The 56,685-nt window shown below is 67.4% G+C and carries 54 protein-coding genes (2 of these 54 cut by a window edge); 12 read left to right on the top strand and 42 right to left on the bottom strand.

Annotated features, from left to right (window positions below):
* A protein-coding gene (gene lexA / locus ACFVTE_RS11370; RefSeq protein ID WP_387100389.1) for a transcriptional repressor LexA crosses the window boundary here: on the top strand, nt 1 shows a 1-nt sliver of it. Its footprint begins 746 nt before the window's first position; only 1 of the gene's 747 nt is visible here; the start codon falls outside the window, past its left edge; only part of the stop codon is in view: it crosses the left edge, with 1 base visible at nt 1.
* 113 nt (nt 2-114) lie between these two features.
* Here lexA and ACFVTE_RS11365 read toward each other — a convergent pair whose 3' ends face one another.
* Both ACFVTE_RS11365 and hflX read right to left on the bottom strand, forming a co-directional pair.
* A complete protein-coding gene (locus ACFVTE_RS11365) occupies nt 115-2,187 on the bottom strand; it encodes an ATP-dependent DNA helicase (protein ID WP_387100387.1) in 2,073 nt (690 codons plus the stop codon).
* On the bottom strand, nt 2,180-3,757 hold the full coding sequence (gene hflX, locus ACFVTE_RS11360; protein ID WP_387100385.1) for a GTPase HflX: 1,578 nt from the start codon (nt 3,755-3,757) through the stop codon (nt 2,180-2,182). Before hflX ends, ACFVTE_RS11365 begins: the two co-directional genes overlap by 8 nt.
* 379 nt (nt 3,758-4,136) lie before the next feature.
* Between hflX and ACFVTE_RS11355 the strand changes: the two genes are divergently transcribed.
* Entirely contained in the window at nt 4,137-4,751 is a 615-nt protein-coding gene (locus ACFVTE_RS11355; protein WP_387100383.1) for a class I SAM-dependent methyltransferase, read from the top strand.
* Here ACFVTE_RS11355 and dapF read toward each other — a convergent pair.
* The 7 genes from dapF to ACFVTE_RS11320 form a co-directional block, all read right to left on the bottom strand.
* Nucleotides 4,732-5,676, bottom strand: coding sequence for a diaminopimelate epimerase (gene dapF / locus ACFVTE_RS11350; RefSeq protein WP_387100381.1), 945 nt, complete (start codon nt 5,674-5,676; stop codon nt 4,732-4,734). The genes ACFVTE_RS11355 and dapF overlap by 20 nt on opposite strands.
* Nucleotides 5,673-6,644: a DMT family transporter gene (locus ACFVTE_RS11345; RefSeq protein ID WP_387100378.1), complete on the bottom strand. Its 972-nt coding sequence runs from the start codon at nt 6,642-6,644 to the stop codon at nt 5,673-5,675. The genes dapF and ACFVTE_RS11345 overlap by 4 nt, the downstream gene beginning before the upstream one ends.
* A 29-nt stretch (nt 6,645-6,673) precedes the next feature.
* The gene (gene miaA / locus ACFVTE_RS11340) at nt 6,674-7,573 is read right to left on the bottom strand and encodes a tRNA (adenosine(37)-N6)-dimethylallyltransferase MiaA (RefSeq protein WP_387100375.1); all 900 of its coding nucleotides are present in this window, start codon (nt 7,571-7,573) and stop codon (nt 6,674-6,676) included.
* A gap of 4 nt (nt 7,574-7,577) precedes the next feature.
* On the bottom strand, nt 7,578-9,140 hold the full coding sequence (gene miaB, locus ACFVTE_RS11335; protein WP_387100372.1) for a tRNA (N6-isopentenyl adenosine(37)-C2)-methylthiotransferase MiaB: 1,563 nt from the start codon (nt 9,138-9,140) through the stop codon (nt 7,578-7,580).
* A gap of 19 nt (nt 9,141-9,159) precedes the next feature.
* Nucleotides 9,160-9,648, bottom strand: coding sequence for a regulatory protein RecX (locus ACFVTE_RS11330; protein ID WP_387100540.1), 489 nt, complete (start codon nt 9,646-9,648; stop codon nt 9,160-9,162).
* Between the two features lie 118 nt (nt 9,649-9,766).
* Nucleotides 9,767-10,819, bottom strand: coding sequence for a recombinase RecA (recA, locus tag ACFVTE_RS11325; protein ID WP_076798124.1), 1,053 nt, complete (start codon nt 10,817-10,819; stop codon nt 9,767-9,769).
* Between the two features lie 206 nt (nt 10,820-11,025).
* Nucleotides 11,026-11,265: a DUF3046 domain-containing protein gene (locus ACFVTE_RS11320; RefSeq protein ID WP_354261775.1), complete on the bottom strand. Its 240-nt coding sequence runs from the start codon at nt 11,263-11,265 to the stop codon at nt 11,026-11,028.
* Between the two features lie 42 nt (nt 11,266-11,307).
* Between ACFVTE_RS11320 and ACFVTE_RS11315 the strand changes: the two genes are divergently transcribed.
* Nucleotides 11,308-11,817, top strand: a complete 510-nt coding sequence (locus ACFVTE_RS11315; RefSeq protein ID WP_387100368.1) for a MarR family winged helix-turn-helix transcriptional regulator — start codon at nt 11,308-11,310, stop codon at nt 11,815-11,817.
* A 120-nt stretch (nt 11,818-11,937) separates the two neighbouring features.
* Here ACFVTE_RS11315 and ACFVTE_RS11310 read toward each other — a convergent pair whose 3' ends face one another.
* From ACFVTE_RS11310 to ACFVTE_RS11280, 7 genes are all read right to left on the bottom strand, one after another.
* A complete protein-coding gene (locus ACFVTE_RS11310) occupies nt 11,938-12,390 on the bottom strand; it encodes a helix-turn-helix domain-containing protein (protein ID WP_003798764.1) in 453 nt (150 codons plus the stop codon).
* 192 nt (nt 12,391-12,582) lie between these two features.
* On the bottom strand, nt 12,583-13,068 hold the full coding sequence (locus ACFVTE_RS11305) for a CinA family protein (RefSeq protein WP_387100365.1): 486 nt from the start codon (nt 13,066-13,068) through the stop codon (nt 12,583-12,585).
* On the bottom strand, nt 13,065-13,724 hold the full coding sequence (pgsA, locus tag ACFVTE_RS11300; RefSeq protein ID WP_387100362.1) for a CDP-diacylglycerol--glycerol-3-phosphate 3-phosphatidyltransferase: 660 nt from the start codon (nt 13,722-13,724) through the stop codon (nt 13,065-13,067). The genes ACFVTE_RS11305 and pgsA overlap by 4 nt, the downstream gene beginning before the upstream one ends.
* A 9-nt stretch (nt 13,725-13,733) precedes the next feature.
* On the bottom strand, nt 13,734-16,619 hold the full coding sequence (locus tag ACFVTE_RS11295; RefSeq protein ID WP_387100359.1) for a DNA translocase FtsK: 2,886 nt from the start codon (nt 16,617-16,619) through the stop codon (nt 13,734-13,736).
* A gap of 84 nt (nt 16,620-16,703) precedes the next feature.
* Nucleotides 16,704-18,395, bottom strand: coding sequence for a ribonuclease J (locus ACFVTE_RS11290; RefSeq protein WP_387100357.1), 1,692 nt, complete (start codon nt 18,393-18,395; stop codon nt 16,704-16,706).
* A gap of 42 nt (nt 18,396-18,437) precedes the next feature.
* Nucleotides 18,438-19,346 carry a 4-hydroxy-tetrahydrodipicolinate synthase gene (dapA, locus tag ACFVTE_RS11285; RefSeq protein WP_387100355.1) on the bottom strand — a complete coding sequence of 303 codons (909 nt, stop codon included), beginning with the start codon at nt 19,344-19,346 and terminating at the stop codon, nt 18,438-18,440.
* A 79-nt stretch (nt 19,347-19,425) separates the two neighbouring features.
* Entirely contained in the window at nt 19,426-19,695 is a 270-nt protein-coding gene (locus ACFVTE_RS11280) for a hypothetical protein (protein WP_387100538.1), read from the bottom strand.
* Nucleotides 19,696-19,904: 209 nt separating this feature from the next.
* Here ACFVTE_RS11280 and ACFVTE_RS11275 point away from each other — a divergent pair, with 209 nt between their 5' ends.
* Entirely contained in the window at nt 19,905-21,140 is a 1,236-nt protein-coding gene (locus ACFVTE_RS11275; protein ID WP_387100353.1) for a heparan-alpha-glucosaminide N-acetyltransferase domain-containing protein, read from the top strand.
* A 14-nt stretch (nt 21,141-21,154) separates the two neighbouring features.
* Here ACFVTE_RS11275 and ACFVTE_RS11270 read toward each other — a convergent pair whose 3' ends face one another.
* From ACFVTE_RS11270 to ACFVTE_RS11240, 7 genes are all read right to left on the bottom strand, one after another.
* Entirely contained in the window at nt 21,155-21,643 is a 489-nt protein-coding gene (locus ACFVTE_RS11270; RefSeq protein ID WP_387100351.1) for a hypothetical protein, read from the bottom strand.
* A 4-nt stretch (nt 21,644-21,647) separates the two neighbouring features.
* The gene (gene dapB, locus ACFVTE_RS11265; RefSeq protein ID WP_387100348.1) at nt 21,648-22,406 is read right to left on the bottom strand and encodes a 4-hydroxy-tetrahydrodipicolinate reductase; all 759 of its coding nucleotides are present in this window, start codon (nt 22,404-22,406) and stop codon (nt 21,648-21,650) included.
* Nucleotides 22,407-22,524: 118 nt separating this feature from the next.
* Complete coding sequence (locus ACFVTE_RS11260) at nt 22,525-23,010, bottom strand: molybdenum cofactor biosynthesis protein MoaE (protein WP_387100346.1); 486 nt, start codon at nt 23,008-23,010, stop codon at nt 22,525-22,527.
* Nucleotides 23,000-23,479 (bottom strand): molybdenum cofactor biosynthesis protein B, encoded by a 480-nt coding sequence (locus ACFVTE_RS11255; protein ID WP_387100536.1) that lies wholly within the window; start codon nt 23,477-23,479, stop codon nt 23,000-23,002. The genes ACFVTE_RS11260 and ACFVTE_RS11255 overlap by 11 nt, the downstream gene beginning before the upstream one ends.
* 74 nt (nt 23,480-23,553) lie before the next feature.
* Nucleotides 23,554-24,048, bottom strand: a complete 495-nt coding sequence (moaC, locus tag ACFVTE_RS11250) for a cyclic pyranopterin monophosphate synthase MoaC (RefSeq protein ID WP_387100343.1) — start codon at nt 24,046-24,048, stop codon at nt 23,554-23,556.
* Nucleotides 24,036-25,355: a gephyrin-like molybdotransferase Glp gene (gene glp / locus ACFVTE_RS11245; protein WP_387100340.1), complete on the bottom strand. Its 1,320-nt coding sequence runs from the start codon at nt 25,353-25,355 to the stop codon at nt 24,036-24,038. The genes moaC and glp overlap by 13 nt, the downstream gene beginning before the upstream one ends.
* An 18-nt stretch (nt 25,356-25,373) precedes the next feature.
* Entirely contained in the window at nt 25,374-26,924 is a 1,551-nt protein-coding gene (locus ACFVTE_RS11240; RefSeq protein ID WP_387100337.1) for a molybdopterin-dependent oxidoreductase, read from the bottom strand.
* 143 nt (nt 26,925-27,067) lie between these two features.
* On the opposite strand from ACFVTE_RS11240, the gene moaA reads away from it, so the two are divergent.
* Nucleotides 27,068-28,243, top strand: coding sequence for a GTP 3',8-cyclase MoaA (moaA, locus tag ACFVTE_RS11235; RefSeq protein WP_387100334.1), 1,176 nt, complete (start codon nt 27,068-27,070; stop codon nt 28,241-28,243).
* A gap of 3 nt (nt 28,244-28,246) precedes the next feature.
* The gene (locus ACFVTE_RS11230) at nt 28,247-28,513 is read left to right on the top strand and encodes a MoaD/ThiS family protein (RefSeq protein ID WP_387100331.1); all 267 of its coding nucleotides are present in this window, start codon (nt 28,247-28,249) and stop codon (nt 28,511-28,513) included.
* A gap of 80 nt (nt 28,514-28,593) precedes the next feature.
* Here the strand turns inward: ACFVTE_RS11230 and ACFVTE_RS11225 are convergent, their stop codons facing one another.
* The 7 genes from ACFVTE_RS11225 to ACFVTE_RS11195 all read right to left on the bottom strand — a co-directional run bounded on the left by ACFVTE_RS11225 (nt 28,594) and on the right by ACFVTE_RS11195 (nt 36,719).
* Nucleotides 28,594-29,055 (bottom strand): DUF1579 family protein, encoded by a 462-nt coding sequence (locus tag ACFVTE_RS11225; RefSeq protein WP_387100328.1) that lies wholly within the window; start codon nt 29,053-29,055, stop codon nt 28,594-28,596.
* Nucleotides 29,056-29,085: 30 nt separating this feature from the next.
* A complete protein-coding gene (locus tag ACFVTE_RS11220) occupies nt 29,086-30,429 on the bottom strand; it encodes a M16 family metallopeptidase (protein ID WP_387100325.1) in 1,344 nt (447 codons plus the stop codon).
* A gap of 198 nt (nt 30,430-30,627) precedes the next feature.
* Complete coding sequence (locus ACFVTE_RS11215) at nt 30,628-32,892, bottom strand: polyribonucleotide nucleotidyltransferase (RefSeq protein ID WP_387100534.1); 2,265 nt, start codon at nt 32,890-32,892, stop codon at nt 30,628-30,630.
* Nucleotides 32,893-33,132: 240 nt separating this feature from the next.
* Nucleotides 33,133-33,402, bottom strand: a complete 270-nt coding sequence (rpsO, locus tag ACFVTE_RS11210) for a 30S ribosomal protein S15 (protein WP_003798808.1) — start codon at nt 33,400-33,402, stop codon at nt 33,133-33,135.
* A gap of 179 nt (nt 33,403-33,581) precedes the next feature.
* Nucleotides 33,582-34,820 carry a kynureninase gene (kynU, locus tag ACFVTE_RS11205; protein WP_387100322.1) on the bottom strand — a complete coding sequence of 413 codons (1,239 nt, stop codon included), beginning with the start codon at nt 34,818-34,820 and terminating at the stop codon, nt 33,582-33,584.
* Complete coding sequence (gene kynA, locus ACFVTE_RS11200) at nt 34,817-35,671, bottom strand: tryptophan 2,3-dioxygenase (RefSeq protein WP_387100319.1); 855 nt, start codon at nt 35,669-35,671, stop codon at nt 34,817-34,819. The genes kynU and kynA overlap by 4 nt, the downstream gene beginning before the upstream one ends.
* A gap of 64 nt (nt 35,672-35,735) precedes the next feature.
* Nucleotides 35,736-36,719 (bottom strand): bifunctional riboflavin kinase/FAD synthetase, encoded by a 984-nt coding sequence (locus ACFVTE_RS11195; protein WP_387100316.1) that lies wholly within the window; start codon nt 36,717-36,719, stop codon nt 35,736-35,738.
* A 276-nt stretch (nt 36,720-36,995) separates the two neighbouring features.
* On the opposite strand from ACFVTE_RS11195, the gene ACFVTE_RS11190 reads away from it, so the two are divergent.
* Complete coding sequence (locus ACFVTE_RS11190; RefSeq protein ID WP_387100313.1) at nt 36,996-37,811, top strand: DUF937 domain-containing protein; 816 nt, start codon at nt 36,996-36,998, stop codon at nt 37,809-37,811.
* 67 nt (nt 37,812-37,878) lie between these two features.
* Here ACFVTE_RS11190 and ACFVTE_RS11185 read toward each other — a convergent pair whose 3' ends face one another.
* Genes ACFVTE_RS11185 through truB form a run of 3 tightly spaced genes read right to left on the bottom strand, consistent with a single transcriptional unit; the run spans nt 37,879 to nt 39,705 of the window.
* Entirely contained in the window at nt 37,879-38,316 is a 438-nt protein-coding gene (locus ACFVTE_RS11185; RefSeq protein WP_387100311.1) for a hypothetical protein, read from the bottom strand.
* A 19-nt stretch (nt 38,317-38,335) separates the two neighbouring features.
* On the bottom strand, nt 38,336-38,689 hold the full coding sequence (locus ACFVTE_RS11180; RefSeq protein ID WP_387100308.1) for a hypothetical protein: 354 nt from the start codon (nt 38,687-38,689) through the stop codon (nt 38,336-38,338).
* 2 nt (nt 38,690-38,691) lie between these two features.
* Nucleotides 38,692-39,705 (bottom strand): tRNA pseudouridine(55) synthase TruB, encoded by a 1,014-nt coding sequence (gene truB / locus ACFVTE_RS11175; protein ID WP_387100305.1) that lies wholly within the window; start codon nt 39,703-39,705, stop codon nt 38,692-38,694.
* A 91-nt stretch (nt 39,706-39,796) separates the two neighbouring features.
* On the opposite strand from truB, the gene ACFVTE_RS11170 reads away from it, so the two are divergent.
* Entirely contained in the window at nt 39,797-40,969 is a 1,173-nt protein-coding gene (locus ACFVTE_RS11170) for a pyridoxal phosphate-dependent aminotransferase (RefSeq protein ID WP_387100302.1), read from the top strand.
* Here ACFVTE_RS11170 and ACFVTE_RS11165 read toward each other — a convergent pair.
* Both ACFVTE_RS11165 and ACFVTE_RS11160 read right to left on the bottom strand, forming a co-directional pair.
* Nucleotides 40,963-41,448: a nucleoside deaminase gene (locus ACFVTE_RS11165; RefSeq protein WP_387100300.1), complete on the bottom strand. Its 486-nt coding sequence runs from the start codon at nt 41,446-41,448 to the stop codon at nt 40,963-40,965. The genes ACFVTE_RS11170 and ACFVTE_RS11165 overlap by 7 nt on opposite strands.
* A 49-nt stretch (nt 41,449-41,497) precedes the next feature.
* The gene (locus ACFVTE_RS11160; protein WP_387100298.1) at nt 41,498-43,234 is read right to left on the bottom strand and encodes a DUF222 domain-containing protein; all 1,737 of its coding nucleotides are present in this window, start codon (nt 43,232-43,234) and stop codon (nt 41,498-41,500) included.
* Between the two features lie 366 nt (nt 43,235-43,600).
* Between ACFVTE_RS11160 and ACFVTE_RS11155 the strand changes: the two genes are divergently transcribed.
* Entirely contained in the window at nt 43,601-44,722 is a 1,122-nt protein-coding gene (locus ACFVTE_RS11155) for a ScyD/ScyE family protein (RefSeq protein ID WP_387100295.1), read from the top strand.
* 131 nt (nt 44,723-44,853) lie between these two features.
* Here ACFVTE_RS11155 and rbfA read toward each other — a convergent pair whose 3' ends face one another.
* The 5 genes from rbfA to rimP form a co-directional block, all read right to left on the bottom strand.
* Complete coding sequence (gene rbfA, locus ACFVTE_RS11150; protein ID WP_387100293.1) at nt 44,854-45,363, bottom strand: 30S ribosome-binding factor RbfA; 510 nt, start codon at nt 45,361-45,363, stop codon at nt 44,854-44,856.
* Between the two features lie 200 nt (nt 45,364-45,563).
* The gene (gene infB / locus ACFVTE_RS11145; RefSeq protein WP_387100290.1) at nt 45,564-48,434 is read right to left on the bottom strand and encodes a translation initiation factor IF-2; all 2,871 of its coding nucleotides are present in this window, start codon (nt 48,432-48,434) and stop codon (nt 45,564-45,566) included.
* Between the two features lie 152 nt (nt 48,435-48,586).
* The gene (locus ACFVTE_RS11140; RefSeq protein WP_387100532.1) at nt 48,587-48,919 is read right to left on the bottom strand and encodes a YlxR family protein; all 333 of its coding nucleotides are present in this window, start codon (nt 48,917-48,919) and stop codon (nt 48,587-48,589) included.
* Nucleotides 48,920-49,198: 279 nt separating this feature from the next.
* A complete protein-coding gene (gene nusA, locus ACFVTE_RS11135) occupies nt 49,199-50,176 on the bottom strand; it encodes a transcription termination factor NusA (RefSeq protein ID WP_076798160.1) in 978 nt (325 codons plus the stop codon).
* On the bottom strand, nt 50,176-50,793 hold the full coding sequence (rimP, locus tag ACFVTE_RS11130; RefSeq protein WP_387100288.1) for a ribosome maturation factor RimP: 618 nt from the start codon (nt 50,791-50,793) through the stop codon (nt 50,176-50,178). Before rimP ends, nusA begins: the two co-directional genes overlap by 1 nt.
* A 105-nt stretch (nt 50,794-50,898) precedes the next feature.
* On the opposite strand from rimP, the gene ACFVTE_RS11125 reads away from it, so the two are divergent.
* The 3 genes from ACFVTE_RS11125 to ACFVTE_RS11115 all read left to right on the top strand — a co-directional run bounded on the left by ACFVTE_RS11125 (nt 50,899) and on the right by ACFVTE_RS11115 (nt 54,177).
* Nucleotides 50,899-52,101 (top strand): DUF4439 domain-containing protein, encoded by a 1,203-nt coding sequence (locus tag ACFVTE_RS11125; protein WP_387100285.1) that lies wholly within the window; start codon nt 50,899-50,901, stop codon nt 52,099-52,101.
* 117 nt (nt 52,102-52,218) lie between these two features.
* Complete coding sequence (locus tag ACFVTE_RS11120; RefSeq protein WP_387100282.1) at nt 52,219-52,962, top strand: VIT1/CCC1 transporter family protein; 744 nt, start codon at nt 52,219-52,221, stop codon at nt 52,960-52,962.
* Nucleotides 52,963-53,109: 147 nt separating this feature from the next.
* Nucleotides 53,110-54,177, top strand: coding sequence for an aminoglycoside phosphotransferase family protein (locus tag ACFVTE_RS11115; RefSeq protein ID WP_387100280.1), 1,068 nt, complete (start codon nt 53,110-53,112; stop codon nt 54,175-54,177).
* Nucleotides 54,178-54,214: 37 nt separating this feature from the next.
* Here the strand turns inward: ACFVTE_RS11115 and ACFVTE_RS11110 are convergent, their stop codons facing one another.
* Nucleotides 54,215-55,009, bottom strand: coding sequence for a sulfite exporter TauE/SafE family protein (locus ACFVTE_RS11110; protein ID WP_387100278.1), 795 nt, complete (start codon nt 55,007-55,009; stop codon nt 54,215-54,217).
* A 15-nt stretch (nt 55,010-55,024) separates the two neighbouring features.
* Nucleotides 55,025-56,685, bottom strand: the 3' portion of a protein-coding gene (locus tag ACFVTE_RS11105) for a proline--tRNA ligase (RefSeq protein ID WP_387100275.1). 151 nt of this gene lie beyond the right edge of the window; 1,661 of the gene's 1,812 nt are visible here — the last part of the coding sequence; the start codon falls outside the window, past its right edge — the gene reads right to left on this strand; its stop codon occupies nt 55,025-55,027.

Below are 56,685 nucleotides of genomic sequence, written 5' to 3'. Positions count from 1 at the left end.
GCCTCTGGTGCCCGTCCGCGCTGAAGCGTAGACACAGAAATTAGGCACGGAAATTAGGCACAGAGACTTAGGCGTTGAACCTTGGCCCCGGGCTGCTCCAGCCCGGGGGCTTCACTATGCCTGCGCGCCGGCGAGCCTTTCGAGGGCCGCGACCGCGGTCTTCCGGTCGGTCGTCGGCCAGAACGGCGGCAGGGCAGCCCGCAGGAACCCGCCGTAGCGTTCCGTGGACAGCCGGGAATCCAGCACCGCCACGACGCCCTTGTCATTCGTAGACCGAATGAGGCGCCCCGCGCCCTGGGCCAGCCTGATGGCCGCATGCGTGGCGGACACGGACATGAAGCCGTTGCCGCCGGCCTGGGCAACGGCCCGCGACCGCGCCGTCATTAGCGGGTCGTCGGGCCGCGGGAAGGGAATCCTATCAATCACGACCAGACGGCACGATCCGCCCGGCACGTCGACGCCCTGCCACAATGACATTGTGCCGAACAGGCAGGTGTCGGGCTCGTCGGCGAACTGCTTCACCAGCGCCGTCATGGTGGACTCACCCTGGCAAAGAATGCTGACATCCAGCCGGGTACGCAGGGCATCTGCCGCTTCCTCGGCGGCGCGCCGGGAGGAGAACAGGCACAGCGCGCCCCCGGCGGACGCCCGGATGAGCGACTCGAGTTCGTCCAGCGCCTCGGGCGACGTGCCGCGGCCTGGCTTCGGCAGGTGGCCCGCCACATAGAGGATGCCCTGCCGCGGGTAGTCAAAGGGCGAGCCCACGTCGACGCCGGTCCAGCTCGGCGCGCCTTCGCCGACCAGGCCCAGCCCGCCCGCCGCGGGTTCGAAGGCAGAGCCGATGGCGAGGGTGGCCGATGTCAGCACCACGGTATGCCCGGCGAACAGGCCTTCCCGGAGCCGGCCTGCGACGCCCAGCGGGGCGATGTTGATCAGCGCCGGGGCTGTCTCGTCGGGCGCCGAGTAGCCCTGCTGCGGATCAAACGTGCTGTTCCGGGAGAACCAGACCACTTCCCGGTTTTCCCGGGCGGCGACGAGCCGTTCGCAAAGCTCCAAAATCACCAGCAGGCGGGAGCGCGCGAGCTGCCGGCCGCCGTCGGCCGTTGCATTGCTCTCCCCCTTGGAATCCGACAGCGCAGCCCGGCAGGCCTCACGGAGCTGGTCCACACAGTCCAGCTGCTCGTCATTCAGGCCGTTGGGCAGCAGGCCGCTGGGGACGCCGGCGAGAGCTACCTCAAGGTTGGCGGCCGCGGTGTTGAGCGCGTCCACGGTAATGCCGGTGTGCTTGCGGGCGCCGGAGGCTGCGGCGTGGACCATGGCCACCGACAGCTGCCCCGAAACGGCGCCGGTCACCCGGTCCTGGAGTTCGTGCGCTTCGTCCACCACAACGACGTCATACTCCGGCAACACAGCGAGTCCTTCGAAGGCGCTGACGGCCAGCATGGCGTGGTTGGTCACCACGACGTCGGCTTCCGTGGCGTTATGGCGGGCAAGCTCACTGAAGCACTCCTCGGCGAGGGGGCACTTCTGCGAGCCGAGGCATTCCATGGACGTGACGGACACCTGCCGCCAGGCCCGGTCCGTGACGCCGGGAAGCAGCTCGTCGCGGTCGCCCGTGGTGGTTTGTTCCGCCCATTCGCGGAGCCGGACCACCTCCTTGCCGAGCTGCGACGAAGGGCCGCCCACGGACGCGGCAAAGTGCGGGACGCTGGTGTCCTCGCCCAGCGAGAAGAGCTGTCCCTCCGAGGGTTCCTCAGAGGGAAAGCCGCCCTCGAGCTTGTGCCTGCAGACGTAATTGGCGCGGCCCTTGACCAGCGCAATCTTCACTGGCCGGTCGAGTGCCGGTTTGAGGCTTTCCAGCAGCCGGGGAAGGTCCCGGCCCACGATCTGGGTCTGCAGCGCGAGGGTGGCGGTGGAAACGAGCGCAGGCTTGTTGCTCTCCAGCGAGTGCGCAATCAGCGGGACCAGGTAAGCCAGTGACTTGCCGGTTCCCGTGCCGGCCTGCACCAGCAGGTGGTCGCCCGTTTCGATGGCGCGCGCCACCTGCCGGGCCATCTCGTGCTGGCCGCTGCGGCTTTGGCCGCCCATGCCGGCCACAGCACGGTCGAGCAGGTCAAGCACATGCTGCTCGCCGGCCGTGGTGGAGGCATTGTCCGCTGCGCCGGCCGCTGCCGCCCCGTCAGTCATCAGTGCTGAAGGATTCCAGTTCAGCCGCGAGGCCTTCCCGGACCATGACCACGGCGCGGGTGCCGCCCTCTTCATGGTCCAGGCTCAGGATCTCCGCGTCGGAGTCGTGGAGCTTGCTGATGAGATCGCCGCGGTGGTACGGGACGAGGAGCTGCATCTTGACGTTCGGCCGCGGAATGGACTCGCTGATGGCAGCGAGCAGGTCAGCGATGCCCTCCCCTGTCCGTGCCGAAACCACCACGTGCCGCGGCTCGCGCTGCTTCAGCCGCTCCACCACAAAGGGATCGGCGGCGTCGGCCTTGTTCAGGACGATGATCTCGGGCACCTTGCGGGCGTCCACCTCGGCGAAGACCGAGCGCACGGCGGCGATCTGGCCCTCCGGGTCGGGGTGGGAGGCATCCACGACGTGCAGGATCAGGTCTGCGTCCGCCACTTCCTCCAGGGTGGAACGGAAGGCCTCCACCAGCTGGGTGGGAAGCGACCGGACGAAGCCCACGGTGTCCGCCAGCGTGTAGCCGACGCCGTCAGACGTCTCGGCCTTGCGGACGGTCGGGTCCAGGGTGGCGAACAGGGCGTTCTCCACCAGCACGCCGGCGTCGGTCAGGCGGTTCAGCAGCGAGGACTTGCCGGCGTTGGTGTATCCGGCAATGGCCACTGACGGGACTTCATTACGACGGCGGTTGGCGCGTTTGGTCTCCCGTGCCGGCTTCATCGCGGCGATCTCGCGCCGCAGTTTGGCCATCCGGGTACGGATCCTGCGCCGGTCAAGTTCGATCTTGGTTTCACCGGGACCGCGTGAGCCCATGCCGGCGCCTGCGCCACCCACCTGGCCACCGGCCTGGCGGGACATGGATTCACCCCAGCCACGGAGGCGCGGAAGCAGGTATTCGAGCTGTGCCAGCTCCACCTGGGCCTTGCCTTCGCGGCTCTTGGCGTGCTGGGCGAAGATGTCCAGGATGAGGGCAGTGCGGTCGATGACCTTCACCTTGACGATGTCTTCAAGGCCGCGCCGCTGGGACGGGGCGAGCTCTGCGTCCACCACGACGGTGTCGGCGCCGGTGGACATCACGACGTCCTTGAGCTCCAAAGCCTTGCCCGCCCCGAGGAAGGTGCCGGGATCCGGCTTGGCCCGCCGCTGGACCAGCCCGTCAAGGACTTCCGAGCCGGCCGTTTCCGCCAGCGCGGCGAGTTCGCGCAGGGAGTTCTCGGCGTCGGCCAGCGTGCCTTCGCTCCAGAGGCCGGCGAGAACAACGCGTTCCAGGCGCAGCTGCCGGTATTCAACCTCGGTGACGTCCTCGAGTTCGGTGGAGAGGCCGGCCGTGCGCCGCAGTGCGCGGCGTTCCTCGAGGTCCTGCTGGTCGCCGTCGAACGTGCTGTGCTCTTCGGCGAGCTGCGAGATGGCCTGCGCCTTGCCCAGGACACCCTTGCTGTCGGCGCGGCTGCCGTCGGCTCCAGCTGCGTTCCTGGCGGGGACGTCCTTGGCGAGAATCCGGTCGATGACAGCTTGGATCTCCTCGGGACTCATGTCCTGGGCGGCTGGCTCGGATCCGGGATTTTGCTGATTGGTCATGGTCTCCTTTGAAGGTTCTGCATCTTCAGAATAGTGCTGTTTGCCGCCCTTGGCTGCGGTATTCGCGGAGGGCTGACTGCGAGGGGTCATGGAGGTGCTCCTGACATGCCGGCAGCGGACACGCTGGGCCGGCGGGAAGTGGACTGATCGAGTGCTGTGTGGGCCGCGCTGTTTCAAACGCGCACCGGGCGGAAGGCGGTAGGCCTGCATCGCATCGGAGGGAAGCCCCGGGCCGGTACCGGCGGCTAAAGGCCGCGGGCAAAGAAAGCCGGCTACTCAAAAATCAGGAACATGCGTTCTAGGATAGCAGAACACCAGGACTGGTTTTGGCGGCTGCCCGGTTTCCCATCAGGCGGGCGGCCCACTAATCTGGCCAGTTATGGAGTCTGCCCACTATTTCAGCGCCTCACCCGCGGGGCCGTTCACCCGCAAGCCCCTCACAGTGGAGCTGGCCGGTGAAACGCGGAAGCTGCAGACCTCCTCCGGCATTTTCAGCCCGGACGGCATCGACAAGGGGACGGCCATCCTGCTGGCCGAGGTCCCCGCTCCCGCGCCGCAGGGAAACCTGCTGGACATCGGCTGCGGCTGGGGACCCATCGCCCTGACCATGGCGCTGCGGGCACCGCACGCGCAGGTCTACGCAGTGGACGTCAATGAACGCTGCATCGCGCTCACGAACGGAAACGCCGAGCTGCTCGGGCTTAACAACGTCGCGGCCAGCACGCCGGAGGGCGTGGACCCAGACATCCGCTTCGACACCATCTGGTCCAACCCGCCGATCCGGATCGGCAAGGATGACCTGCACTCACTCCTGCTGCTCTGGCTGCCGAGGCTGGCACCGGGCGGTTCGGCGTGGCTGGTGGTGCAGAAGAACCTGGGCTCGGATTCGCTTCAGCGCTGGCTGGCGGAGGTCCTGGACGACACCTTCACCGTGTCGCGGGAAAGCACCTCGAAGTCGTTCAGGATCCTGCGGGTCAGGAAAGCGTCCCGGTAGCAACGATCGTTGCCGGTCCGCTGAGCTCGACATGCTCGCGGCCACCGGCGACGGTGAAGAACTTCACGCCCACGACGCCGCCCGGCACCTTCACCTGCCAGGCATCCGGAGCGCCCTGCCCGGCCCAGTGGCGGGTGGCCACGGCCGCGGCACAGGCACCGGTGCCGCAGGACTGCGTTTCACCGACGCCGCGCTCGTGGACGCGCATGGTCACGGTGCCCACGCCGTCGTGCACCAGCGGCTCGGCCGGGACGACGAACTCGACGTTGGTGCCATTCGCGGGGGTCGGGTCGACGTGCGGGGCGGTAAATAGCCGGGTGTCCCTGAGTTCGGACAGCTCTGCCAGTGCGACGACGGTGTGGGGGTTGCCCATGCTGACGGACAGCGCCGGCCGCGGCACCTCGAGTCCGTCGGCGCTGACCAGCGAATCCATGGCGCGGGCCGCTGCCTCGTCCGGGAAGATGAACTCCCAAGGGCCCATGTCGACGGCGTAGCCGTCACCTGTGCGGACTATGGTCTTGACACCGCCGCGGGTGCCGATGGTCAGGGCGCCGCCGGCGGGCAGCTCAGCCAGGCCTTCGGCCAGCAGGAAGTGGACGAACACGCGCACGCCGTTGCCGCACATCTCGGACAGGGAACCGTCACCGTTGCGGTAATCCATGAACCACTCGGCGTCGGGGTTTTCAGCGAGAATCTGCCGGCCTTCATCCAGGAGACGGGACGGGACGGCGCGGATGAGGCCGTCACCGCCGATGCCGCGGTGGCGGTCGCACAGCTGGGCGACCTGCTCCGGGGAGATGGCGTGCACGCCCTCGGGGTCGGCGACCAGGACGAAATCGTTGCCTGTGCCATGGCCCTTGGAGAACCGCAGTCCGCTCAGTGTGGTGGCGGCAGACCGGGCCGCTTCTGCAAGGGTTTCATTCATGGTTCAAGGTTACCCGTCCGCCGGCGGCGCCCGGAAAACGGCCTGGACTTACCACCCAGTCCGCGGGAGCTGGTCAGGAGGATGCCGGCGATGACGACCACACCGCCGGCTACCTGGGCAACGGTGTAGGCGTGGCCGGAGAGGATGGTGAACAGGGCCGTGAAGACGGTGATGAGGTTAAGGAACACTCCGGCCCTGCCTGCGGGGATGACTGTCAGCGCGCGGTTCCAGAGCAGGTAGGACAGCACCGAAGGAAAAAGCGCTATGAAGGCCAGGGAAGCGATGGCACCCTGCGCGGACGGCAGGGACGGACCCCCGGCAGCGAGGCTGAACGGGGTGAGGACGACGATGGTGATGGCGGCCTGGATGGCCGTGGCGGTTATCGGTGGCAGCGGCGGGGCCAGCCGCCCGATGATGGTGTAGGCGGACCACGCTCCGATCGCCCCGATCATGAACAGCTCGCCGGTACCGAATCCGGCGTGCAGCAGCCTGCCAACGTCGCCGTTGCTGAGGACCAGAAGGACGCCGACGAGCGCGATCAGGACGCCGCCCACTGCCCGGCGGGTCAGGCGTTCGCGCAGGAAGGCGGCAGCGGCCAGGGTGATCAGCGCAGGGTTGAACGCATTGATGAGGGACGCGTTAAACGCATCTGTGTGCTCGAGGGCCGTGTACAGAAGCAGGTTGTAGCCCAGCAGCCCGGACACACTCAGTGCGATCAGCCACGGCCACGCCGCCAGCACCTGGCGCCACTGCGGGCGCTCCACCAGCTGCGCGATGGCCAGCAGCGGAACCAGGGCCAGCGACCAGCGCAGCAGGACCAGGCTGAGGGGGTCGATGCTCTCCACCGCGCCGGCCCCGACGACGTAGTTGCCGGCCCAGAACAGCGTAGCGCCCAGGAGCGAGGCGACGGCAACGGTGAGGCTCCGCCGCGAGGCGCGCTTTGTCGTGGTGGCAACGGCGAGGGTCATGAGGGCCTTTTCTTCCAGTACGTTGGGGCTCAGCGGCAGAGGTTGGCGGCCTTTGCAGCCAGCTCAGGGTCCTGCCAGTCCAGCCAGCTGATGCGGGGGTCGGCCCGGAACCACGTCAGCTGCCGGCGGGCGAACTGCCTGGTGGCCACGATGGTTTCTTCGGCTGCCTGCGCCACGTCCGATTCGCCGTCGAGCACTTTGAGGAACTGGGCGTAGCCCAGTGCGCGCGGTGCGGTCTTGCCGCGGCGCAGGCCCCGGGCGTCCAGCCGTTCGACTTCCGCCAGCAGCCCCCGCTCCACCATCCGGTGCACGCGGACGGCGAGCCGGTCGCGCAGCTGATCGCGGTCCACCGCCAGGCCGATCTGGATGGCCGGCTGGTGGTACTCCCGCGTTGGCATGAAGGAGCTGAACGGGCGGCCCGTCAGTTCGAACACCTCCAGCGCGCGGATGACGCGGCGGGCGTCGCCGAGGCGCCCGGCGGAAACGGGATCCACCGCCCGGAGCCGGTCCAGCAGGACCTCAGTGCCTGCCTCGGCGTTCTCCTGTTCGAGCCGGGCGCGAATTTCGGGGTCGGTTCCCGGGAAGTCCAGCACGTCAAGGGCGGCGCGGACGTACAGGCCGGACCCGCCGGCCAGGACGGCGCGTTTGCCGCGGCGGCGGATGTCGGCGACGGCGTCCCTCGCCTGCTGCTGGAAGTCGGACACCGAGGCCTCCTGCGTCACGTCCAGGATGTCCAGCAGGTGGTGCCGGACGCCCCGCCGTTCCGCCTCGGTCACCTTGGCAGTGCCGATGTCCATGCCGCGGTAGAACTGCATGGCGTCGGCGTTGATCACCTCGCCGTCCAGGGCCAGGGCAAGTTCGACGGCGAGGTCGGACTTTCCCGATCCGGTGGGTCCGACGACGGCTACGACGGGGGGCTGGCCCGCCACCGGGTCAGCGGCTCCGCACCGGGAGCGAGGGCATGCCGAGAGACACGCCGGTCCTGCCCGCCCCCGCTGCACCGGGGGTCCCCACAACCTGTTTTGGCGCGCCGCATGAGTCGGCCTGCGCCCTGTCCCAGGCGTCGCCGGCGCGGGACCGGCGCAGGGAGTAATGGGCTGCGGTGGCCGGATCGGCGATCAGGTGGAAGGCGGCCGCCTCCGTAATGGTTACCGTCACCAGGTCACCGGGCCTCGGCGCAGGAGCTCCCTCGGGAACGGTGAAGTGAACCAGTCGCTGGTCCTGTGACCGGCCAGAAAGCCGGTGCGTTTCCTCCGACTTGCGGCCGGACTGGGCGGTGACCATGACCTCGACGCGGCGTCCGAGCTGCTTGGCGTTCTCCTCGGCCGCGATGCGGTCCTGGAGCGCGGTGAGCCGCTCAAAGCGTTCCTGCACAACAGCCTTGGGCAGCTGGTCCGGCAGGTCGGCTGCCGGCGTGCCGGGCCGCTTGGAGTACTGGAAGGTGAAGGCGGTGGCGAAGCGTGACTTTTCGACGACGTCCAGGGTCGCCTGGAAGTCCTCCTCCGTCTCCCCCGGGAAGCCGACGATGATGTCCGTGGAGATCGCGGCGTGCGGCATCTTGGCGCGGACCTTGTCCAGGATGCCAAGGAACTTCGCCGACCGGTAGGAACGCTTCATGTCCCGCAGCACCTTGTCCGACCCCGACTGGAGCGGCATGTGCAGCTGCGGCATGACATTGGGCGTCTCGGCCATGGCGTCGATGACGTCATCGGTGAACGCGGCCGGGTGGGGGCTCGTGAAACGAACCCGTTCCAGGCCCGGGATCTCGCCGCAGGCGCGCAGCAGCTTGGAGAAGGCCTGGCGGTCGCCGAACTCCACGCCGTACGAGTTCACGTTCTGGCCGAGGAGCGTCACCTCGATGGCGCCGTCATCCACCAGCGCCTGGACCTCGGCGAGGATCTCCCCGGGCCGGCGGTCCTTTTCCTTGCCGCGCAGGGCGGGGACGATGCAGAAGGTGCAGGTGTTGTTGCAGCCGACCGAAATGGACACCCAGCCCGAATAGACGGAGTCGCGCTTGGTGGGCAGGGTGGACGGGAAGACGTCCAGCGATTCGAGGATCTCCAGTTGCGCCTCGTTGTTGTGGCGCGCCCGGTCAAGGAGGGCGGGCAGGGCGCCGACGTTGTGCGTGCCGAAGACGGCATCGACCCAGGGCGCCTTCTTCAGGATGGTTTCGCGGTCCTTCTGGGCGAGGCAGCCGCCCACGGCGATCTGCATTCCCGGGTTGGCTGCCTTGATCGGCGCCAGCTGGCCGAGGTTGCCGTACAGCTTGTTGTCGGCGTTTTCCCGCACCGCGCAGGTGTTGAAGACCACGACGTCGGCCTGGGCACCGTCCGCCGGCACGTATCCGGCGGCCTCCAGCATCCCCGTCATGCGCTCGGAGTCGTGAACGTTCATCTGGCAGCCGAAGGTGCGCACCTGGTAGGTGCGGTGCACGGCGGCGTCGCCAGTGGGTTCGTTTTCGGTGCCGGTTGCGGGGGAAGGAAAGGTCAGACTCACCCGTTAAGGGTACCGGCTGCTACAGGTACTGGCTGCGCCCGCCAGCTTCTGCAGCGTCCAGCACCTCGGCCACGATCCGGAAGGCCTGCGAGGGCTGGTACCCCTTGCGGGCGAGCATGGACGCGAGCCGCCGCGTGGTCTTGTCCCGCTCCACCCGGTCCGACAGGTCCGTCCCCGGCCGCAGCTTGCGTTCCACCAGATGGCGAGCGGCGGCTTCCTCGTCCTCGTCACTGAGCTGCTCCAGTGCCGAGGCCGCCGTGTCAGCATCAATGCCCTTATCCGCGAGTTCGCGGCGGAGGGCTCCCTTGGCCAGTTTCCGCGACTGCGACCGGCTCCGCACCCACATGTCCGCGAATTCGGCGTCGTCAACAAGCCGGACCTCTTCGAAGCGGTCCAGCACGGCCGCGGCGACGTCCTCCGGCACGTTGCGTTCGGCCAGCTTGCGTTCCAGCTGCAGCCGGCTCTTGGGTGATGCGGTCAGCTGGCGCAGTACGATGGCGCGCGCCACCGTCGCCGGGTCCGCGTCCCGGTCCTCCTCGGGTTCCGGGGCGCGTCCTATGGACGGGGCGGGTCCAGCGGTGCGGTCCCCTCCGGCCCTGGCGAAGGCCGAAGAGGACCGGTGGTTGCTAGAAGCCGTCAACGGCCTTCAGCTTCGGTGAGGCTTCAGCGTCGGCGGCGGGCTTGGTTCCCACGCCGAGCTTTTCCTTGATGAGCCGTTCCAGTTCAGCGGCGAGTTCCGGGTTGTCGCGCAGGAAGCGGCGCGAGTTCTCCATGCCTTGGCCGAGCTGGTCGCCGTCGTACGTGAACCAGGAACCGGACTTCTTGATGATGCCGTGCTCCACGCCCATGTCGATGATGCCGCCCTCGCGGGAGATGCCCTGGCCGTAGATGATGTCGAATTCGGCGACTTTGAAGGGCGGGGCCATCTTGTTCTTGACGATCTTGGCCTTGGTGCGGTTACCGACGGAATCGGCACCTTCCTTCAGCGTCTGGATGCGGCGGACGTCGATGCGCACGGACGCGTAGAACTTCAGCGCCTTACCACCGGTGGTGGTCTCCGGTGAGCCGAAGAACACGCCGATCTTTTCGCGCAGCTGGTTGATGAAGATGGCGGTGGTCTTGGTCTGGCTCAGCCGGCCCGTGATCTTTCGCAGGGCCTGGCTCATGAGGCGGGCCTGCAGGCCGACGTGGCTGTCGCCCATGTCGCCTTCGATTTCCGCGCGCGGCACCAGGGCCGCCACGGAGTCGATGACCACGATGTCCAGCGAGCCGGAGCCCACCAGCATGTCCATGATCTCCAGCGCCTGCTCACCGGTGTCCGGCTGGGAGACCAGCAGGGCGTCCGTGTCCACGCCGAGCTTGGCGGCGTACTCGGGGTCGAGGGCGTGCTCGGCGTCGATGAACGCGGCGATGCCGCCGTTGCGCTGGGCGTTGGCCACTGCGTGCAGGGCCACGGTGGTCTTACCCGACGATTCCGGGCCGTAGATTTCGATGACGCGGCCGCGCGGGAGTCCTCCGATTCCCAGCGCGACGTCCAGCGCGATGGAGCCCGTGGGGATGACCTCGATGGGTGCGCGTGTTTCGTCGCCCAGCCGCATGATCGATCCCTTGCCGAACTGCTTGTCAATCTGCGCGAGCGCTGCTTCAAGCGCCTTTTCACGATCCGGGGCTGCCGCCATGGTTCACACCTCTAATGCTTTCTCGCTTTGGAGGGGCCTCTGCGGCCCTTTGTCTGTCATCACCGACGCTAGTGCCACCCGCTGACATTCTTACCGGGCAGGCGTACGTATGTGGATAACCCGCTGGCAAAAAGCATAGTCGCACCCGAACAGATATTCGAACAATTGGTCGGCGTGTCAGCAGCTTCCCAGCCGGGCAGCAGCCCCTAGACCAGGTCCGGTCCGTTCTGCCGCGGCTTGATATCGCGGCCGAGGCGGCGCTCCTCGGGGACGTCCTGCACGTCGCACACCGCGAGCCAGATGTCGCGGGGACTGACGCCGGCGGCGAGGGCCTGGTTCGCCGTCCGGCCGCCAACTCCGGCAAGAACGAGGGAACTGCCCAGCACCCGCGAGTAGCCGGCCCCGAATTCGTCGTCCATCAGCCGCCAGAAATCACTAATCCTCACCCGATACAGTCTCTCATGGGCGCTGACTCTAGAATGGTTGCCATGAGCAACCCCGCTGAAGCCCCCGGAGCCACTGCCCCCTTCGAGGACACGCTTGATACGGCACTGACTAACGTGGAGCATCAGATCAGCATCTTCTGGCGACGGGCCCGGTCCGTTTCCCAGCAACTGTCGCGCGAGGTCCATCCGGACATGGAGCCCGCCGCCTACGGCCTGCTGACAGTAATCCGCAAGAACGGTCCCATCCGGCTCACAGAGCTCGCATCCTGCATCGGCGTCGGCAAACCCTCCGTGAGCAGGCAAATCGCGTTCCTGGAGAGCATCGGCCTTGTGCTCAAGGAAGCGGACCCGCTGGACGGCCGGGCGCAAACGATCCGGCTCACCGCCGAGGGCGAAGAGAAGATGCACCAGGTGCAGGATGCCCGGCGTCAGGTGTTCCGGGAGCGCCTGGGCGAGTGGCCAGTGGAGGACCTCGAGGCGCTGGCTGCGTACATGGCCAAGCTCAACGCGACCTACGAGCGCGACGGTTTCCCCCGCGACGGCGCCCCCTAACAGAGACCCGGCCCAACAGAACACGGGGCTTCCTGCGGAAATTCCAGGGCACGACGAAGGCCTCCGGCACAATGCCGGAGGCCTTCGCTGTAGTTATCTGGTCCGGGTTACCGGATTCTGTTACCGGGCGCCGGAAAGCATTTCCGTGGCGAGCTCGTTGTTTAGCTCGCTGCTCAGGTCGCGCTCAAGGTCCCGACCGTAACGCTGGGAAAATTCCTGCGGGACGGTGTCCGGTACGGCAACGCCCTCGGCAACAGCCACGCGGTCGCTGACCTCGCGGAGCATGCTCGAAAGCGGTACATCCAGCGCCGAACAGATCGAGGACAGGAGTTCCGAAGAAGCTTCCTTCTGGCCGCGTTCCACTTCACTCAGGTAGCCCAGGGAGACCCGGGCGCTGTGCGAGACTTCGCGGAGGGTACGCCCTTGACGCTGGCGGACATCGCGCAGTACATCACCGATTTCGTGACGAAGTACAACCATCTTGCGCTCCTTCTGTTCGCTCTTGGCCTGATCGGCGAGGCCCACGTCCTTCCAGCGGACAACGCCGTTTACGGACACGGGCTGCTTTACCATCTGTATCGCCTTGCTCCCTCATGGTTCCGGTTCACTGTGACGTAAACCGCATATGTTCTCTTCATCCTAGGCGCCTCCCTCAGGGAGAGGCGACACAATGTGACAACTATTCGGACTCGCTTTTTGTTCCCGGCAACCTTTACTCCGGGTAGCTTAGCGCAGTCAGGGGGCCAAACCAGCGAAGCCGGAAACTCAGCTTAACGCGGCCAGGGCCCCCTGGAGACGCTCCAATGCAGCGCCACATGCCAGCCCGCGGATCTCTGCCCGGGTGCCTTGGAAGTTATACGGAAAGGTCTGCACACCATCTGCGGTGGCGACGCCTACGAACACCGTGCCCACCGCCTTGCCGTCATGCGCATCGGGCCCGGCCACGCCCGTGGTGGAGACGGCGAGGTCCGCGCCGCAGACCCGCCGGGCACCTTCCGCCATGGCCGCAGCCACCGCTTCGTCCACCGATCCGACGGCGTCCAGCAGGTCCTGCGGAACACCCAGGACGTCACGCTTCACGGTGTTGTTGTAGGAGACTATGCCGCCCTGCAGCATTGCAGATGCCCCGGGGGTGTCGGCCAAAACGGCGGCGACCATTCCGGCCGTGAGCGACTCCGCGGTGGCGACTGTGACGCCACGCCTCACGGCAGCAGCGACGGCCTCCCCGGCGACCCTGTGCAGATTCGTCACGGCTGGCCCTCCCCGTTTTCTGCCTGGTCGGCGCCGGCAGCGCGCCGGCGCAGCCCCTCCGACCTGACTTTCAGCGCCTGAATGACGTATTCTACGCCGGTCCAGACCGTGATCAGCACGGCTGCCAGCATCACCGCCAAGGCCACCCAGGTCAGCCACGGTGCGATGGCTGCCAGCGGAAGGAGGTAGAGGAAGATCGCGACAGTCTGGACGACCGTCTTGAGCTTGCCGCCGCGTGACGCCGGAATGACGCCGTAGCGGATCACGAAGAACCGCAGCGCCGTGATCCCCCATTCCCGGGCCAGTATCACGATCGTGATCCACCAGGGCAGCTCGTTCAGGACGCACAGCATGACCAGCGCCGAGCCGGTCAGCAGTTTGTCCGCGATCGGATCGGCAATCTTGCCGAAGTCGGTGACCAGTCCCCTGCTGCGGGCGATGTCGCCGTCGAGCTTGTCGGTGTAAATCGCGACGGCGAACGCCGCCACGGCTGCCCAGCGCCATCCGCCGTACTGGCTGTGCAGGCCCGGGGCGTCGGCGATGAGGAACCACACGAAGAACGGCACCAGCACGATGCGGAGCATCGTGAGGATGTTGGGGAGATTCCAGATCCCGGAGCTGTTGGAGCCGGCCGCGGCCGCTTCGGTGCTAGTCACCTTTCTAGGCTACCGGCCTGTGAGGGACCAGGCGTCCTCGGAGCCGTCCTCGTCGTCACCGGAACCGTCGGCGCCGTCGTAATAATCGACGCTTTGGGTGCGGTTGTCCAGGTCGGCGGCAACGAGGTCCTCTGCGTAGCCGCCCTGGGCGATGTTCGCGTTGGCGTTGTCGCTGAGCGCGGCGGTCTGGGAATCAGGCGTGGCCGGAGCCTCCTGTCCCTTCATTGCGGCCAGCACGGCGGCGAGGTCGTCAGGCTTGACCAGCACATCGCGGGCCTTGGAGCCTTCGGACGGGCCAACCACGCCGCGTGATTCGAGCAGGTCCATGAGGCGGCCGGCCTTGGCGAACCCGACCCGGAGCTTGCGCTGCAGCATGGACGTCGAACCGAACTGGGTGGTGACCACCAGCTCCGTGGCCTGCAGCAGCACTTCGAGATCGTCGCCGATGTCGTCGTCGATCTGCTTCTTCTCCGCTTCGGGGGCGACGTCGTCACGGTAGACGGCCTGCAACTGGCTCTTGACGTGTTCGACCACCTTGTGGATCTCGGATTCAGTGACCCAGGCGCCCTGCACGCGCATCGCCTTGGAGGCACCCATCGGGAGGAACAGCGCGTCACCCTGCCCGATCAGCTTCTCCGCACCTGGCTGGTCGAGGACCACGCGGGAGTCGGTCACGGAGGATGTGGCGAAGGCCATGCGGGACGGCACGTTGGCCTTGATCAGGCCGGTCACCACGTCCACGGACGGCCGCTGCGTGGCGAGCACCAGGTGGATGCCGGCGGCACGGGCCAACTGCGTGATGCGGACAATCGAGTCTTCGACGTCGCGCGGCGCCACCATCATCAGGTCGGCGAGCTCATCGACGATCACCAGGAGGTAAGGGTAGGGACGGATGACGCGCTTGGAGTCGACGGGCGGCTGGACCTTGCCGGCGCGCACTGCCTTGTTGAAGTCGTCGACGTGCTTGAAGCCGTAGTTGGCGAGGTCGTCATAGCGGGCGTCCATTTCGCGGACCACCCACTGCAGCGCCTCGGCCGCCTTCTTGGGATTGGTGATGATGGGCGTGATGAGGTGCGGCACGCCCTCGTAGGCGGTAAGTTCCACGCGCTTGGGGTCCACCATGACCATGCGGACCTCGTCGGGGGTGGCCCGCATCAGCAGGGACGTGATCATGGAGTTCACGAATGAGGACTTACCGGCACCGGTGGCACCGGCCACCAGCAGGTGGGGCATTTTCGCCAGGTTGGCCACGACGTAGCCGCCCTCGACGTCCTTGCCGACGCCCATCACCATGGGGTGGTCCGTGCGGCGGGCGTTCTGGCTGCGCAGGACGTCGCCCAGCGACACGGTTTCACGGTCCGTGTTGGGGATTTCGATGCCGATGGCGGACTTGCCAGGAATCGGGCTGAGGATGCGGACGTCGCTCGAGGCGACGGCGTACGAGATGTTCTTGGACAGCGCGGTGACACGCTCCACCTTGGTGCCGGGCGCCAGTTCGATCTCATAGCGGGTCACGGTGGGCCCACGGCTGAAGCCGGTCACGGAGGCATCCACGTTGAACTGCTGGAGCGTGTCCGTCAGGGCGGCCACGACGGCGTCGTTCGCTTCGGTGCGTTCCTTGGGAACGGATCCGGGCGTCAGCACATCGGACGAGGGCAGTGTGTACGTGACGTCGCCCGCGAGGGACAGCTGCTCCGTGCGCTGCGGAATGGGGGTGGGCAGCGGCGCTGGCGCCACAGGCTTGGAAGGCACCTGCGCGGCAGCGCCGGGAGTTGCACCGGGTGCCGCCGAACCAGCCATGCCGGGGACCACGAGCGGAATGGCCTCCGTGGCGTTCTCGGCGTCGGCGCCCTTGGCACCGAGCCCCTGGGCTGCCTTGATCTTCTCGACGGCGATCTCCGCCTGGGTGGGGCGCCGGACTCCGGGGGCCACGGCGGGGGCTTCCTTGCCGGTGTCCGGTGACGGGTCGTCGTCGTCGACTACCGCGTGCTCAAAGGCTTCGTCCCCGACGTAGCCCTCCAGCCGGGGATCGGCTTCCTCGTCCTTGCCAAAGAGCCGCTTGCGCTTCTTCTTCGGGGCGGGAGGAGTGTTTTCGTAGAGATAGCTGCGGTCGTGGGCGTCGCCGTCGTTCTTTTCAAGGTCGGTGCCCATCAGGTGTTCATAGGCGCCGCGGAGCCGGCGCGGAATGGCTCCGAACGGCGTGGCTGTGACGATGAGTACGGACACGAAGGCCAGCAGCCCGTACAGGACCACCGGGACGGCGGGGTGGATGGCGGCCAGCGGGGAGGCAGCCAGGAACCCCAGCATCCCGCCGGCCTGCCGCAGCCCGTCGAAGCCCTCGCTGACGGTCGGCTGGCCGCCCACGATATGCGCGATTCCGCAGCCGGCGAACGTCATGATCAGGAAGCCGATTCCCACCCGGTTGTTTCCGCGGCCGTCCACGGGCTGCCGGAACAGCCGGCAGGCGCACACGAAGAGCATGAGCGGCAGGACGAGCGACATCCAGCCGAACGTGCCGTTGACCACGGCGTAGACGGCGTCCGGGAACCAGCCGCGGAAACCCCACCAGGCGAAGGTGGCGATGAAGACCGCCAGGGCCAGGTTGAACAGGGCGGCCCCGTCACGGCGGTCTTCGGGGGCGAGGTCGCTGACGTCATGGCCGATGCGGCGCACTCCCCCGCCGACCAGGTGGCCGATGCCCAGCCATGCCCCGCCGGCCACCCGCAGCAGCCAGGGCTGCCGGTGTTCGACGGCGGGAAGCTGGCGCGTGCGGGCGCTGCCGCCCGACGATCCGGCCCGGCCGGATTTGGCTGCGGAGGAGCCGCTGCGGCCTGCGGATGCGCCCGTTTTACTGCTGGAGGTACGTTTTGGCGCGGGGGAAGTACGAGTGGCCATATCTGCCACGGTACTCCACTGCGGCCGGGAAACCGCGGATTTCCGGGGTCCCGGGGACTGTGTTCAGCCCCCGGGCACCGTCAGTTAAGCCTCCAGGACCACCGGGATGATCATGGGGCGCCGCCGGAGCTTGCGGTTGACCCACGTGCCGACGACGCGCCGGACGATCTGCTGCAGCTGGTGGTTGGTGTGGTCGGCGTTGCTGAGCACGGCCTCCTCCAGCGCGGCGTTGATCTTGGGAATGATGTCGTCAAAGACCGAATCGTCCTCGGCCACGCCGCGGGCGTGGATCTCGGGTCCGGAGACAACCTTGCCGGTGGCCCGGTTGATGACCGTGATGATGGAGATGAAGCCTTCGTCGCCCAGGACGCGGCGGTCCTTGAGGTCCGCGTCGGTGATTTCGCCGACACTGGAGCCGTCCACGTACACGAAGCCGACCTCGATCTGCCCCACGATGTCGGCCTGGTGGTCCCGCAGGTCGATCACCGTGCCGTTGTCCGCCAGCAGGATGCTGGCGGCCGGAACGCCCGACTCCTCGGCGATCTTGCCGTTGGCTATCAGGTGGCGCGTCTCGCCGTGCACGGGCATCGCGTTGAGCGGCTCGAGGATGTTGTAGCAGTAAAGCAGTTCCCCTGCCGCGGCATGGCCGGACACATGGACCTTGGCGTTGCCCTTGTGGATCACGTCGGCGCCGAGCTTCAGCAGGCCGTTGATGATGCGGAAGACGGCGTTCTCGTTGCCGGGAATGAGGCTCGAGGCCAGGATGACGGTGTCGCCCTGTCCCACCACTACGCGGTGGTCGCCGTTGGCCATGCGTGACAGTGCGGCCATGGGTTCACCCTGCGAACCGGTGGACATCAGCACCACCCGGTTGTCGGGCAGCGTGTCGATGTTCTTCAGGTCCACCAGGATGCCGTCCGGCACGTGCAGGTAGCCGAGCTTGGCGGCGATAGCCATGTTCCGCACCATGGAACGTCCCACGAAGGCAACGTTGCGGCCGTGCTTGACCGCTGCGTCCAGGACCTGCTGCACGCGGTGGACGTGCGAGGAGAACGACGCCACGATGATGCGCTTGGTGGCCTGGGCGAAGAGCCGGTCCAGGGTGGGGCCGATCTCCTTTTCCGCGGTGGTGAATCCCGGGACGTCGGCGTTGGTGGAGTCGGACATGAACAGGTCCACGCCTTCTTCACCCAGCTTGGCGAAGTGCCGGAGATCGGTGATGCGGCCGTCGAGGGGCAGCTGGTCCATCTTGAAGTCGCCGGTGTGCAGCACCGTGCCGCCGGCTGTGCGGATGAAGACGGCCAGCGCATCCGGGATGGAGTGGTTGACCGCCACGAACTCGCACTGGAACGGGCCGAACTGCTCCACCTGGCCCTCGGTGACGGACAGGGTGTAGGGCCTGATCCGGTGTTCCTGCAGCTTGGCCTCAATCAGCGCCAGGGTCAGCTGGGAGCCAACGAGCGGGATGTCGTTGCGGAGCCGCAGCAGGTACGGAACGGCTCCGATGTGGTCCTCGTGGCCGTGCGTGAGGACCACGGCGACGATGTCGTCGATCCGGTCCTCGATGTAGGAGAAATCGGGCAGGATCAGGTCAACGCCGGGCTGGGTTTCCTCGGGGAAGAGGACACCGCAGTCGACAACCAGCAGCTTGCCGTCGATTTCGAACACAGCCATGTTCCGGCCGATTTCGCCCAGCCCGCCCAGCGGGACAATCCGCAGGGTGCCCTGGGGAAGGCGGGGAGGCGTAACGAGGCCGGGGAGGGCTACTTGGGTCATAATGCACTTCTTTCCAGCCGGAAGAGTGCCGGTCTCAGTCCGTCAGGAAAAGACCAGCCCTCCTTCCGCCAAGTCCTCGCGGATGGTTTCGATCTCGGCTTCGTCCGGCTCCACGAGGGGCAAGCGGACAATCGAGTTGGGCAGGACTCCCTGCCATTTAAGAATTTGCTTGGCTGCAACGGCACCCTGCACACGGGTCATGGTTGCGCGCACTACGGGCTCAAGCTCGAAGTTGATCTTGCGGGCCGTGCCGAGGTCGTTCGCGTTGATCGCGTCGATGAGCTCCCGGAAGCGGCGGGTGGCGACGTGCGTGGTGACACCCACGAGGCCGACGGCGCCCAGGGCCATCCACTGCAGGGTCAGGCCGTCATCGCCGGAGTAGAAGGCAAGGTCGGTCTCGGCCAGAACGCGGGTGGCCGCTGCGAAGTCGGCCTTGGCGTCCTTGACGGCCACGATGTTCGGATGCTGGGCCAGCCGGATCATGGTGTCCGGGGCGATCTCGATGGAGGACCGTCCGGGGATGTCGTAGAGCATGACGGGCAGGTCCGTGGCAGAGGCGACCGTCTCGAAGTGCGCCCGGACGCCGGCCTGGCTGGGCTTGTTGTAGTAGGGCGTGACGATCAGCAGGCCGTCGACGCCCAGCTTTGCGGCTTCCTGGGACAGGTGCACGGAGTGGGCGGTGTCGTTGGTTCCGGTGCCGGCGATGACTGCGGCACGCCCGCCAACGGCTTCCATCACGGCGCGGAACATACCGAGGTTTTCCTCGTCGGTGAGGGTGGACGTCTCGCCGGTGGTTCCCGTGACGACGAGACCGTCGCAGCCCTCGTCAACGAGCTTGGTGGCCAGTTCCGCGGCCTGCTGGTAATCAACCTTGCCGTCCGTGGTGAACGGGGTGACCATTGCGGTCAGGAGGGTGCCCAGGGCAGGAATGTTCGCGGAAGTGTCAGCCATGGGAAAAACGTTACCCTGTCACGTGCAGGTTAGGACAATGGCCGCCGCGTGATGATCGTCAAATTCCGGCGCACTGCTCCTAGGCCGGGTCTGCTCCCGAGCAGTATCGCTCCACGGCGGCCTCCCGCAGCGACTCAGCCCATAGGGTGAGGCGCTGCGCGGCGCGGACGTAGTGGAACAGCTCGGTGGGCGTCAGTGCGTCAACGTCCGTTTCGCACAGCCGGCGGGCAAGCTCCGGCCCCGGAACCTGGTCGGAGAGTGCAACGCCTTCCCGGACCCACTGGACGTCCTCGGCAGGCTCCCCCGCCACGAGCTGCCGGAAAAGGAAGTCCACCACGCCGGGACTCATCGCCTTCAGCGGATCACCCTTTGGCGGATCAGCCCTGGGCGATCGCATCCGCCCTTCCAGCCGGTTACCTGCCGAACGCCCCGATGACTTCTCCATGCCGGCAATACTATTCGAACATATATTCGAACACAAGGTCTGGCCGGCCAGGACCCCGGAGACAGAGGTTCACGAAAATCAGTGCGCCATTGCTGATGTGAGACGATCACACCATGACCTCGCGGAGCACGGCTGCATCTTCCAAAACAGCGAAGGGGCCGGCTACTGGCGTCCGACTGGCCGGTATTGACGCCGCCCGCGGCCTGGCCCTCCTTGGCATGATGGCCACCCACCTGCTCCCGACCTTCGAACCCAATGCCGCGCTGACTCCCACCTGGGTGGGCCTGACGTTCTCCGGCCGCGCCGCTGCCCTGTTTGCCGTGCTCGCGGGAATCGGCCTCGCCCTGTCCACCGGCAAGCAACAGCCCCTTGACGGACCCGCGCTGGCGGCAGCACGGCGCGGCATCGCAATGCGCGCCCTGGTGATTGCCGTCGTCGGGCTCGCGCTCGGCGGACTTGACGTCAACGTCGCGGTGATACTGGTGCATTACGCCGTGCTGTTCCTGTGCATCCTGCCGTTCGTAGGCCTGCGGCTAAAGGCCCTGTGCGCCTGGGCAACCGGCTGGATCCTGCTCTCCCCGGTCATTGCGTTCCTGCTGCGGCCGTGGCTCATGGCCGCAGATCCACCGCTGCAGCTCAACCACAATCCAGGATGGGAAGACTTCACCACCCCGGGACAGCTGCTGGGCGACCTGTTCCTGACGGGGTACTACCCGGTGTTCCAGTGGATTTCGTATCTCCTGGTGGGGCTCATCATCGGCAGGCTCGCGCTGACCACGGCATTTGTTCCCGTGTTGCTGCTGCTCGGCGGCACTGCGGTAGCGGCCTTCTCCAAGGTCCTGGGCACGGCGGCCATGGAGCAGTGGGGCGGCCGCGCCGCCCTGCAGGACATCCTTACGGACCCCAACTATCCGCTGGACAGCCTCCTGCAGGTCAATCTGGCCGGCGTCCGGCAGGAGGGGTCATGGTGGTGGCTGGCCAGCAGCGCGCCCCATTCCGGAACCGCGCTGGACCTGCTGCATACCAGCGGCGTGGCGGCCGCCGTCGTCGGCCTTTGCCTTCTTGTGGGCAGGCTGGGGCAGTGGCTGGCTCTGGACCTGCTGCTTCCGCTGCGCGGACCTGGGGCCATGACGCTTACGTTGTACACCGTCCACGTCTGCGTTGTCGCATCGTTCCATCTCAAGCCACTGCCCGTCGGGTGGACCGAGGACGGAATGTACTTCGCCCACGCGGCGCTGGCCGTGGTGATCGGGATGCTCTTCGTCATCCTGAAATGGCGGGGTCCGCTGGAATGGCTGGGGCACGCCGCCAACCAGGTGGGCCGGCGCCAGAAGGCGCGGGCCCGCTAGATTCGCTGACTGCCCTACTGCGCCACAGCGTCGCCGGAGGCGCGGAACAGCCGCACTGCATCGCGCATGGAGGAACGTGCCCGCTTCCGGTCACCCGAGGCGTCATAGGCGCAGCTGAGCCGGAACCAGGAGCGCCAGTCGTCCGGCGCGGCCTCGGTTTCGGCGCGGTACTTCTCGAACTCCTCGTCCGCGGCAGCCCGGATGATCCGGCCGGCGGGGGTTCGCGGCAGGTTGTCCTCCGGCAGGCCGCCTTCGGCCTCAAGCACCCGTGCCATCTGTTCCGTCCGGGCACCGAAGAGGAGTTCGCGGATCAGCGCCCAGGCGCCGATCACCGGCAGCACGAGGTACGCCGCGCCGATGGCCTTGGCCACCGGCTCGGCGTCCGCCAGCAGCAGGACGGAGCGCTGGAAGGACACCACGAGGTAGAAGACCAGCAGGAGCGTCACCGCGCCCACCCAGATCTTGGTGCGGTTGGTCCTCAGCCAGCCAAGAAGCGGTTTCACTGCGTTACAGCCCCAGGTCCAGGTAGCCGTCCAGGCCGACGGTAAGCCCCGGGTGCGCGGCGACATTCCGCACGCCGAGGAGCACACCGGGCATGAATGACGCCCGGTCGAAGGAATCGTGACGGAGCGTCAGCTGCTCCCCCGGGCCGCCGAGCAGGACCTCCTGATGTGCCACGAGGCCGCGGAGGCGGACGCTGTGCACGCGCACGCCATCCACTTCGCAGCCGCGGGCGCCGGCCAGTTCAGTGGTGGTGGCGTCGGGGCTGGGGCCGACGCCGGCAGCCTCGCGTTCGGCAGCCACCAGCTGGGCGGTGCGCACGGCGGTACCCGACGGCGCGTCCACCTTGTCCGGGTGATGGAGTTCGATGATCTCCACGGATTCGAAGTACTTGGACGCCTTGGCGGCAAATGCCGACGTGAGCACGGAACCGAGGGCAAAGTTGGGTGCAATCAGCACGCCGACTTCCGGGTGGCCGGCCAGCAGGGTCTCCAGCGACTCCAGCCTGCCCTGGTCCCAGCCCGTGGTGCCGACCACGGCGTTCATGCCGTTTTCGACGGCGAAGCGCACGTTTTCCTCGGTGCTCTCCGGAACGGTGAGGTCCACGACGTACCGGGCACCGGATTCGAGGAGGGAATCGAGGGAGTCTCCGCGTCCCAGCGCGGCGACGAGCTTCATGTCGGGTGCGGCCTCCACAGCTTTGACGGCCTCGGCGCCCATGCGCCCGTTTGCGCCCAGAACGGCGACAGGAAGTTGTTGGGTCATGGATTCAACACTACCGTTCGGGCGCCCGGCAGACGGAACCGGAGCGCATGCGTTACCTCACGCGCGGACGCCCTAAAGCCTGCCTGGGCCGGCCTCTACTCCCCGGCGCTGACGTCCCTTATTCCCCGGCCCCGACCCATTCGACCGTGCCGTCGCTGAAGAACTGTTCCTTCCAGATCGGCACCTGCGCCTTGACCCGGTCCACCAGCTCCGAGCACACGGCGAAGGCCTGCCCGCGGTGGGCGGCCGATACCGCGCAGACGAGGGCAGGGTCGCCGATTTCCAGCGGGCCAACCCGGTGCGCTACCCAGATCCGGACGGGCGGAGCCATGGCGCCATCAGCGGACCCGTCGGTTCCGGCCGCCCCGGCCTGCTCGGCCACCAGCTGCGCCACGACGTCGTCCAGCACCTTCCGGGCCGTGGGATGGGCGCTGTAGCTGAGCCGGTCCACCGGCTTGCCGCCGTCGTGGTTCCGGACCACGCCGCTGAAGCTGACCACGGCTCCTGCGGTGTCCGATTCCACGGCGGCGATGGCCTGGTCCACGGAGATGGGTTCGGTGCTGAGCACCGCGGTTACTACTTCGAACGATGCCTCAGTGGCCATGTCCGCCCTCCAACTGGTCGCACAGGTGCCCGATCACCGGGTCCAGGACGGACAGGCCGTCCATGACTCCCTTGGGTGAACCGGGCAGGTTGATGATGAAAGTCCGGCCCGCCGAACCGGCATGTCCGCGGCTCAGCATGGCATGCGGCGTCTTCGCCGTTCCGAACTGCCGGATTCCCTCCATGATGCCGGGGATCTCGCGGTCCAGCAGCGGCAGCGTCATTTCCGGCGTACGGTCGTCCGGGCTCAGTCCCGTTCCGCCGCTGGTGATGACGACGGCGGGTTCCTGGGTCAGGAGCGCGCGGATCGCCGCGCCCACCGGCTCACCGTCGGGCACCACCATCACCGGATACGGCACGAAGCCGTGTTCGGTGAGCCAGTCGGTGATGACGGGGCCGGTCTCGTCCTGGTAGACGCCCGAGGCAGCCCGTGTTGAGGCAATCACGACGCCGGCCTTGCGCCCCTGCACCTCGCCGTGGACGTGCGCGCCCCTGGCTCCGGGGTCAGTGGACTTCGAAGCGGTGGCTTTCGAATCGGCAGTGCTCACAGTGCCCAGTCCCCGCTCTTGCCGCCGCTCTTGGCCAGGACCTTGATGTCCGTGAGGATGGCATGCTTGTCCACTGCCTTGATCATGTCGTAGACGCTGAGCGCCGCCACGGAAGCGGCCGTCAGGGCCTCCATTTCGACGCCGGTCACACCCCGGGTCTTGACCGTGGCCAGGATGTCCACGGTCTCGGGTCCCAGTTCGAAGTCGATGGTCACCTTCGAAATGGGGAGCGGATGGCACAGCGGGATCAGCTCAGGCGTTTTCTTGGCCGCCATGATCCCCGCAACCCGGGCCACGGCCAGGGCATCGCCCTTGGGCAGGCCGCCGGTGCCCAGCAGCGTCAGGACCTCGGCGGTGCTGCGGACCGTCGCCGTGGCCGTGGCCTCGCGGGTGGTTTCCGGTTTTCCTGAGACGTCCACCATCTGGGCCGTGCCGTCACGGCGCAGGTGGGTCAGGGCGCCGTGGTCATTTTCTGCAGTCACAACATCCATACTTCCACCTCGGCGCCCTCGTCGAGAGCAGCGGTGCCGGCGGGTACGTGCACCAGGGCGTCCGAGTGCGCTAGCGCCTGCACCAGATGCGAACTTTCGCCGCCCTGCAGCCGGACCGTGCCGTCAGCTTGGAAAGACCCGCGCCGGACCTGGTGCTTGCCCGCCGGAGAGGTCAGCGACTGGGCCAGCCGGGCACGGACCGCGGGCCTGGGCGCGGGCGCTCCGAACAGCTCGCCCAGCACCGGACGGAGGAACATCTCGAAGGAGACGAGGCAGCTGACGGGGTTCCCCGGAAACGCAAGGAGGGGGACGCCGTCGAACGTTCCCAGCCCCTGGGGGCCGCCGGGCTGCATGGCGACGTGCTGGAACGCGACGTCCTGCCCGTCCATGGCCTGCCGCACCACCTCGTACGCGCCCTTGCTCACTCCCCCGGTGGTGACAATCAGGTCCACGGCCGACGTGTGGGTGCGCAGCAGCGTCCGCAGGCCGTCCGGGCTGTCGGCGGAGATGCCCGCCCTGGTCACGGCAAGCCCCGCCTGCCGCAGGGAGGACTCCAGGAGCGTGCCGTTGGCGTCGTAGATCTTGCCGTCGCCCAGCGGTTCCCCTGGCTCCACCACTTCGTCGCCGGTGGTGACCAGCAGGACCGAAAGCTGCCTGTGGACCAGGACCTCCGGCAACCCCAGCGCGGCAAGCAGGCCCAGTTGCGCCGGGCCCAGGCAGGTGCCCGCGGCCAGCGCCTGCCGGCCGGCTTCGATGTCGCTTCCGGCGGCGCGGATGAACGTCCCGGCCGGCGTGGCCGGCAGCCTCACCTCGGCTTCTTCGTTCGGGACCGGAAAGATGGAGGGGACGGCATGTTCAACGGGTACGACGGCGTCCGCCCCGTCGGGCACCATGGCACCGGTCATGATGGGGACGGCAGTGCCGGGCTGCAGGGGCGCGGGCCGTGCGCCGGCCGGAACCGGAGCCGCCACGCGCAGGGTCGCGCCGCCGTCGGGCACGTCGGCGGAGCGGATGGCAAAGCCATCCATCTGCGAGTTCGGAAACGGGGGCAGGCTGACCGGAGCGGTGATGTCCTCGGCGAGCCCGCGGCCCAGCGCCTGGACCAGCGGCAGCTTATCGGTCCGCTCCGGCGACAGCAGAGGTTCGAGGAGCTCCCTGACCGCCTGCCGGTGGTCCGCGACGCTCCGGTGTTCGCCGTGGCCGTGTTCACCGTGCCGGTGTTCATTGTGATCGTGGGCGCCGGGATCATGCCTGCCCTCGTCGTGCTGGCTGTGCTGACGGGTGCTGTGCTCGTGGGGGCTATGCATGGTCCGGCCTTTGGTGGGCTACGTTTTCACGTCCACTCTAATGGTGTGGAAGCCCGTGGCACCGTCCGGCGCCACCGAGCGGTGTTCCTCCGTCTGTTCAGTGCCTTTGAGGTCCGTGGCCCGCACCTGGACCTCGTGCTGCCCCGGCTGCAGGTCAAGGCCGAGCTGCCACTGGTACCACGTGTCCGCCGAGATGCCCGGGGCCAGCCTGGCGGGCTGCCAGCTCCCCCGGTCCACGCGCAGCTCGACCTTGCCGATACCGGTGTGCTGCTCCCAGGCAACACCGCCGAACACCACGTTCCCGGCCGGCACAGAGGCTCCGTCCCGGGGCACGTCGATCCGGGACGAGATCTTGATGGGGCCGCGCTCGGACCAGCCGCGGGGCGTCCAGTAGGCCACGTCGTCGGCGAACCTCGTGACCTTCAGTTCGGTGAGCCACTTGGTGGCCGAGACATACCCGTACAGCCCTGGCACGATCATGCGCACGGGGAAGCCGTGCTCGAGCGGAAGCGGCTCGCCGTTCATGCCCACGGCGAGCAGCGCATCGCGCCGGTCGGTGAGCGCCTCGAGCGGGGTGCTGGCCGTAAAGCCGTCCGAGCTCCGTGACAGGACCATGTCCGCCTCCGGCTTGGGGCCGGCCATCCCAAGCAGCTCCCTTACCGGCCAGCCCAGCCAGCGGGCGTTTCCGATCAGGTCGCCGCCCACCTCGTTGGACACGCAGGCGATGGTCACATGCCGCTCGATCAGGGGTTTCGCCAACAGGTCCTCGAACGTGATCTCGACTTCCCGTTCCACCAGCCCGGTGACCTTGAGCCGCCACTCGCGGGAATCAAGGACGGGGACGGACAGTGCGGTGTCGATGCGGTAGAAGTCACTGTTGCGTGTGACCAGGGGCGCCACCCCGGCCACTCCGAGGTCGGCGCCGACCGGAATGGGCGGGGCCGGTGACTCCGGCACGGGCAGCCTCAGGGTCCGGCGGACCTCGTTGACGCCGGCGGCCCCGCCCCGCCAGACGGTGACGACGGCGCCGCCCACCAGGACGCCGGCCGCGGTGCCGCCGAGCAGCTGGAAGAAGCCCCGCCTGGCAGGTCGCGGGCCTGCATCCCCGGCGACGTCGGGGGCAGCCAGGCGCCGAACCAGCTTGAGCAGCACAGCGATCCCTATCCCGGCGGCAAGGAGCGGAAGAACGACGGCGGCTGCGGTCACCTGGGCGCGGGTCAGGACCGCCGCCAGGCCCACGACGCCGAAAATGGCAAAAATGGCAACACCCGCGAAGCGTCGGCGCAGCTCCAGGACGCCTGCCGCGGCGGCGATAACGGCGATTGCCAGCGCCATGCCGGCCAGCAGGGCCAGCTTGTCCGCCGTGCCGAAGAGGGAAACAGCCCAGTCCTTGACGCCCGGTGGAACGGAATCGATGACGGCTCCGCCCAAGGCGCTAATTGTTGAGAGTGACGGACTTACAAAGCCGGCAATGAGCTCACTCGCGACGAGTCCGGTTCCGGCTGCCACCACGCCTGCGGCCGCCGCCCACCGGCGCCGGTGCCGGCCTGGCTCAGAGGACCCGTTCACCCTTCAAGCATAGGTTCAGGCAGCGCTTTCCGGCACTGCCCGCTCCCCACCCCGGCCGTCGCAGCTGCGGGTCCCCGCGGCGCAGCGCAGTCACGGTTCGGGCCGGGTGTGATCGGCGCCCCATCGTGGCGTAGCCTGAAGTAATGAGTGTTCAGCTTGGCATCCCGCAGCTCCGTGAAGGGGGCGTGCCCGCTTCGGGGTCGCAGCCGCTTCCGGCTGCGCCCGCGGCCGGGGTCCCCGCCCGCCGCCCGGCTGAGGCTCCCGCGGGCCTCGCCGACCGTTACGGCCGCAGGGCCACGGATATGCGCCTTTCGCTGACGGACAAATGCAACCTGCGGTGTACATACTGCATGCCGGCCGAAGGGCTGGAGTGGCTGTCCAAGCAGGCAGTCATGACCGGCGAGGAAATCGTGCGGATCGTCGGCATCGGCGTCGACCGGCTGGGCGTGCGCGAACTGCGCCTGACCGGCGGCGAGCCCCTGGTCCGTGCCGACCTCGTCGACATCATTGCCGCCCTTCGCCAGGCACACCCGGGGCTCCCCATTTCCATGACGACGAACGGCGTGGGCCTGGACCGCAAGGCCGCAGCACTCAAGGCCGCCGGGCTGACGCGGATCAATGTGTCCCTGGACTCGCTGCATGAGGAAACCTTCGCCAAACTGACCCGGCGCCCGTTTCTGGACAGGGTGCTCGCCGGGGTGGATGCCGCCTGGGCCGCCGGCCTGGGTCCCGTGAAGCTCAACGCCGTGCTGATGCGGGGCATCAACGACACCGAATCGCCGTCCCTCCTCGCCTGGGCGCTGGAACGCGGCTACGAACTGCGCTTCATCGAGCAGATGCCGCTGGACGCCGACCACGGCTGGACCCGCCGGAACATGATCACCGCGGCCGAGATCCGGGAACTCCTCTCCGCGGACTTCGTGCTGAGCCCGGACCCGCGCGCCCGCGACGGCGCACCGGCGGAACGCTTTGAAGTACGACGCCGGGCTGGAAGTTCCGGGGACGCCAGCCCTTCCGCTGATTCGCACGGCCCGGTGCTCGGCACCGTGGGGATCATCGCCTCGGTCACCGAGCCGTTCTGCTCCGACTGCCGCCGGACCCGGATCACCGCCGAGGGCAAGATCATGAGCTGCCTCTTCTCCCGGGAGGAATTCGACCTGCTGGGCCTGCTGAGGCAAGGCGCCAGCGACGAGCAGCTCGCCGAACGCTGGCAGGATGCCATGTGGCTGAAGCCCAAAGCCCACGGCATGGACCACGTGGGACTCGACGCCCCGGACTTCGTCCAGCCGGACCGCAGCATGAGCGCCATCGGAGGCTGATCCTTGAACGTACGATACTTCGCTGCCGCACGCTCCGCGGCGGGCGTGGAGGAAGAGCGCTTTGAACTTCCCGCCGGTTCCACGGTGGAGTCCCTGCTGGCCGCCATGCTCGACGTCGAACGCCCAGAGCCTCCGGCCGGGACGCCGCCGCTCGACAGGATCCTGGCCCGCAGCAGCTTCCTGCTGAACGAGGTCGCCGTCCGGGACCGGACCACCGTCCTGGCGGACAGCGACGTGGTGGACGTCCTGCCGCCTTTCGCCGGCGGTTAATCCCATCCAGGTAGCAGCACAGGGCGTTCCCGGCCGCGGGAACGCCCTGTGCTGCTACTTGGTTGGGTCGGCGCTTAAATTCAGGCGCGGTGACAGATCGAGGTCATGAACGGCTGGAAGTCGTGGGCCTCCCCCAGCCGCAGTTCGGCCGTGTGGGTCAGCACGCCCTGGTCCACCCGGAAGGTGTGCCGGGCGGCGCCCCGGTCGCTGCGCCGCTCCACCGTGAGGGTGGAGTCGTGCCAGACCCCGCGGGCCGGGGCCGGCGGGGGCTGTCCCATGCTGTCGACGTAGTACCAGAGCGTTTCGTCGTGGTCGGGGTCCACCGTGAAGACCCCGTGCCCCTCGAAGTGCGTGCCGTCGGCTTCGGTGTGGCGGTAGGACTGGACGACGGCGAACCCTCCGGCCGCGCGGGTGAACGTCACCTCCGCGGTGGCCGTGCGGGCCGGACCCCACGGCGAGGCGGCCAGTTCGGTGGTTCCCAGCCAGCGCCCGACGAAGATCTCCAGCGCTTCGTGCGCTGTGCCCGGTTGCGGCTGGTCCATTATTCCTCCTAGGCCGGAACTTCAGTAGATTCAGAGCCCGAAGGTTTCCGATTCATCGAAGGGGCCGACCACCGTGACGGTCCGGGGCGCCGCGGCCAGCTCCCTGGCCAGCTCCTGGACCTGTTCCGCGGTCACGGCCTTGATGAGGCGCAGGGTCTCGTCGATGTCCTGGTATTCGCCGGAGACCAGCTCGGCGCGGCCCAGCCGGGACATGCGGGAACCGGTGTCCTCCAGGGCCAGGACGATGCCGCCGCAGAGCTGTCCCACCGCCTTGCGGAGCTCGTCCTCGGAGATGCCGCCGGCCGCGAGGCTGTCGAGTTCGGCGCCGAGGAGCTCCAGGACCTGGCGGACCTTGGTGGGCGTGCAGCCGGCGTACATGCCGAAGTAGCCGGCGTCGGCGTAGGACGACGCGAAGGAATACGTGGAGTACACGAGCCCGCGCTTCTCGCGGATCTCCTGGAACAGCCGCGACGACATTCCGCCGCCGAGCACGGCGTTCAGCACGCTCATGACGTAGCGGCGTTCGTCGGTGGCCACGATGGTGGGGCAGCCCATGATGATGTTGGCCTGTTCCACCGGGCGGGTGACAACATGCAGCCCGGCGGTGCCGGTGATCTCTGCGCGCGCAGTGGAGCGGCGCTCCACGGGAGCCGCGCCGGGCTCAAGGGACCACCCGGCCGAGTGGAGGGCATCCACCACGAGCCGGCAGACGACGTCGTGCTCCAAACCGCCGGCGGCGGTGATCACCAGCTCGTCCGGGCGGTAGTAGCGGCGGTAGTGGTCCCAGACGGAGTCACGCGCCACGGCGCGGATCGCGTCCGGCGTGCCGCCAATGGGGCGTCCGAGCGGATGGGTGCCGAGCACGGCGGCCACGAAGTGTTCATGGGCGACGTCCGTGGGGTCGTCGCTGTCCATTGCGATCTCTTCGAGGATGACGTCCCGCTCCTGCTCCATCTCCGCGGGGTCCAGCACGGCGCCGGTGATCATGTCGGCGATGACGTCGATGGCCATCGGCAGGTCCGTGTCCAGCACGCGGGCGAAGTAGCAGGTGCTCTCCTTCGCCGTGGCGGCATTGGATTCGCCGCCCACCTCGTCGAAGGCCGACGCGATTTCCAGGGCCGTGCGCCGCTTGGTGCCCTTGAACAGGAGATGCTCAAGGAAGTGCGTGGAGCCGTGCTGGCCGGGGGCCTCGTCGCGGGACCCGACGCCCACCCAGAATCCGATGGTGGCCGAACGCTGCCCCGGCATGGCCTCAGTCAGGACGCGGACCCCGCCGGGGAGGACCGAGCGGCGGACTTCCGAACCGCCGTCGGCTCCGTGGATCAGGGTGTCGCCGGGGTGGTTCTGCTCCAGCGGCAGGGGTACGACAGTCATCAAGGCCTTTCGGAAAGCGGAGCCAAATCTGCCTGCAATCGTACCAGCGGGCCCCGCCGTCGGCGTGGCTCTGACATGGGCTGTTTGCCGCCGCAAGTGGAGGTTTTGGGTGCGGGTTAAACGGGGCGGGGCCGGTGGTACAACCAACGGCCCCGCCCTGATGGGTTGCCGGCAGCACTCAGCTGCCGGAGCCCGGAACTACTCGGAAGCGTCCGAGCCTTCTGCCGGAGCGGAAGCGTGGACGCGGTCGGCGTCGCCGGCGCCTTCCTCTTCAGCCACTACCGGAGACAGGGACAGCTTTCCGCGGTCATCGATCTTGGTGATCTCGACCTGGATCTTCTGGCCCACGGAGACGACGTCCTCGACGTTGTCCACGCGCTTGCCGCCGGCGATCTTGCGCAGCTCGGAGATGTGCAGCAGACCGTCCTTGCCCGGGGTCAGGGACACGAAGGCGCCGAAGGTCGTGGTCTTGACCACGGTGCCCAGGTAGCGTTCGCCGACCTCGGGAACCTGCGGGTTGGCGATAGCGTTGATCGCGGAGCGGGCGGCATCTGCCGAGGGGCCGTCGGTGGCGCCGATGTAGACGGTGCCGTCGTCCTCGATGGAGATGTCCGCGCCGGTGTCCTCCTGGATCTGGTTGATCATCTTGCCCTTGGGGCCGATGACCTCGCCGATCTTGTCCACGGGGATCTTGACGGCGATGACGCGCGGAGCGAACTCAGAGAGCTCGTCCGGGGTGTCGATCGCGGCGTTGATGACCTCGAGGATGTGGAGGCGGGCTTCGCGTGCCTGCTTCAGTGCTGCTGCCAGCACGGATGCCGGGATGCCGTCGAGCTTGGTGTCCAGCTGGATGGCCGTGACGAACTCGGACGTACCTGCAACCTTGAAGTCCATGTCTCCGAAGGCATCTTCGGCGCCGAGGATGTCGGTCAGCGCGGCGTAGCGGGTCTGGCCGTCCACCTGGTCGGAGACCAGGCCCATGGCGATGCCGGCAACGGCAGCCTTCAGCGGAACACCGGCGTTGAGCATGGACAGCGTCGAGGCGCAGACCGAGCCCATCGAGGTGGAGCCGTTGGAGCCGAGGGCTTCGGACACCTGGCGGATGGCGTACGGGAACTCCTCGCGCGACGGCAGCACCGGGACGAGCGCGCGCTCGGCCAGGGCACCGTGGCCGATTTCGCGGCGCTTCGGGGAACCGACGCGGCCGGTCTCACCGGTGGAGTACGGCGGGAAGTTGTAGTTGTGCATGTAGCGCTTGCGCGTTACCGGCGACAGCGAGTCGATCTGCTGTTCCATCTTGAGCATGTTCAGCGTGGTGACGCCCATGATCTGGGTTTCGCCACGCTCGAAGATGGCGGAGCCGTGAACGCGGGGCAGGACCTCGACCTCGGCGGTGAGCTGGCGGATGTCCGTCAGGCCGCGGCCGTCGATGCGGATCTGGTCCTTGAGGATGCGCTGGCGGACCACGTGCTTCGTCACGGAGCGGAAGGCTGCAGACAGCTCCTTCTCGCGGCCTTCAAACTGCTCGGCCAGCGAGCCAACAACCTCGTCCTTCAGCTCGTCGGCTGCGTTGTCGCGGTCCTGCTTGTCGGCGATCTGGAAGACAGCCGTGAGCTTCTCGGAGGCAGCAGCCTCGACGGCGGCGTATACGTCGTCCTGGTAGTCCAGGAAGACCGGGAACTCGACCGTGGGCTTGGCTGCGCGGGCGGCCAGGTCCTGCTGGGCTTCGCAGAGTGCCTTGATGAACGGCTTGGCAGCCTCCAGGCCCTCGGAAACAACCTCTTCGGTGGGGGCGGTGGCGCCCTGCTCCTTGATGAGGCTCCAGGAGTTGTCCGTGGCTTCTGCCTCGACCATCATGATCGCGACGTCGTCACCGGCAACGCGGCCGGCAACGACCATGTTGAACACGGAGTTCTCGAGCTGGGAGTGCTTCGGGAAGGCAACCCACTGCGAACCCTGCTCGTCTGCGACGAGGGCAACGCGGACGCCGCCGATCGGGCCGGAGAACGGCAGACCGGAGAGCTGGGTGGACATCGAGGAGGCGTTGATGGCCACAACGTCGTACAGCTCGTCCGGGTTGATCGCCAGTACGGTGACGACGATCTGGACCTCGTTGCGCAGGCCCTTGACGAACGCGGGGCGCAGCGGGCGGTCCATGAGGCGGCAGGCCAGGATCGCTTCGGTGGACGGGCGGCCTTCGCGGCGGAAGAACGAGCCCGGGATGCGGCCGGCGGCGTACATACGCTCTTCGACGTCCACCGTCAGGGGGAAGAAGTCGAAGCCTTCACGCGGGTGCTTGCCTGCGGTGGTCGCGGAGAGCAGCGCGGTGTCCTCGTCGATGTACACCATGGCTGCGCCGGCTGCCTGCTTGGCGAGACGGCCGGTTTCGAAGCGGATTACACGCTTGCCAAAGCGGCCATTGTCAATGACTGCTTCTGAGAACTGGATTTCGGGACCCTCCAAGAGAGTCACCTCCGTTTCCTATGTAACGGAAGTCCAGCCGCATCAACCCAGCCCAGCATCTGTCTACTGGCCCTGCACCCGGTCATCGATCGAGACCCACGGGCCGGCTTCAGTCAGCGAAGCTTCCCGGGGATCACTACCGAGGACCGCGAATGCGTGATGCGGTTGATCCTCCTGTTTAGTTTTTATGTACTGACGAGGCGGCCCGTCCCTGGTGGAAAGGGCCGCCTCCAAACCAGACTAGCGGCGCAGGCCGAGACGCTCGATGAGCGAACGGTAGCGGGCGATGTCAGTGTTCTTCAGGTAAGTCAGCATGCGCTTGCGGCGACCAACCATGGCCAGCAGACCGCGCTGGGTGTGGAAGTCGTGCTTGTGCTCCTTCATGTGCTCAGTCAGATCCTTGATCCGCTGAGTCAGAACCGCAATCTGGACCTCCGGCGAACCGGTGTCGCCCTCGGACGTTGCGTATTCCTTGATGATGGACTGCTTTACGGCGGCGTCAAGTGCCACAATAACTCCTAGAGATGTGCCGTGAGGCCCGAGTCAGTAATTCACTGCCGGGGGTGCCGGCGCGGAGCTGCGAAGAACTTTCCGCGCATGACAGGATCCAGCAACCACGGACTGCAGCCGGATCCACCGCTTAGTTTACCGGCCGTGTTGCAATTCTGTCGAAACGGCAACAGGGCTGGTCACGCCTCGGGGAGCAGGTCCCGGATGGCCGCCATGCCGCGGTGGAGTTCGGCAAAGCCGGTGCTCAGCGGCGAAAGTCCGATCCTGATGCCCTGCGGCGCACGGAAGTCCGGGATGACATCCCTCTCCCAGAGCGCCGCGGTCACCTCCCGGAAGGCGGGGTGGTCAACGGTGATGTGGCCTCCGCGGCGGTCAGGATCCCGGGGTGTCGCAAGCCTCACTCCGGCGGGCGCGAGCCAGGCATCGTGCAGTTCCAGCGCATACGCGGTGAGCTGCCGCGACTTTTCCCGGATGGCTTCCATGCCGGCCTCGTCAATCAGGTCCAGCGTGCCGCGCATGGCGATCATTCCGAAAATGGCCGGCGTGCCGCTGAGGAAACCGCGGATGCCGGCGGCCGGTTCGTAGCCCGGCCCCATCTCGAACGCGTCCTTCCGGCCCATCCATCCCCAGATGGGCTGCGCCAGTCCGGGCAGGTGCCGGTTACTGACGTAGGCGAAGGCGGGCGAACCCGGCCCGCCGTTCAGGTACTTGTAGGTGCAGCCCGCCGCAAAGTCCACGTTCCAGGCATCAAGCTGCAGCTCCACGGACCCGGCCGAATGGCACAGATCCCAGATCACCAGCCCGCCGGCGTCGTGCACTGCGGCTGTAATGCCCGGCAGGTCTGCCAGGTACCCCGAGCGGTAGGCCACATGGCTAAGAAGGACGACGGCGGTGGCCGGCCCCACAACCTCCCGCACCTGGTCGAGGTGGACACCGGAGGCGGGATCCGCTTCGATCCAGCGCAGGGTCAGGCCCTCCTCCTCGGCGATGCCCTCGACGAGGTACCGGTCGGTGGGAAAGTTGTCCGTGTCCACCACGATTTCTGTCCGCGCCGGATCCCCGACGGCGGCCAGCGCGGCCCGGATCAGCTTGTAGAGCACCACCGTGGTGGAGTCGGCGATGATGGCCTGGCCCGCGGCGGCGCCGAGCACCGCCCGCCCCAGCTGGTCGCCGATGGCCTGGGGCATGTCCAGCCATTCCTCGTCCCAGCCCCTGATCAGGCGCCCGCCCCAGCCCTCCTGGATGAAGGTGGCAATGTCTCCGGCGGTCCGCTTGAGCGGGCGTCCCAGGGAGTTGCCGTCCAGGTAGGACAGCTCGGTCTCTGCGCCGACGAACAGGTTCCGGTAGCGGGCCAGCGGGTCCTGGGCGTCGAGGCGTGCGGCCTTTTGCAGCAGGGCGTCGCCTGCCTGCGTGGTCACTGTCCTATCTCCGTGCGCACGGCGAACAGCTCCGGGAAGAACGTGAGCTCAAGGGCCTTTTGCAGGAACGCCGCCCCGGTGGAGCCGCCGGTGCCTGTCTTCATGCCGATGGTGCGCTGCACGGTCCGCAGGTGCCGGAACCGCCACAGCTGGAAGTTGTCCTCCAGGTCGACCAGTTCCTCGCATGCCTCGTAGGCTCCCCAGTTCTGCGCGGCGTGCTCGTAGATGTGCTTGAACAGCGGCACCAGGGCAGGCTCAAACTCGTGCGCGCGGGTCACGTCCCTGTTCAGCACCTCCTCGGGAACATCGAAGCCCTGGCGGTACAGGTAGGCGAGGAATTCGTCGTAGATGCTCGGCGCGTGCAGGACTTCGGTCAGCAGGGCGTGGGCTTCGGGATCGGACTCGAAGACGGGAAGCATCTTCCTGTTCTTGTTGCCGAGCACGAACTCGACGGCGCGGTACTGGCTGGACTGGAAACCGGACGAATTGCCCAGGAAGCCACGGAATTCCGCGTACTCGGTGGGTGTCAGCGTGGCCAGCACGGACCACTGTTCGGTGAGGGTCTTCTGGATGTGCTTGACCCGCGCGATGCCCTTCAGTGCCGAGCCGAGGTCATCGGAACGCAGCCACTGCGCGGCGCTGCGGAGCTCGTGGAGCACGAGCTTCAGCCACAGCTCCGTGGTCTGGTGCTGGATGATGAAGAGCAGCTCGTCGTGGTGTTCCGGGACGCTGACCGGCTGTTGGGCGCTGAGCAGTGTAGGCAGCTGCAGGTAGGACGCGTAACTCATGCGGGAACTGAAATCCCGCACAATCCCCTTGTCCAGTTTCCTGGTGTTCTTCTCTACGGTCACAGCGTCGCCTTCCTTGCCAATACTGTGTGGTGCGGGACTGGGAAAGGACCGCGGGATGCAGGGGCTAGCGCTTGAGCAGGATGTCGTGCGTCTGCAGGACGTCCTGGCGCATCTGCTCCACGAGGGCTTCAGGTCCACGGTATGCCACCATGCCGCGGAGCCTGGCCACGAACTCGACGACTACTGTCTGGCCGTACAGATCGAAGTCCTCGATGCGCTCTTCCGGCCTGTCGATGACATGTGCCTCCACCTGGCGGCTCACGCCGTCGAACGTGGGGTTGGAACCAACGGAGATGGCGGCCGGCCAGCGGGTCCCCGCCTCATCGACGAGCCAGCCCGCGTAGATGCCGTCCGCCGGAATCAGGCCGCTCGCATCGCTGGAGAGATTGGCGGTGGGAAAGCCGAGGTCGCGGCCGCGCGCCGCGCCGTGGACCACCTCGCCCCGCATGCGGTGAGCGCGGCCCAAAACCGCGCCAGCGGTGCCGACGTCTCCCTCCCGCAGCGCCTCGCGCACCCAGGTGGAGGAACAGCGGCGGTCCGTTCCGCCGTCGTCATGCAGCGGGAAGCCTTCGGAGCCGAACTCGCTGATGATGAGGACCTCAAAGCCGAACTTCTCGCCGAGCTCCTGCATGGTGTTCAGGTCTCCGGAGTTCCCCTTGCCGAACCGTGTGTCGTGGCCGATCACCACGTGGCTGGCGTGGAGGCTGTCCACCAGGACCGAGCCGACGAATTCTTCCGGGGTGAGGCTGGCGAGCTCCAGGGAGTACTTCATGACCAGAATGGCGTCCAGTCCGAGCTCGCCGAGCGCCTGCAGTTTGTCCTCCAGGCCCATGATCAGTTCGGGGGCGCTTTCCGGCCGATGGACCAGGGCCGGATGGGGGTCGAACGTCACGGCAACCGACCTGGCGTTGTTCAGCCGCGCGGTCCTGATGAGCTGGGACAGCACCTGCTGGTGGCCGCGGTGGACGCCGTCGAAATTGCCGATAGTGACAACGGAAGGACCAAAGTCTTCGGGGACCTCGGTCGGATCGTTCCAGATGTGGACCATCAACCTCGCCTTTTACTGCCTGACAGAACTTGCTCCCGGCGCGCCAGGGCCGGAACTCTCTAAGGTTACCCGCAATCACAGCCTGCCACGGACGCCCGGTTCGGTGGCCCGGCGAGCGAGGCGTGGCTGGCCCGGCGGGGCCTACCTTAGGCAAGCACGCGCGGCTAGGATGCAAAGGCGACGGCCGGGCAGCGCTGCCCCGAGCTATCTGAGTTTCATTCGCGTTTTAGCCGCACAGATCGCCTGCGAGATGAGCGGGCCGGAAGGAGCCACGCCATGAGTGATATCCAGGAGCTGTTGGGACAGATCCCGGTCCAGCAGATTGCTTCCCTGCTGGGGACTGATACGGCGTCCGCGCAGGCCGCAGTGGAAGCCGCCGTGCCGACGTTGCTTGCCGGAATGCAGAGCAACGTCCAGGCGCCCGATGGCGCCGCAGCGCTGGAGTCCGAGCTGGCCAGGCACCGGAACGGACTGGCCGACGGCGTCGTGGACCCGTCGCAGGTTGACACCCAGGACGGCGAAAAGATCGTTGGCCACGTCTTCGGCGGCCAGCAGGACCAGGTGGCCAACCGGCTGGCCGGGACAGCGAACCTCGGCGGTGTGGGCGGCGACCTCGTGCGCAAGCTGCTGCCGATCCTCGCGCCGATCGTCATGTCCTACCTGGCCAAGAAGGTCCTCGGCGGCGGGCAGGATTCGGGGGCACAAGGTTCCCAGTCGTCCCCGGCGGGTGGGGGCGGGATTGACCTTGGAAGCATCCTCGGCGGAATCCTGGGCGGCGGCCTCGGTGGCCTTGGCTCGGGAGGACAGGGTGGCAGTGGACAGGGCGCCGGCGGGCCTGGTTCGGGCGGACTCGGTTCAGGCGGGCTTGGCGATATCCTGGGCGGCATCCTTGGCGGCGGCTCGCAACCGCAGCAGGCTCAGCTGAACGAGCAGGACCAGGAACCGCCCACGCAAGCCGGCGGCGCGCCGGGTACAAATGATTCGAGCCAAACGAACGGCTCAGTGCCGGCAAATGATTCAGCGCCGCCGGCGCACCGTTCCGTGACGCCCGGTGAGCTGATCGAGGTGGACCTGCCCGACGAGAACCGCTGACCCGGAACCGTGGTTCCTAGGCCGCATTGGTTCCGAGACAGCAGCGGTTCCCAGACAGCAGCGGTTCCTAGACTGCCCGTGCTGACGGCCGCCGTCGGTAGAGCCAGATGAGGCCCAGGATCGGCAGGATGAGGGGAACGAAGGCGTAGCCGCGGCCAAAGGCGGACCACACGGTTTCGTGCGGGAACTGCACGGAATCGAACAGGCTCAGCGCCCCCACGATAATGACACCGACCAGTTCCACCAGGACGGCCACCAGGGAAACCTTGAACCAGGTGCGGCCGGCCTTGGCCAGCGACACCGTGGCCACGACGTAGACGACGGCGGCGAAGGCGGAAAGCAGGTAGGCCAGCGGTGCCTCGGAGAACTTGGTGAGGATCTGGTAGCCGGCCCTTGCGGTGGCCGAGATGGCAAAGATGGCGTAGACGGCGATAAGGAGACGGCCGGGGCCGGTGTTCCTCGTGTCGGCGGGACGCTTGCCGGTATGTTCGGACGTATCAGTCAACTTGCGTGCTTCTTCCACTTCAGTACCAGATCTGATTCATGCGGGCGGCCATGACGAGGGCAGTAACTCCGACGGCGGCCAGGACGAAGTTGCTCCACCGGGTCCGTTCCAGGATGGACCAGTACACGGCGGCGAGGGGCAGCAGGAGAGCGGTGGCGAGGTAGCCCCAGAACTCCCAGGCCTCCCCGGCGATCTGCTCCCCCGCAATGACCCGCACTATGGAGCCCACGAGGTAGATCAGCAGGGCCAGTTCGACGGCGGCCACCGAGAGGATGGTGATGTCGTTCGGGGCCTTCTTCATGATGCCGGCCGCCACACAGATGAGCGTGGACAGCAGGCCGACAGCCAGGATGATGTAGAAATACGCGTCCAACTCTAGGCCTGCCCGCCGCCGTCGGCACGGGAACCGTTTGGGACACCTGCGTCGGTGTCGGAAGCGTTGGAGCTGCCGGAACTGTTGGAGCTGCCGGGTCCCGTTCCCGGGGCGAAGACCAGAACGGGTTTGGCGAAGCTTCCGCTGTCGGCGAGCAGCGCCACCAGCGATCCGTCAGGCGCGAACGCGGCTGCGGGCTTTTCCGCCGTGGCGGCGCCCGGCGTGCCCGCCGGGGTTCCGGCCGCAATGCGCCGGCCAAACGAAATCTCGGTGGTTTCGTCGGCGCTCAGTTCCCGGTTGGGCATGAGCGCCCTGGCCGCCTGCGACATTTCCAGGATTTCGAGGTCTTCGGCGAGCTCTTCGAGGGTGCGCGCCTGGTCCAAGGAGTAGGGACCCACGTTGGTCCGCCGCAGTGCGGTCAGATGACCGCCGACGCCGAGGGAGTTGCCGAGGTCCCGGGCGAGAGCGCGGATGTAGGTGCCCGAGGAGCATTCCACCGTCACGTCGACGTCCACGACGTCCGTGTCGTGTCCGGAGGCCTGGTCCCGGCGGATTCCGTGGATGTCGAAGCGGTGGATGGTGACGGGCCGGGCGGCCAGCTTTACCTCTTCCCCGGAGCGGACGCGGGCGTAGGAGCGTTCGCCGTTAACTTTGATGGCGCTGACGCTGCTGGGCACCTGCTGGATCTCCCCGGTGAGGGACTCCACGCCGGAGCGGATGGCGTCCTCGGTCAGGGATGCGGCACTCGTCCGGCTGACCACTTCGCCCTCGGCGTCGTCGGTGATGGTGGACTCCCCCAGCCGGATGGTTGCCGTGTAGGTCTTGGACGTGCCCACGATGTACGTGAGGAGCCGCGTGGCCTTGTTGATGCCGAGCACCAGCACGCCGGTGGCCATGGGATCCAGCGTTCCCGCGTGGCCCACTTTCCGGGTACCGGCGATCCGCCGCATCCGTCCAACCACATCATGGCTGGTCCATCCCTGCGGCTTGTCCACTATTACCAGTCCAGAAAGCACGCCTATCAGTATATCGGGCACGTGGCCGGGTTATTGGGGAGGCGGCCCGCTCGTCGGGGCCGCTGCCGCGCCCGGCGCTAGGATGGCACTCATGCCCGAGCTTTCCCCGCACATACTCGACGTACCCGTCAACCAGATTCGCGAGATCACCGAGGCGGCGTGGCGCACCCCCGGGGCGCTGATCCTGAGCATCGGGGAGCCCGGGTTCCCGCTCCCCCGCCATGTCCTGGATGCCGGCATCGCATGCCTGGACCGTGACGAGACCAACTACACGCCGAACGCCGGCATCCCGCCGCTCCGTGAGGCATTCGCCGCCAGGTTCCGCGAACAGTCCGGAATGGATATCGGGGCGGACCGCGTATACGTGGTCGATGGCGCCCAGCAGGGCCTGCACTTCGCGATGAGCCTGCTGCTCGCACCCGGCGACGAAATCCTGATTCCCAATCCGGGCTATCCCACGTTTGCCATGACCAGCCGGCTGCTGCATGCAGTCCCCGTGGAGTATCCCCTGTACCCCGCGCACGATTTCCAGCCCCGGATCGCGGACATCGAAGGGCTCATCACGGACCGGACGCGCGTACTGATGCTCAACTCGCCGTCGAACCCTTTGGGAGCGGTCCTCCGGGAAGACCTGACCCGGGAACTGGTGGAACTGGCCCGCCGCCACGATCTGTGGATCATCTCGGACGAATGCTACGAGGCCTTCACGTACGACGTCCCGCACGTGAGTCCCGCCCGGTTCGACAGCACCGCTCCGGGCGAGGCACGCGTGTTCACGTCGCTGACGCTGTCCAAGACCTATGGGCTCACCGGTCTGCGCATCGGGGCGCTGATCTGCCCGCCCGGGCTGGAGCAGCGGATGAACAACGTCATGGAGGCGATCGTCTCCTGCGTGGCGTCGCCGTCCCAATATGCGGCTCTCGCCGCTTTGACCGGACCCCAGGACTATGTGTCGCAGGCCCACGCGCATTACCGTGCCAACCGCGACGCGGCCTCGGCCGTACTGGCAGAGAAGGGCATTCCCTTCCTGAGCGCACAGGGGGCGTTCTACCTGTGGGCGGACGTCTCGCACGTGAGCGGCGGAAACGTCCGGGCCTGGGTCAAGCAGTTCCTTGCGGAAGCCGGAGTCTCCTTTGCCCCCGGAACTGCCTTTGGCTCAATCGGCGAGGGCTGGATCCGGATCGCCTTGTGCGGCGAGCAAAGCGAACTGGTCGAAGGCGTTGGCAGGCTCCCGCGCAGGCCGGCGGGTGGCGAGCGTCAGTAGTCGGTGCGTTCGGCGTTCTTGCGCCAGGCATCGAACGGATCTTCCGACGTCGGAACCGGGGTGTGGCTGACCGGCAGCAGTTCCGGCCGGGCGCCGCCGAAATATTCGTAGAAGAGCGCGTCGTCGAATCCCGCGGCGGCCGCGCCGTGCCGGTCGGCGGCGAAGTACACCCGGTCGATCCGGGCCCACAGCGCAGCGGCGAGACACAGCGGGCAGGGCTCGCAGCTGGCGTACAGGACGGCACCACTGAGGTCGAAGTTTTGGGTCTCCGCAGCGGCGGTCCGGATGGCCACTACCTCGGCATGGGCGGTGGGGTCGTTGTCCCGCGTGACGCGGTTGACCCCTTCGTGCACGGTGCCGTCGGCCGTCACCACCAGCGCGCCGAAGGGACCGCCGCCGGCTGCGACGTTCCGTTGGGCCAGGGCCACGGCCTCGGTCAGGTGTTGGGTCACGTCTGCAGCTGGTGGTTGGGCGCGCATGGTCTGATCATAGTCAGCCGGATGGCGCTGCGGGACAGCCGGGTGCCGTTCATTCGTGTTGGGGGCGGGAGTGGAAGTAGTTGTTGCGGCGGGGTTTTTGTCGGGGGTCGAGTTCCGGGGGCGGTTTGAACCATGGGACCTGGTTGGTGACTTCGATGGTCCAGTGTTCTTTGTGGATGAGGTGGTGGTGGTGGCTGCAGAGCAGGACGCCGTTGCCGGTGCTGGTGGTTCCGCCCCTGGACCAGTAGGTGATGTGGTGGGCTTCGCACCATGCGGCGGGGATGGTGCAGCCGGGGAACGCGCAGCCCTGGTCGCGGGCGGTGATGGCCTTGCGGATGTGCGGCGGGAAGACGCGCGAGGCGCGGCCGATGTCCAGGATCCGGCCCTGGCTGCCGAGGACTATGGGGATGATGTCGGCGTCGCAGGCGATTTTGCGGATCGTGGCCGGGTTCACCGGGCCGCCGAACGCGAACAGGGCCGTGCCTTGGTTGGCCCCGCCGGTATTAGTCCGACGGGCAGATCTCGGCTGCGGACCCTGTTCGTTTTGGCCCCGCTGGGCGCCGTGGGCCCATTGTGCGTCTTGCCGGTGTTGGAGGTCGGCGAGGAGGTCGCGGTAGTTGATGGTGACCAGGATCTGGGGCCGGTGCCCGCCGTTGGCGGGCAGGGTGTCGGTGGTGAGCACTGTTTGCAACGCGCCGACGAGCCCGTCGAGCCGCTTCTGCCCCTGTGAGCGGTGGTCCAGGAAGACCTCCGGCGGGTCCGCGGTGTCCCAGCCGGCCAGGCTGGCCGGTTCAGCGTTGCCCGCTCCGTCACTACTCATTCCACCGACACCTGTTTCGCCGCCCGTTGCGTCGACGCCGGACCCGTTTCCCTGGCGTTTGGCCCGGGGCGTGGCGCGGGGGTTGGTGGCGGCGTTCATGACTGTGGTGATGGTTTCGAACTGTTCGGCGGTCGCGAAGATTTCCAGGTGCTGCAGGCCGTGTTTGGGGCGGCGGATGAAGGCGCCCTGGATTTGCCGGAGGGCTGCTTCGGAGGGTTCGGTGCCGTCCTGGTCGATGGCCTCGGCCCAGTGTTTGGCGACCCTGGTGAGGAAGTCGGCGTCGTTCTCTATCGCGGCGCGGGTCAGGTCGTGTTCCATCGCGGCGGTGTGGTCCGGGGTGGTGAAATGCCGTGCCCGGTCCAGGGCCAGGGTGATCGTGGTCGCGGCGCGGGAGCTGATCCGGGCGGTGTTGACCGCGGCGGCGAGTTCTTCGTAGCGGGGCGGGAGCTGTAGCCCGCCGAACCCGGTCCGGGGCAGGACCGAGTCGGCCAGCCCGAGCCGGCGGCGGGCTTCGGCGGAGCTGATCCGCAGCCTGTCCCGGAGGAACTCGACACTGTTCCGGGACCCGTCATCCCCCGGTGAAGGCTCAGACACCGCGACGGTGACGGGCTCGGGGTCGGGGACCAGGGGTGATGCGGCGGCGGTGAGTGCGGCCGTGCGGGACCGGTCCACCGCCCCGGCGGCGATCACCTGCAGGCGCTCCACCCTCCGGGAGAGCCGCTCGACCCGGCCGGCGAAGTCCGCGGCCTGCCCGAAGCCCCACACCGCGGCGTCCTCGGCGCTGATCGGGTCCTGTTCCAGCAAAGCCAGCGCCTGATCAACCGCGTCCCTCTCATGGACGCCGACGTACGCCCCGGCAGGAACGCTCCGAAGGGCGTCGGCACCCACAAAGGCCGGCTCAAAAGCCAACCCACGCACACCGGGCCCGAAGGCCCGATGTGCGGTGAATCCCCCAATGGCTTCCATGGAACCAGTCTGATGCGGGGGTCTGACATTAACAGCCCCGGCGGCGAGGGGCGAGCCCGCTGGAGCCCCGCCGTCGGAAACCCCGCCGCTGAACCGGCTACCGCCGTCGTCCTCGGAAACAGAAGCCAACCCGCCGGCACCGGGCCCTAAGGCCCGATGTGCGGTGAATCCCCCAATGGCTTCCATGGAACCAGTCTGATCAGGGAGTCTGACATTTTTCGTCTTGGCCGCAGCCTCAAGCGAAGTTTTGGCCCATCGACATGCCCCGAAAGCCGGGCTTAGAATAACGCGCGTCGGGGGACCCGTTTTTCGGACCACATATCGGTCTCAATGCTTTGGATGCGCAACGAAGACATTGGAGACGATATGGAAAAGCAACGAGCACTTTTGGCGGCTGTCGCGGCTGCCTCACTCCTCTTGTCGGCGTCCCCGGCGGGCCACGCGGCCCCGGCTGGCAAGGCCGCTGCGGCCCAGTCGGCACCCACGGTGCTTGCCAAGAGCCTGCTGAGCCCGCTCCACCTCAGCGACGGACCGGGCGGTTCGGTTCTGGTCAGCGAGGAGTTCAAGGGTCAGCTGACGAAAATCGCCCGCGACGGCAGCAAATCGGTGGTCTACCGGAACGCGGCCTGGGACGTGGCCGGCAGCGACCGCCGCGGCCACACCATTTACCTGGCCGAGAGCCAGGGCGCCGGCCCCATGGATCCGAGGCCGATGGCCGGACACATCAGGAGCATTGACGCGGACGGCAAGCAGCGGACGTTCGGCAACCTTGCCGCCCTGGAGATGAAACACAACGCCGACGGCGGCACCAGCTACGGTTTCAAGGATCTGCCCGCCACCTGTGCAGCGAAACTCCCGAAGGACGTGCCCATCTCCTACAAGGGCCAGATCGATTCGCATCCCTATGGAATCGATGTTTACGGCGACACCATCTACGTAGCCGACGCCGGAGCCAACGCCATCGTGTCGGTCGACGCGGAGTCAGGCGAGGCCGAAACCGTTGCCGTGCTGCCCGCCCGGCCGCACACGTTCACCGCCAAGGAGGCAGCGGCCCTCAAACTTCCCGGCTGCATCGCCGGCCACACCTACCGCTTCGAGCCCGTGCCCACCGACGTCAAGCGCGGACAGGACGGCTGGCTGTACGTCTCGGTGCTGCCCGGCGGCCCGGAGGACCCCGTGCTGGGTGCCCGCGGAGCGGTCTACAAGATCAACCCCCACAATGGCCGCGTGAAGCTGTTCGCCGACGATGTGATGTCACCCACCGGTCTGGACATGGACGACGACGGGCATGTGTACGCCGCGTCGCTGTTCGGTGGGGGCGTGCTGAGGCTGTCCGCCCACTCAAGCAAGCAGACAGTGGTGCTTCCGGGCATGCTCACGGCCGATGTGGACATCAGGGGCGAAAGCATCTACGCCACGGTCAGCTCCCTGCCCGCACCGAATGCGGCTCCGGACGGCCGCGTGGTGAAGGCTCCGCTGGATGACTAGCGAAAAGTAGGAACCGGGAAAGTACGGAACAAAAAAGTAAGGGTGCGGCCGGATCATGTAGATCCGGCCGCACCCTTACAGCGCCTGGCGGCATGTGCCCCGCGGAGCAGGGCGGTGCAGAACACGGAACGCTAGCGGTTCCGGTCCTCGTCGATTGCCTCGTCGTCGGCCAGGTCGAGGTCCTCTTCGTCGAAATCGTCTTCGTCGATGTCCACGTCCAGCTGGGCGTCGCTCTTGTACGGGTCGGCCTCGCCTGCATGCTTGGCGTTCTTGGCCAGTTCGGCCACTTCAGCGTCGCGCTGCTTCGCGGTGCGCAGCAGTTCCTCGAGGTTGGAAGCATTCACGGGGATCTGGTCCGCCACAAACTCAAGCGTGGGAGTCAGCCGTGCAGTGATGTTCCGGCCCACTTCCTGCCGAAGCACGCCCTTGGCCTTCTCCAGCCCTTTGGCAGCATCAGCCTGCACAGCCTGGTCGCCGAACACGGTGTAGTAGACGGTGGCATGCTGCAGGTCATTGGTCACACGGGCGTCAGTGACAGTAATCCCCTCAAGCCGGGGATCCTTCACCTTCCGGCCCAAAGCCTCAGCAACAACAACCTTAATCCGCTGCGCCATCTTGGCAGCGCGTGCCGGATCAGCCATTTTTACTCCTAGAAAGATTGGGGGTACGACGGCGCTCTTACGCTTGCGTACACAAGTCAGGTAACTGCCACGCGCCCAAGGCGGGCCAACGAGGTACTACCGTTGGGTTTCTCCGGCGGCCTGGGAGTGGCATCGGTCCGGCGAAGGGGCGGGGCCGCCGGGAAAACCCAACGGCCCCGCACCTCGGAACGCGAAACCGCTTAGACGCGCGGCTTCTCGCGCATCTCGAAGGTCTCGATGATGTCGCCCTCGGTGATGTCGTTGTACGAGCCAAGGCCGATACCGCACTCGAAGTCCGTGCGGACCTCGGTGACGTCGTCCTTGAAGCGCTTGAGCGTCTCCACCGTGAGGTTGTCGCCAATGAGCTTGCCGCCGCGGGTGATGCGGGCCTTCGTGTTGCGTCGGATGGTACCGCTGCGAACGATGGAACCTGCGATGTTGCCGAACTTGGAGGAACGGAACACTTCGCGGACCTCGGCCGTGCCCAGCTGGACCTCTTCGTACTCCGGCTTGAGCATGCCCTTGAGGGCCAGCTCGATGTCATCGATTGCTGCGTAGATGACGGAGTAGAAGCGCATGTCCACGCCTTCGCGGTCAGCCAGTTCGGCAACACGCTCGGCCGGCTTGACGTTGAAGCCGATGATGACGGCGCTGTCGACCGTTGCCAGGTTGACGTCGTTCTGCGTGATCGCACCAACACCGCGGTGGATGACGCGGAGCTGGACGCCTTCGCCGACGTCGATCTTGAGCAGCGCGTCTTCGAGGGCTTCCACGGCACCGGAGACGTCACCCTTGAGGATGAGGTTGAGGGTGTCGATCTTACCTTCGGCGACGGCCTGGTCGAAGTCTTCCAGGCTGATGCGCTTGCGGCGCTTGGCGAGCTGGGCGTTGCGCTCAGCGGCTTCACGCTTCTCGGCGATCTGGCGGGCGGTACGCTCGTCGGCGGTCACCAGGAAGGTGTCACCGGCGCGCGGCACGTTGGACAGACCGAGGACCTGGACCGGGCGGGAAGGCAGTGCCACGTCAAGGGCCTCGCCGTCCTCGTCGAACATGGCGCGGACGCGGCCGTGGGCCGTACCGGCCACGATGGTGTCGCCGACTGCGAGGGTACCGGACTGCACCAGGACGGTGGCCACGGAACCGCGGCCCTTGTCCAGATTGGCTTCGATGGCGATGCCTCGAGCAGCCTTGTCCGGGTTGGCCCGCAGGTCAAGCGCGGCGTCGGCGGTCAGCAGGACGGCGTCGATCAGCTCGTCGATGTTCAGGTTCTGCCGGGCAGAAACCTCAACGAACATGGTGTCGCCACCGTATTCTTCGGGAACCAGGCCGTACTCGGTGAGCTGGCCCTTGACCTTGTCCGGGTTCGCACCTTCCTTGTCGATCTTGTTCACGGCCACGACGATCGGCACGTTGGCCGCCTGGGCGTGGTTGAGTGCTTCAACGGTCTGCGGCATCACGCCGTCGTCCGCTGCCACAACCAGGATGGCAATGTCCGTGACCTTCGCACCACGGGCACGCATGGCGGTGAACGCCTCGTGACCCGGGGTATCGATGAAGGTGATGTCGCGCAGCGAACCCTCGTGCTCGTGGCTGATCTGGTAAGCACCGATGTGCTGCGTGATGCCGCCGTGCTCGCCGGCAACGACGTCAGAGTTACGGATGGCATCCAGCAGGCGGGTCTTACCGTGGTCAACGTGACCCATGACGGTGACTACCGGAGGACGTGCCTCGAGCTCTTCGTCGCCTTCGGCCTCGAGTTCGGCCTCGACGTCGATATCGAACGTGCTCAACAGCTCGCGCTCTTCATCCTCGGGCGAAACGACCTGCAGCTTGTAGCCGAGTTCCTCACCGAGCAGTGCAAAGGTGTCCTCGTCCAGCGACTGGGTTGCCGTTGCCATTTCACCGAGGTGGAAGAGCACGGTAACCAGTGCGGCGGGGTTCGCCTCGATCTTGTCAGCGAAGTCCGTGATGGACGAACCACGGCGGAGCCGGATAACAGTGTTGCCGTCGCCGCGGGGTACGCTCACGCCACCCAGCGACGGTGCGCTCATCTGCTCAAGTTCCTGGCGCTTTGCGCGCTTCGACTTGCGCTGCTTGCCGCGGCCTGCGCCGCCCTTGCCGAACGCACCCTGAGTGCCACCGCGACCGCGGCCACCCTTGCCGAAGCCACCGCCGGCCGGAGCACCGCCGCCGCCACCGGGACCGCCGGTTCCGGGAGCGCCGGGGCGGCCGGGACCGCGTCCGCCGCCACCGGGACGGCCGGCGCCTGCAGGTGCCGGACGCTCGGTGCGGTTAGGCATCATGCCGGGCGTGGGCCGGTTTCCGCCGGCACCCGGACGGGGACCGCCGGGGCGGGGGCCACCTGCACCGGCCGCCGGACGCGGGCCGGGCGTAGCGCCGGGACGCGGAGCACCGGGACGGGGTCCGCCCGTACCGGCTGCCGGACGCGGGCCACCGGGACGCTCGCCGTCAGTGCGGCCGCCGCCGGGACGGGGCATGCCCTGGGAAGTTGCAAACGGGTTGTTGCCCGGGCGCGGCGGACGTTCGCCGTCTCCTCCACGGCCACGGGGCATGCCCTGGGACGTGGCGAAGGGGTTGTTGCCGGGGCGGGGGCCACCGGGACGCGGAGCGCCGCCCGGACGTGACGGAGTCTCGGCCTTGGGCGCGGGACGGGCACCAGGCTTGGCACCGGTGGAGGGCGCAGCAGGCGTTGCGGCAGCCGGAGCCGCCGGAGTGGCGGGAGCAGCCGGAGCTGCGGGCGCCTCGGCCCTGGGAGCCGGTGCCGGTGCGGGAGCCGGAGCAGGTGCCGCGGCCTTGGGGGCAGCAGGACCGGGAGCCGGCGCGGGACGGGATTCCGCCGGCTTCGCCGGGGACTTGGGGGCGGCTGCGGGGGCTTCGGACTTCGAAGCGGCGGCAGCCGGGAACGCGTTGCGGAGTTTCCGCACCACGGGGGCCTCAATGGTGGAAGAGGCGGAGCGAACAAATTCGCCCAGTTCCTGCAGTTTGGTTACTGCATCTTTGGAAGTAATACCGAGCTCTTTTGCAAGCTCATGTACGCGGACCTTGGCCACATTTCTCCTGTCTCGGTCCGCACCGAGCCAGGCACGAACCGTCTACTTCTTACTGCGGGCCCCCGCTGCTGTTACAGCTGAAAGGCCCATTGCAGAGCGCAACAAAGTTGTCATCGTTACGCACTCATCGCTGGGAACTCATCGGGTTTCCATCAGATTTCTGACCCGCTTTCAGGTTGGACGGTTGGTACTGCAGACGCCGGGACATCCGCAGCGTGCGTTCCTGCCGTTATCCGGCGTTCGACGGCGGCGGTTCCGATTGACCCGTTCAGGGCCCTTCCGAAGGCTCGCCGCTTGACCGCCAGTGCCAGGCACGCTTCGCTGGGGTGCAGCCATGCACCCCGGCCAGCCATCCGGCGTCGTTCATCCACCACGACGGCGGACGAACCGCCGGTGTCGGAGACGAGCCGGAGCAACTCTGACCGCGGCCCCTTTTTCCGGCATCCGATGCAGGTACGCTGCGGCTGATTCCCGAGTTGTTGCACGTGTGCCACTGCCGAGTATCTTCCTGCCTGTACCTATCTGCGTGCCCGGCCGCCCGCCACTGCCTTTCGGCAGGCCTGCTTTCCCCAGGTCTGGCTTTCGACAGGTCTGAGCGCACGAACACGCTGATGCCGGCCGCTGGGCGCGGCCAAGTTCTATTCTAGCCCCTCACGGGGCCCATACCCGAAACCGGAAACCGAAACTGCCCGCCGCGGGGGCGGCCAGACCGGTCAAGCCAAGGGCCTGCGCCGGACGGTTTTTCCGCCGTCCGGCCGGCGCTTCTAACCGCGCGGAGCGGCGGCGTCGGAGACGATATCGATCCGCCACCCCGTCAGCTTGGCGGCGAGGCGCGCGTTCTGCCCCTCCTTGCCGATGGCCAGGGAGAGCTGGTAATCCGGCACCACGACGCGGGCCGAACGGGTTGCTTCATCTGTGATAGTGACTGAATTCACGCGCGAGGGCGACAGTGCGCTGGCGATGAACGTGGCCGGATCCTCGCTGAAGTCAACGATGTCGATCTTTTCGTCGTTCAGTTCCGTCATGACCGCCCGCACGCGGGAGCCCATTTCACCGATGCACGCACCCTTGGCGTTGATGCCCGGGGTGTTTGCCTTGACCGCGATCTTGGTGCGGTGCCCGGCCTCGCGGGCCAGGGCGACGATCTCCACTGAGCGGTCGGCGATCTCCGGGACCTCCAGTTCGAAAAGCTTCCGAACCAGGCCCGGGTGCGAACGGGACAGCGTGATGGACGGGCCCTTGGTGCCGCGGTGCACGTCGATCACGTACGCGCGCAGCCGGTTCCCGTGGATGTACTTCTCGCCCGGCACCTGTTCCGGCGGCGGAAGCAGGGCCTCCACGGTGCCTAGGTTGACCTGGATCATGTGCGGGTTGTTGCCCTGCTGGATCAGGCCGGCAACAAGTTCACCCTCACGGCCCTTGAATTCGCCCAGGACGTTGTCGTCCTCAACGTCGCGCAGCCGCTGCAGAATGATCTGCCGGGCGGTACTGGCGGCGATGCGGCCGAACCCGGCCGGCGTGTGTTCGAACTCGCCGATGGGTGCGCCGTCGTCGTCGATTTCCGTGGCCCAGATGGTCACGTGGCCGCTTTTGCGGTCCAGCTCCGCGCGGGCCTTCTCGAAGGCGCCCGGCGACTTGTGGTAGGCGACGAGCAGTGCCTGCTCGATCGTGGGGATGAGGAGATCCAGCGGGATTTCGCGCTCACGCTCCAGGAGTCTCAGCGCGCTCATGTCAATATCCATCAGGCCTCCTCAGAAGGTCCATTGTGCTCAGTTTCCAGACCGGCCTCGTCGAGGCGGCTGAACTCAATTTCGACTTTTCCGCTGCGGATCTTGTCGAAAGGAAGTTTTACGGGGTCGCCCTGCCTGGGCTTCATGCCCTTTTTCACGGCGATTTCGGGGACGATGGTCACGCCGGCGTCGTCGACGGAGCTGATCCTGCCCGTGACGTTCTCGCCCTGGATCACGTTAACGCTGACCATGCGGCCGCGGGCGCGGTGCCAGTGCCGGGGCTCGGTCAGCGGCCTGCCCACGCCAGGCGATGAAACTTCAAGGTCGTAGGGACGGCTGTCCGTGCCGGGGTCGCTGTCCAGGATGTCGGAAAGCTCCTTGGAGATGTCTGCGATGACGTCAAGGCTCACCCCGCCCGTTTCTTCCTGCGGCAGATCCACTACGACGTGGACCACGCGGTTGGAACCTGCGATGTGGATGGCAACATCCTCCAGGTAAAGCCGGTGCGACTGGACTGCGGGTTCCAGCAGCGCCCGGAGGCGTTCAGCCTCGGGATTGTGGACAGCCGCGGGCCCAGCCTTTCCCGCGTCGGTCCGGTCTGATGAAGTCGTGGCTTCTGCATTGCTCACGATGCCGGCCGCCTCCCGTTAGATGATGTTGTGACTACTAGCGTAGCGATTTTCCGGGCACCTTGGTGCACGGACTTCCCGCCGGCCGTGACAACATGGTCTGTTGTGAATGACGACAGCGGGCGAAAAAGAAGGCCGGCCAGCTATCTCCGGTACGGCCTGCTGGCACTCGCCGCATTCCTGGTTCTGAGTCTCGGTTTTGCCCTGATTCCGCGGGAATCCCGGGCACCGGCAGCGCCTCCATTCTCCGAGCAGGCGCGCGCCGCCGCCCTCGCCGAAACCCTGGACATGAGGACGGCCAGCCAGCAGCTCGCGGACGAATCGTCCGGCGCCCGGCGCCAGCTGTTTTCGCACACTGTGACTTTGCTGACTACGCAGGCGCGGGCGCTCCTTCTTCCGGGCGGCACCACCGCCGGTTCTGCGGCCGGCACAAGGTCAGGAGCCGACGCGTCTGGAACCACAGGGCCGTCCGCCACGGCATCATCAGGCGCAGCACCGTCGGGCACCGCAACCCTGCCCGCTTTGGTGGCCGCGCTCTCCAAGAGCGGCAAGGCACGTCTCGTCCATGCCGAGAAGGCCGACGGCGGGATGGCCCGCCTGCTCGCCGCGGTGGGAACCGCCCAACTGCTTCAGGCGACGACGCTGGCGCAGGCAGCAGGGACGCCGCCGCCTGCGCTCCAGCCGCCGGCGGCAACGCAGCGCAACGCGGCCACGGCATGCGCCGCGGCCACCCCTTCCGGCACCAGCACCGGATCACAAGACGGCGCCCGGTCGAGCACCGGTGGCCAGCCTGCCCAAGCAGCGGACCCGGCTGGCAGTGCCACGCTGGCCGCCGCCCTCAACCGGGTGGTCCGGACAGAAGTCGAGACGGTCTACGGCTACCAGGTGGCGTTGACACGCCTCGACGGGTCCGCCGCGGACCGGGCCGCCGCCCTGCTGGCCACCCACGAGACCCTGGTTGGCCAGGCAGAGGCGTACACACGTGTGCACTGCGTGTCAGTTCCTCCCCGTGAACCGGGCTACACGCTGGGCACCTCCTTCCTGCAGAAACCCGCTGCGGGGCTGGCCAGCCTGGAAGCCGGAACGCTCCCGGTCTATGGGGACCTGGTGGCCCTGAGTGATGGTGAGACCCGGCGGTGGGCCGTCTCCTCGCTCGTTGCCGCTGCCCAGCGGACCATGCGCTGGGGGTCCGATCCGGGGCCGGTGCCCGGCATCGTGCTGGACACTGCGCTCCTGCCGGAGCTTCCGGAACCGGCAGCCTCGGTGCGCCAGACCGACGGCGGCGCGGCGGCAACACCCGCACCGTAGACGCCGGAGCGGGCTGTCCCACCGGCTAAAGGTCTTTCTTGGCTTCAGCGGAGTGTCACGGGTCGGCCGGTGACATCGCACTGGCAGGCAGCTGCCCCCAGGTGGTTTGCTGGAGCCATGGATTCAGCGGACAAACCGGCGTTGCCCCCTGACGGGCAGCACGCCAATGAACCCCACGGCAACGACATTGTGCACCGCCTCAACTGGCTGCGTGCAGGTGTCCTGGGGGCCAACGACGGCATCGTGTCGGTCGCGGCGATTGTGGTGGGCGTGGCCGGTGCGACCAGCGAGCACGGCCCCATCCTCGCTGCCGGTGCCGCCGGACTCGTGGGCGGTGCCGTGTCCATGGCCCTGGGCGAGTACGTCTCCGTCAGCAGCCAGAGCGACAGCCAGAAGGCGCTGATCGAGAAGGAACGGCGCGAGCTTGCCGAGGAGCCGGAAGAGGAGCTGCTGGAGCTCGCAGCGATCTACCGGAGCAAGGGCCTCAGCGAGGAGACCGCCCGGAACGTCGCCCGGGAACTGACCGAGCACGATGCCCTGGCCGCGCACCTGTCCGCCGAGCTCAACATCGACGAACAGGACATCGTCAGCCCCTGGCATGCCGCCTTCGCCTCGGCCATCGCCTTCACACTGGGGGCCATGCTGCCGATGCTCGCCATCCTGCTGCCGCCAGAAAACATTCGCGTTGCTGTGACCTTTGGCGCCGTCCTGCTGGCCCTGGCCGTGACGGGCGCCATCGGGGCGTGGATCGGCGGAGGGTCGAAAACCCGTGCGGGGGCACGCGTGGTGGTGGGCGGCGGCCTGGCCCTGGCTGCGACGTTCACCATTGGCAACCTGCTGGGCGCCAGCGGCATCGTGTAGGTGACACCCAATCCATCGGCTAGGAGTTTTTGTCCATTTGTCGCGACTTCAAGGGCCTTCAGCGGCCATTATCTGGACAAAAACTCCAAGCCAAACGTGACATTCCACCTACCCAATCCGTAAGGCCACCTCAACTACGCTGGAGCTGTGAGCCCGCCACCAGACGTTTCCATCCCGCCGGACCTGACGCGCCGCTATTCCCGCAGCTCCGCCGGCCGGGCCTGGCTGGCGTCGTTGCCGGACATGATCCGCGGACGGCTTGACCAGTGGCAGCTTGAGCTTGACTTGGAACCCGGAGCCCTTCCCTGGAGCGGACACGGCGGGGTTGTGGTGCCGGTCCGCGCAGCAGGACGGGCCGCCGCACTGAAGGTGGCCTTTCCCCATGATGAAGCCCTGGTGGAACGCCACGCGCTGGCGCTGTGGAACGGCTATGGGGCGGTCAAGTTGCTGGCCTCCGACGCCGGAACGTGCTCCATGCTCCTCGAGCGGCTGGATGCGGGAAGGTCGCTTCGGACAGAGCCTATGGACACTGCCGTTGAGGTGTGGGGCAGCCTGATGCGGCAGCTCAGCCTCCTGCCCGACGGCCGGCCGCAGTGGCAGGAGTTTGTGCACGTGGCCGCAAGGGCGGAACAGTGGAGCGACGACCTGCCCGCCGAATGGGAACAGCTGGGCCGTCCCTTTCCCCGGTGGCTGCTGGAAGCCGCTCTCGAGGTCTGCCAGACTCGCGGCGCCGTAGGCCGCCGCTCCTCCGAGGACGTCCTGGTGAACACGGACTTCCACTACCTCAACATCCTGGCCAGGCTGGACGCACCCGGATCTGGGTCCGGGATCCCCTCAACGGTGAATGTCGCCGCCGACGGCTTTGCCGCCATCGACCCCCAGCCGATGGTGGGTGAGGCTGAATTCGCCGTGGCTCCCGTGCTCTGGAACCGGATCCCGGACCTGCCGGCATCGGATCCGGCCGGCGGACTGCTGGCGAGGTGCCATGACTTCAGCGTCGCGGCCGGGCTGGACCCGGAGGTGGCCCGGCAGTGGAGCCTGGCCCGGGAGGTGGACAACGCGCTGCACTACGCCTCGAGGACGGGCCACGGCGGCGACATGGCACGCTCGCTTTGGGTGGCCAGCACGCTTGCCGGGCGGACCCTGGACGGGCTTCCGGCTGCCCACGACTTGCCGGAACCGGGCGAGGAAGCCGTGAATTCTTTCCCGTCCTAGGACCGTTGGGCGCGAGGACACGCTCACGGGAGCCGGCTCAGGCGAAGTTCTCCTGCCACACGTCGAAGGCAAGCTTCACGATCAGGGCGAAAACCACCGCGAGGAACACCACACGCACAAACTTGCTCCCCTGCCTTACGGCAGTGCGCGCGCCGAGGTAGCCCCCGGCCATGTTCGCCGCGCCCAGCAGCAGGCCGACTCCCCAGAGCAAGGATCCGTGCGGGAGGAAGAATATGAGCGCCCCGGCATTCGTCGCCATGTTGACGATTTTCGCCTTGGCGCTGGCCTCCAGGAAGGCGTAGCCCATCGCCGAGACCAGCGCGATCACCAGGAACGATCCGGTGCCGGGTCCGATCAGGCCGTCGTAGAACCCGATCACCGCACCGATGGCGCAGGCCACCACGTAGTGCGTATGGCCTTCATGCCTCAGCTCGGTGAGGTGTCCGGCGTCGGGCTTCAGGGCAGTGAACAGCGCGACCGCCACCAAGGCCACCACGATGATCGGCTTGAACACCTCCGCCGGCAGCCGGGTGGCCAGCAGCGCCCCGCCGAAGCTGCCGGCCAGCGCGATCACTGCCATAGGCAAGGCTGTCCGCAGATCGGGCCGGACGCGGCCGTAATACGTGACGGCGCTGGTGGTGGTGCCGAAAACGGAGCCCATCTTGTTCGTGGCCAGCGCCTGTACCGGGGTGATCCCCGGCACGAGCAGCAGCGCCGGAAGCTGCAGCAGTCCGCCGCCGCCCACGACGGCGTCCACCCAGCCTGCGGAGAAGCCAGCCACCACTATCAGGACGATAGTGGCAAGCTGGATCGACTCAAACCCCGAGACCACCTGGAGGGTCGGGCGTCAGTTGCTGCGGACGGCGTTGACCACGTAGTCAACGGCCTTGTCCACGGCCACGTTTTCAGCCTCGCCGCTGCGGCGGTCCTTGATTTCGACGACGCCGTCCGCCAGTCCGCGGCCGACGGCCAGGATGGTGGGGACGCCGACAAGCTCGGCGTCGCCGAACTTGACGCCTGGGGAAACCTTGGGCCGGTCGTCGTAGATGACCTCCAGGCCCGCGCCTTCCAGCTCGAGGGCGAGCTGCTCAGCGGCGGCGAAGATCTCCTCGCCGCGGCCGACGGCCACCACATGCACATCGGCCGGAGCCACGGAGCGGGGCCAGACGAGGCCCTTGGCGTCGTGGTTGGATTCCGCCAGGGCGGCCACGGCACGGGTGACGCCCACGCCGTAGGAACCCATGGTGACCACCACCTGCTTGCCGTTCTGGTCCAGGACTTTCAGTTCCAGGGCTTCGGCGTACTTGCGGCCCAGCGCGAAGATGTGGCCCATCTCGATGCCGCGGGCCGTTTCGAGCGGTCCGGAGCCGTCCGGGGCTTCGTCGCCGGCGCGCACTTCGGTGCACTCGATGACGCCGTCCCAGGTGAAGTCGCGTCCCGCCACGAGGCCATAGACGTGCTTGCCTGCCATGTTGGCGCCGGTGATCCAGGCCGTGCCGTTGACGACGCGCGGATCCACCAGGTAGAGGAGCTTGGCGGCGCCTTCCAGGCCAAGGAGAGGCTCATTCAGGGACATGCCCGGGCCGAGGTATCCGCGCACGATGAGCGGGTTGCGGGCGAGGTCCTCCTCGCCGGCGGCTTCCACGGCGATTTCGCCGGCCACCGGGAGGTAGGCGCCGATGTTGGCCTCGACGCGCTTGAGGTCGACGCCGCGGTCGCCGGGGACACCGAGGACCACGATCTGGCGTTCCCCGGTGGGCAGGGTGACGGCGAGAACAACGTTCTTGAGCGTGTCAGCGGCAGTCCAGGGGCCGCCGTCGGCCTCGCTGCGCGGCGCGAGCTCATTGGAAGCAGCCACGAGCGTGTCGATCGTGGGCGTGTTCGGGGTGTCCCGGATCAGCGCGGCCGGAGCGTTGGTGAAGTCGATTTCGGCCGGAACCACGGTGGTGACGGCTTCGACGTTGGCGGCGTAGCCTCCGGCGGAGCGCACGAAGGTGTCCTCGCCTACGTCGGTGGGGTGCAGGAATTCCTCGCTCCGGGATCCGCCCATGGCCCCGGCCGTGGCGGTCACGGGGATGACCTCCAGGCCGAGCCGTTCGAAGATCTTCAAGTACGCCGCCCGGTGGGCGGCGTAGCTGGCGTCCAGCCCGGCGTCGTCGACGTCGAACGAGTAGGAGTCCTTCATGATGAATTCGCGGCCGCGGAGCAGGCCGGCGCGCGGACGTGCCTCGTCGCGGTACTTGTTCTGGATCTGGTAGATGCTCAGCGGCAGGTCCTTGTACGAGGAGTACAGGTCCTTGACCAGGAGAGTGAACATCTCCTCATGCGTGGGAGCCAGCAGGTAATCGCCGCCCTTGCGGTCCTTCAGCCGGAACAGCCCTTCGCCGTACTCGGTCCAGCGGTTGGTCGCCTCGTAGGGCTCCTTCGGAAGCAGCGCCGGGAAGTGGACTTCCTGCGCGCCGATCTCTGCCATCTCTTCGCGGATGATCTGCTCCACCTTGCGCAGCA

Origin of the sequence: Arthrobacter sp. NPDC058097, assembly GCF_042884885.1 — a bacterium.
In the GTDB taxonomy this organism is placed as follows: Bacteria; Actinomycetota; Actinomycetes; order Actinomycetales; family Micrococcaceae; genus Arthrobacter.
The sequence above is the reverse complement of the archived record's forward strand: the minus strand, read 5'-3'. Positions and strand labels throughout refer to the sequence as shown.

Coding starts and splice junctions, on each gene's coding strand:
- ACFVTE_RS11365 (WP_387100387.1), bottom strand. CDS start 2,187: ATGACTGACGGGGCGGCAGCGGCCGGCGCAGCGGACAATGCCTCCACC.
- hflX (WP_387100385.1), bottom strand. CDS start 3,757: ATGACCAATCAGCAAAATCCCGGATCCGAGCCAGCCGCCCAGGACATG.
- ACFVTE_RS11355 (WP_387100383.1), top strand. CDS start 4,137: ATGGAGTCTGCCCACTATTTCAGCGCCTCACCCGCGGGGCCGTTCACC.
- dapF (WP_387100381.1), bottom strand. CDS start 5,676: ATGAATGAAACCCTTGCAGAAGCGGCCCGGTCTGCCGCCACCACACTG.
- ACFVTE_RS11345 (WP_387100378.1), bottom strand. CDS start 6,644: ATGACCCTCGCCGTTGCCACCACGACAAAGCGCGCCTCGCGGCGGAGC.
- recA (WP_076798124.1), bottom strand. CDS start 10,819: ATGGCGGCAGCCCCGGATCGTGAAAAGGCGCTTGAAGCAGCGCTCGCG.
- ACFVTE_RS11315 (WP_387100368.1), top strand. CDS start 11,308: ATGAGCAACCCCGCTGAAGCCCCCGGAGCCACTGCCCCCTTCGAGGAC.
- ACFVTE_RS11310 (WP_003798764.1), bottom strand. CDS start 12,390: ATGGTAAAGCAGCCCGTGTCCGTAAACGGCGTTGTCCGCTGGAAGGAC.
- ACFVTE_RS11295 (WP_387100359.1), bottom strand. CDS start 16,619: ATGGCCACTCGTACTTCCCCCGCGCCAAAACGTACCTCCAGCAGTAAA.
- ACFVTE_RS11290 (WP_387100357.1), bottom strand. CDS start 18,395: ATGACCCAAGTAGCCCTCCCCGGCCTCGTTACGCCTCCCCGCCTTCCC.
- dapA (WP_387100355.1), bottom strand. CDS start 19,346: ATGGCTGACACTTCCGCGAACATTCCTGCCCTGGGCACCCTCCTGACC.
- ACFVTE_RS11280 (WP_387100538.1), bottom strand. CDS start 19,695: ATGAGTCCCGGCGTGGTGGACTTCCTTTTCCGGCAGCTCGTGGCGGGG.
- ACFVTE_RS11275 (WP_387100353.1), top strand. CDS start 19,905: ATGACCTCGCGGAGCACGGCTGCATCTTCCAAAACAGCGAAGGGGCCG.
- dapB (WP_387100348.1), bottom strand. CDS start 22,406: ATGACCCAACAACTTCCTGTCGCCGTTCTGGGCGCAAACGGGCGCATG.
- ACFVTE_RS11260 (WP_387100346.1), bottom strand. CDS start 23,010: ATGGCCACTGAGGCATCGTTCGAAGTAGTAACCGCGGTGCTCAGCACC.
- moaC (WP_387100343.1), bottom strand. CDS start 24,048: ATGGATGTTGTGACTGCAGAAAATGACCACGGCGCCCTGACCCACCTG.
- glp (WP_387100340.1), bottom strand. CDS start 25,355: ATGCATAGCCCCCACGAGCACAGCACCCGTCAGCACAGCCAGCACGAC.
- moaA (WP_387100334.1), top strand. CDS start 27,068: ATGAGTGTTCAGCTTGGCATCCCGCAGCTCCGTGAAGGGGGCGTGCCC.
- ACFVTE_RS11225 (WP_387100328.1), bottom strand. CDS start 29,055: ATGGACCAGCCGCAACCGGGCACAGCGCACGAAGCGCTGGAGATCTTC.
- ACFVTE_RS11220 (WP_387100325.1), bottom strand. CDS start 30,429: ATGACTGTCGTACCCCTGCCGCTGGAGCAGAACCACCCCGGCGACACC.
- ACFVTE_RS11195 (WP_387100316.1), bottom strand. CDS start 36,719: ATGGTCCACATCTGGAACGATCCGACCGAGGTCCCCGAAGACTTTGGT.
- ACFVTE_RS11190 (WP_387100313.1), top strand. CDS start 36,996: ATGAGTGATATCCAGGAGCTGTTGGGACAGATCCCGGTCCAGCAGATT.
- ACFVTE_RS11170 (WP_387100302.1), top strand. CDS start 39,797: ATGCCCGAGCTTTCCCCGCACATACTCGACGTACCCGTCAACCAGATT.
- ACFVTE_RS11165 (WP_387100300.1), bottom strand. CDS start 41,448: ATGCGCGCCCAACCACCAGCTGCAGACGTGACCCAACACCTGACCGAG.
- ACFVTE_RS11160 (WP_387100298.1), bottom strand. CDS start 43,234: ATGGAAGCCATTGGGGGATTCACCGCACATCGGGCCTTCGGGCCCGGT.
- ACFVTE_RS11155 (WP_387100295.1), top strand. CDS start 43,601: ATGGAAAAGCAACGAGCACTTTTGGCGGCTGTCGCGGCTGCCTCACTC.
- rbfA (WP_387100293.1), bottom strand. CDS start 45,363: ATGGCTGATCCGGCACGCGCTGCCAAGATGGCGCAGCGGATTAAGGTT.
- nusA (WP_076798160.1), bottom strand. CDS start 50,176: ATGGATATTGACATGAGCGCGCTGAGACTCCTGGAGCGTGAGCGCGAA.
- ACFVTE_RS11120 (WP_387100282.1), top strand. CDS start 52,219: ATGGATTCAGCGGACAAACCGGCGTTGCCCCCTGACGGGCAGCACGCC.